35 protein-coding genes and 1 pseudogene are annotated in these 42,825 nt (G+C 74.5%); 28 read left to right on the top strand and 8 right to left on the bottom strand.

All coding sequences use genetic code 11. The annotated features are described in order from the left end of the window. The 11 genes from infB to VF468_07190 form a co-directional block, all read left to right on the top strand. On the top strand, nt 1–2,100 hold a 2,100-nt coding region (gene infB, locus VF468_07240; protein ID HEX5878100.1), incomplete at its 5' end, for a translation initiation factor IF-2. Between the two features lie 53 nt (nt 2,101–2,153). After that, entirely contained in the window at nt 2,154–2,444 is a 291-nt protein-coding gene (locus VF468_07235) for a DUF503 domain-containing protein (protein ID HEX5878099.1), read from the top strand. Between the two features lie 5 nt (nt 2,445–2,449). Further along, nucleotides 2,450–2,836, top strand: a complete 387-nt coding sequence (gene rbfA / locus VF468_07230; protein HEX5878098.1) for a 30S ribosome-binding factor RbfA — start codon at nt 2,450–2,452, stop codon at nt 2,834–2,836. Continuing rightward, nucleotides 2,833–3,825: a bifunctional oligoribonuclease/PAP phosphatase NrnA gene (locus VF468_07225; GenBank protein HEX5878097.1), complete on the top strand. Its 993-nt coding sequence runs from the start codon at nt 2,833–2,835 to the stop codon at nt 3,823–3,825. Before rbfA ends, VF468_07225 begins: the two co-directional genes overlap by 4 nt. A 14-nt stretch (nt 3,826–3,839) precedes the next feature. Then, nucleotides 3,840–4,706 carry a tRNA pseudouridine(55) synthase TruB gene (gene truB, locus VF468_07220; protein ID HEX5878096.1) on the top strand — a complete coding sequence of 289 codons (867 nt, stop codon included), beginning with the start codon at nt 3,840–3,842 and terminating at the stop codon, nt 4,704–4,706. Further along, nucleotides 4,703–5,689, top strand: coding sequence for a bifunctional riboflavin kinase/FAD synthetase (locus VF468_07215; protein HEX5878095.1), 987 nt, complete (start codon nt 4,703–4,705; stop codon nt 5,687–5,689). Before truB ends, VF468_07215 begins: the two co-directional genes overlap by 4 nt. A 141-nt stretch (nt 5,690–5,830) precedes the next feature. Then, entirely contained in the window at nt 5,831–7,138 is a 1,308-nt protein-coding gene (locus VF468_07210; protein ID HEX5878094.1) for a BtrH N-terminal domain-containing protein, read from the top strand. A gap of 165 nt (nt 7,139–7,303) precedes the next feature. Further along, on the top strand, nt 7,304–7,570 hold the full coding sequence (gene rpsO / locus VF468_07205; protein ID HEX5878093.1) for a 30S ribosomal protein S15: 267 nt from the start codon (nt 7,304–7,306) through the stop codon (nt 7,568–7,570). 270 nt (nt 7,571–7,840) lie between these two features. Next, a complete protein-coding gene (locus VF468_07200; protein ID HEX5878092.1) occupies nt 7,841–10,057 on the top strand; it encodes a polyribonucleotide nucleotidyltransferase in 2,217 nt (738 codons plus the stop codon). Between the two features lie 4 nt (nt 10,058–10,061). Beyond that, nucleotides 10,062–11,333: a pitrilysin family protein gene (locus VF468_07195; protein ID HEX5878091.1), complete on the top strand. Its 1,272-nt coding sequence runs from the start codon at nt 10,062–10,064 to the stop codon at nt 11,331–11,333. A gap of 50 nt (nt 11,334–11,383) precedes the next feature. Next, nucleotides 11,384–12,052 (top strand): TIGR00730 family Rossman fold protein, encoded by a 669-nt coding sequence (locus tag VF468_07190; protein ID HEX5878090.1) that lies wholly within the window; start codon nt 11,384–11,386, stop codon nt 12,050–12,052. A gap of 34 nt (nt 12,053–12,086) precedes the next feature. Here VF468_07190 and VF468_07185 read toward each other — a convergent pair whose 3' ends face one another. Next, complete coding sequence (locus tag VF468_07185; GenBank protein ID HEX5878089.1) at nt 12,087–13,091, bottom strand: molybdopterin-dependent oxidoreductase; 1,005 nt, start codon at nt 13,089–13,091, stop codon at nt 12,087–12,089. Between the two features lie 43 nt (nt 13,092–13,134). Beyond that, nucleotides 13,135–13,860, bottom strand: a complete 726-nt coding sequence (locus tag VF468_07180) for a GNAT family N-acetyltransferase (protein HEX5878088.1) — start codon at nt 13,858–13,860, stop codon at nt 13,135–13,137. 96 nt (nt 13,861–13,956) lie between these two features. Between VF468_07180 and dapB the strand changes: the two genes are divergently transcribed. From dapB to VF468_07165, 3 genes are all read left to right on the top strand, one after another. Beyond that, entirely contained in the window at nt 13,957–14,754 is a 798-nt protein-coding gene (gene dapB, locus VF468_07175) for a 4-hydroxy-tetrahydrodipicolinate reductase (GenBank protein ID HEX5878087.1), read from the top strand. Further along, a complete protein-coding gene (locus tag VF468_07170) occupies nt 14,751–16,415 on the top strand; it encodes an FAD-dependent thymidylate synthase (GenBank protein ID HEX5878086.1) in 1,665 nt (554 codons plus the stop codon). Before dapB ends, VF468_07170 begins: the two co-directional genes overlap by 4 nt. 75 nt (nt 16,416–16,490) lie before the next feature. Beyond that, on the top strand, nt 16,491–17,072 hold the full coding sequence (locus tag VF468_07165) for a hypothetical protein (protein HEX5878085.1): 582 nt from the start codon (nt 16,491–16,493) through the stop codon (nt 17,070–17,072). A 5-nt stretch (nt 17,073–17,077) separates the two neighbouring features. Here the strand turns inward: VF468_07165 and VF468_07160 are convergent, their stop codons facing one another. From VF468_07160 to VF468_07150, 3 genes are read right to left on the bottom strand one after another with little or no spacing between them, the layout of a single operon-like run. After that, nucleotides 17,078–18,322 carry a hypothetical protein gene (locus VF468_07160; GenBank protein HEX5878084.1) on the bottom strand — a complete coding sequence of 415 codons (1,245 nt, stop codon included), beginning with the start codon at nt 18,320–18,322 and terminating at the stop codon, nt 17,078–17,080. Between the two features lie 7 nt (nt 18,323–18,329). Continuing rightward, nucleotides 18,330–18,701: a CBS domain-containing protein gene (locus VF468_07155; GenBank protein ID HEX5878083.1), complete on the bottom strand. Its 372-nt coding sequence runs from the start codon at nt 18,699–18,701 to the stop codon at nt 18,330–18,332. A gap of 35 nt (nt 18,702–18,736) precedes the next feature. Then, nucleotides 18,737–22,486, bottom strand: a complete 3,750-nt coding sequence (locus tag VF468_07150; GenBank protein ID HEX5878082.1) for a multifunctional oxoglutarate decarboxylase/oxoglutarate dehydrogenase thiamine pyrophosphate-binding subunit/dihydrolipoyllysine-residue succinyltransferase subunit — start codon at nt 22,484–22,486, stop codon at nt 18,737–18,739. Nucleotides 22,487–22,570: 84 nt separating this feature from the next. Between VF468_07150 and VF468_07145 the strand changes: the two genes are divergently transcribed. From VF468_07145 to VF468_07125, 5 genes and pseudogenes are all read left to right on the top strand, one after another. After that, nucleotides 22,571–27,160: a DEAD/DEAH box helicase gene (locus tag VF468_07145; protein HEX5878081.1), complete on the top strand. Its 4,590-nt coding sequence runs from the start codon at nt 22,571–22,573 to the stop codon at nt 27,158–27,160. Nucleotides 27,161–27,165: 5 nt separating this feature from the next. Beyond that, the gene (locus VF468_07140; GenBank protein HEX5878080.1) at nt 27,166–27,972 is read left to right on the top strand and encodes a DNA-formamidopyrimidine glycosylase family protein; all 807 of its coding nucleotides are present in this window, start codon (nt 27,166–27,168) and stop codon (nt 27,970–27,972) included. A 105-nt stretch (nt 27,973–28,077) separates the two neighbouring features. Continuing rightward, nucleotides 28,078–28,248 carry a toxin-antitoxin system protein gene (locus tag VF468_07135; protein ID HEX5878079.1) on the top strand — a complete coding sequence of 57 codons (171 nt, stop codon included), beginning with the start codon at nt 28,078–28,080 and terminating at the stop codon, nt 28,246–28,248. Further along, a pseudogene (locus tag VF468_07130) lies at nt 28,245–28,310 on the top strand (hypothetical protein). Before VF468_07135 ends, VF468_07130 begins: the two are co-directional and overlap by 4 nt. A 98-nt stretch (nt 28,311–28,408) precedes the next feature. Continuing rightward, nucleotides 28,409–28,588, top strand: coding sequence for a type II toxin-antitoxin system PemK/MazF family toxin (locus VF468_07125; GenBank protein HEX5878078.1), 180 nt, complete (start codon nt 28,409–28,411; stop codon nt 28,586–28,588). A gap of 51 nt (nt 28,589–28,639) precedes the next feature. Here VF468_07125 and VF468_07120 read toward each other — a convergent pair whose 3' ends face one another. Together VF468_07120 and VF468_07115 are read right to left on the bottom strand one after the other, a co-directional pair. Continuing rightward, a complete protein-coding gene (locus tag VF468_07120) occupies nt 28,640–29,554 on the bottom strand; it encodes a DNA-3-methyladenine glycosylase 2 family protein (GenBank protein HEX5878077.1) in 915 nt (304 codons plus the stop codon). A gap of 155 nt (nt 29,555–29,709) precedes the next feature. Then, on the bottom strand, nt 29,710–30,012 hold the full coding sequence (locus VF468_07115) for a WXG100 family type VII secretion target (GenBank protein HEX5878076.1): 303 nt from the start codon (nt 30,010–30,012) through the stop codon (nt 29,710–29,712). 226 nt (nt 30,013–30,238) lie between these two features. Between VF468_07115 and dapA the strand changes: the two genes are divergently transcribed. The 4 genes from dapA (at nt 30,239) to VF468_07095 (ending at nt 36,121) form a co-directional block, all read left to right on the top strand. After that, nucleotides 30,239–31,132 (top strand): 4-hydroxy-tetrahydrodipicolinate synthase, encoded by an 894-nt coding sequence (gene dapA / locus VF468_07110; protein ID HEX5878075.1) that lies wholly within the window; start codon nt 30,239–30,241, stop codon nt 31,130–31,132. Next, complete coding sequence (locus tag VF468_07105) at nt 31,125–32,810, top strand: ribonuclease J (GenBank protein HEX5878074.1); 1,686 nt, start codon at nt 31,125–31,127, stop codon at nt 32,808–32,810. The genes dapA and VF468_07105 overlap by 8 nt, the downstream gene beginning before the upstream one ends. A gap of 3 nt (nt 32,811–32,813) precedes the next feature. After that, the gene (locus tag VF468_07100; protein ID HEX5878073.1) at nt 32,814–35,300 is read left to right on the top strand and encodes a DNA translocase FtsK 4TM domain-containing protein; all 2,487 of its coding nucleotides are present in this window, start codon (nt 32,814–32,816) and stop codon (nt 35,298–35,300) included. A gap of 407 nt (nt 35,301–35,707) precedes the next feature. Next, the gene (locus VF468_07095; protein HEX5878072.1) at nt 35,708–36,121 is read left to right on the top strand and encodes a DUF4115 domain-containing protein; all 414 of its coding nucleotides are present in this window, start codon (nt 35,708–35,710) and stop codon (nt 36,119–36,121) included. 48 nt (nt 36,122–36,169) lie between these two features. On the opposite strand, the gene VF468_07090 is transcribed toward VF468_07095, so the two are convergent. Next, nucleotides 36,170–36,601, bottom strand: coding sequence for a S24 family peptidase (locus tag VF468_07090; protein ID HEX5878071.1), 432 nt, complete (start codon nt 36,599–36,601; stop codon nt 36,170–36,172). 438 nt (nt 36,602–37,039) lie between these two features. Here VF468_07090 and guaB point away from each other — a divergent pair, with 438 nt between their 5' ends. The 5 genes from guaB to VF468_07065 form a co-directional block, all read left to right on the top strand. Next, the gene (guaB, locus tag VF468_07085) at nt 37,040–38,464 is read left to right on the top strand and encodes an IMP dehydrogenase (protein ID HEX5878070.1); all 1,425 of its coding nucleotides are present in this window, start codon (nt 37,040–37,042) and stop codon (nt 38,462–38,464) included. A 484-nt stretch (nt 38,465–38,948) separates the two neighbouring features. Continuing rightward, entirely contained in the window at nt 38,949–40,406 is a 1,458-nt protein-coding gene (rimO, locus tag VF468_07080) for a 30S ribosomal protein S12 methylthiotransferase RimO (GenBank protein ID HEX5878069.1), read from the top strand. Nucleotides 40,407–40,439: 33 nt separating this feature from the next. After that, complete coding sequence (locus VF468_07075; GenBank protein ID HEX5878068.1) at nt 40,440–41,690, top strand: competence/damage-inducible protein A; 1,251 nt, start codon at nt 40,440–40,442, stop codon at nt 41,688–41,690. Further along, the gene (gene thpR, locus VF468_07070) at nt 41,687–42,319 is read left to right on the top strand and encodes an RNA 2',3'-cyclic phosphodiesterase (protein ID HEX5878067.1); all 633 of its coding nucleotides are present in this window, start codon (nt 41,687–41,689) and stop codon (nt 42,317–42,319) included. Before VF468_07075 ends, thpR begins: the two co-directional genes overlap by 4 nt. A 174-nt stretch (nt 42,320–42,493) precedes the next feature. Continuing rightward, nucleotides 42,494–42,825 (top strand): DNA recombination/repair protein RecA (locus VF468_07065; GenBank protein ID HEX5878066.1); only part of this gene is annotated, 332 nt, incomplete at its 3' end.

Below are 42,825 nucleotides of genomic sequence, written 5' to 3'. Positions count from 1 at the left end.
CCCGGCGGCCCCGGCGGCCCCGGCGGTGGCGCCGGCCGTCCCGGCGGTTACGGCGGCCGGCCGGGTGGTCCCGGCGGCGCCGGCCGCACCGGTGTCGGCGGTGGCCGTCCCGGCGGGCCCGGCGGCCGTCCCGGCGGCCCGGGCGGCGGTGGCCGCCCCGGCTTCGGTGGCCGTCCCGGTGGTCCCGGCGGCGGTCTCGGCCGTCCCGGCGGCTCCCGCTTCGGCGGCGGCCGCGGGCGTCCCAAGAAGCGCCGCGGCGGGCGTCGCCGCGAGGAGTTCGAGGCCATGGGGGCCCCGACCATCGAGGCCAACCCCGACATCTCGGTGGAGGGCCTGGTCCGGGTGCCCCGCGGGGTCACCGTCCAGGACCTGGCCGACCGTCTCGGCCAGCCCGCCGGCGACCTGATCCGCGTGCTCATGCAGATGGGCGAGATGCTGACCGCCACCCAGTCGATGTCCGACGAGGCGGTCGCCCTGCTGGCCGAGGAGATCGGCGCCCGCATCGAGGTCGTCGACCCGAGCGAGGCCGACGCCCTCCAGGAGATCGAGGGCTGGGAGGACACCGAGGCCGACAAGGACGAGGACCTCCGTCCCCGCCCGCCGGTCGTGACCGTCATGGGCCACGTCGACCACGGCAAGACCAAGCTGCTGGACGCCATCCGCAACACCGACGTGGTCGCCCGCGAGGCCGGCGGCATCACCCAGCACATCGGTGCCTACCAGGTCAGGGCGGGCGCCGACGGCCGCCTGGTGACCTTCATCGACACCCCCGGCCACGAGGCGTTCACCGCCATGCGGGCCCGGGGCGCGGCCGTCACCGACGTGGCCGTGCTGGTGGTCGCCGCCGACGACGGGGTCATGCCCCAGACCGTTGAGGCGATCAACCACGCCAAGGCGGCCGGGGTGCCGATCGTGGTGGCGGTCAACAAGGTCGACAAGGAGGACGCCAACCCGGCCAAGGTCCGCCAGCAGCTGACCGAGTACGACCTGGTGGCCGAGGAGTACGGCGGCAAGACCCAGTTCGTGGACGTGTCGGCCAAGACCCAGCAGAACCTCGACACCCTGGTCGAGACCATCCTGCTGGTCGCCGACGTCGAGCTGAACCTCAAGGCCAACCCCGACCGGCGCGCCCAGGGCTCGGTCATCGAGGCCCACCTGGACAAGGGCCGCGGCCCGGTGGCGACCATCCTGGTCCGCCGGGGCACCCTCCACGTGGGGGACGCGGTGGCCGCCGGGACCGCCTTCGGGCGGGTCCGGGCCATGTTCGACGAGAACGGCAAGGAGGTCACCGCCGCCGTCCCGGCCCAGCCGGTCGTGGTCATCGGCCTGTCGGCCCCGCCGAGCGCCGGCGACGAGGTCAGGGCGGTCACCGACGAGCGCATCGCCCGCGGGATCTCCCAGACCCGGGAGGCCCGCCAGCGCCAGGCGGCCATCGCCACCAGCCGGGCCCCGCGCCTGGAGGACCTGTTCGCCAGGATCCGCGAGGGCCAGCTCCAGGAGCTGCCGCTGATCATCAAGGCCGACGTGATGGGCTCGGTCGAGGCCATCGACGACGCCCTGGGCCGGATCGAGATCCCCGAGGTCCGGCTGCGCGTGCTCCACAAGGCGGCCGGGGCCATCACCGAGGACGACGTCAGCCTGGCCTCGGTGTCGGGGGCCATCATCATCGGCTTCTCGGTGCGGCCGACCCCGGCCGCCCGCGACCTGGCCAGCCGGGAGGGCGTCGACATCCGCCTGTACTCGGTCATCTACCAGGTGGTGGAGGACATCGAGAAGGCCCTCAAGGGCCTGCTCGCCCCCGAGTACGAGGAGCGCCAGCTCGGCACCGCCGAGGTCCGCCAGACCTTCCGGGTGCCCCGGGTCGGCCTGGTCGCCGGGTCGTACGTCACCTCGGGCGAGATCACCCGGGGGGCCAAGGCCCGCCTGGTCCGCGACGGCGTGGTCGTCTACGACGGCCGGATCGGCTCGCTGCGCCGCTTCAAGGACGACGCCCGCAGCGTCGCCGCCGGCTACGAGTGCGGCATCGGCCTGGACAACTTCCAGGACGTCAAGGAAGGCGACCAGATCGAGGCCTACGAGATGGTCGAGGTCCCACGGTAACCCGACGGCCCCGGGCCGGCGTTGCCGGCCGGCCCCGGGCCACCCCTGCTGCCATGTTCGTCGCCCTGCTCCGTCTGGACCTGCGCCTGCCCGACGCCGAGTCGCTGAAGGACAAGCGCTCGGTCGTCAAAGGCCTGGCTGCCGCCCTGCGCAAGCTCAACTGCGCGGTCGCCGAGGTCGATCATCAGGACCTGCGCCAGCGGGCCACCCTGGCGGTGGCCACGGTGGCCGGCGAGGGCTTCCACGCCCGCCGGGTGCTGGTGTCGGCCGAGCGGGAGGCGGAGCGCACGCCCGGCGTCGAGCTGCTGGCCAGCGACGTGACCATGTACGGACCCGAGGACTGAACCCGATGGCGAAGCCCAGCTACCCCCGAGCCCGCCGCCTGGCCGAGACGATCAGGCGGCTGGCCGGCGAATGGCTGGAGGCCGAGCAGGCCGACCAGCCAGGCGCCCTGATGACCGTCACCGACGTCCGCGTCACCGAGGACCTGCACCACGCCAGCGTCTTCTTCACCGTGCTCGGCGACGACGAGCAGCGGGCCGCCGCCGAGGCCTGGCTGGCCTCCTCGGCCCCCCAGGCCCGGACCTTCGTGGCCTCGCAGCTGCGGCTCCGTCATGCGCCGACGCTAGAATTCGTTCCCGACACCGTGCCCGGCCAGGGTGCGCGGATCGACCGGTTGCTGGCCGAGCTGGGCGCCACCCCGCCGGTACCGGACCAGGAGGGGTCAGGCGCGTGAGCATCCCGGAGCAGGACTGGCAGGCGGCCGTCGACGCGATCGCCCAGGCCGAGGTGGCGGTGATCTCCTGCCACATCCATCCCGACGGCGACGCCCTCGGCTCCGCTCTGGCCCTGCACCGGGCCCTGGCCAACGCCGGCCGCGAGGCGGTGGTGAGCTTCTCGGAGCCGTTCGTGATCGCCCGCCACTACCGCTTCCTGGCCGGGCTGGACCGGCTGGTCCCACCCGGCAAGGTGCCGCTGGACGCCGACCTGTTCCTCTGCTTCGACGCCGGCTCGCTCGACCGCCTCGGCACCCTGGTCGACGCCTTCCGGGGGGCCGCCCGCACCGTGGTCGTCGACCATCACGCCTCCAACACCCGCTTCGGCGACGTCAACCTGATCGACCCGGTGTCGCCGGCCAGCGCCGTGCTCTGCCGCGAGCTGCTCCGCCGCCTCGACCTCCCGCTCGACACCGACATCGCCACCGCGCTCTACACCGGGCTGGTCACCGACACCGGGCGCTTCCAGTACCAGGCCACCACCCCCGAGACCCACCACCTGGCCGCCGAGCTGCTGGCCGCCGGGGTCCAGCAGTACGAGGTCGCCAAGGCCGTGTTCGAGACCAACGACATCGCCTACCTGCGGCTGGTCGCCGACGCCCTCGGGCGCATCGCCCAGGTCCCGGAGGCGTCCCTGGTCTGGACCCGGGTCGACCTGGCCGACCTGGCCGCCCACGGGGTCGAGATGGACGAGACCGAAGGCCTGATCGACCTGGTCCGCACCGACGGGGCCAGCGACGTGGCCGCCGTGCTGAAGGAGCAGCCGGAGAGTGGCTACAAGGTCTCCCTGCGCTCCAAGGGGGCCACCGACGTCGGCCGGCTGGCCACCTCGTTCGGGGGCGGCGGGCACAAGTACGCCGCCGGCTACACCACCGACTCCGACGCCCAGGCGGCGGTGTCCGCCCTGGTCAAGGAGCTGGTCGGCCTGGGCGTTGGCCTGACCGGGTAGGAGGGCGGCCGGGCGTGGACGGGGTGCTGGTCTGCGACAAGGCGGCCGGGATGACCTCCCACGACGTGGTCGCGCGGGTGCGCCGGCTGGCCGGCCAGCGCCGGGTCGGGCACGGCGGCACCCTCGACCCGCCGGCCACCGGGGTGCTGGTCCTGGCCCTGGGCCGGGCCACCCGGCTGCTGCCGTTCCTGCCCACCGAGCCCAAGCGCTACCTGGCCACGGTCGCCTTCGGGGCCGAGACCGACACCCTGGACGCGGCCGGGACCGTCACCGCCACCGCCGACGCCGACGCGGTCGACGAGGCGGCCCTGCGCGCCGCCATGGCCGGCTTCGTCGGCCCCCAGGAGCAGGTCCCGCCGATGGTGTCGGCGATCAAGGTCGGCGGGGAGCGGCTGTACGCCAAGGCCCGCCGGGGCGAGCAGGTCGAGCGGGCGCCCCGCCCGATCGTGGTCCACGCGCTGGAGCTGCTCGGCTTCAGCGCCGGAGAGCGGCCGCTGGCCACCGTCGAGGTGGTCTGCTCGGGCGGGACCTACGTCCGGTCCCTGGCCGCCGACCTGGGCCGGGCCGTCGGCACCCTGGCCCACCTGGCCGGCCTGCGGCGCACGGCCGTCGGCCGCTTCACCGAGGACCAGGCGCACCGCCTGGAGGACCTGGCCGAGGAGGGGAAGCTGGCGGCGGCGGTGCTCGAGCCGGCGGCGGCGATAGACCCGGCGGCGGTCCGCGCCCTGACCCCGGCCGAGGCGTCCGCCCTGGCCACCGGCCGGACCCTCGACCCGACGGGCCGCGGCGACCCGGTGGCCGCCGTCGGCCCTGACGGCCGCCTGGTCGCCGTCATCCAGGACAGCGCCGGCCGCGCCCGCCCCAAGGTGGTGCTGGCGTGACCGTCAGGCGATTCGACGGGGTCGAGGCCGTGCCGGAGGACCTGGGGCCGGCCGTGGCCACCGTGGGGATGTTCGACGGGGTCCACCGGGGGCACCGGGCCCTGCTCGACCGGGTGGCCGCCGAGGCCGCGGCCCGGGGCCTGCCGGCGGCGGCGGTCACCTTCGACCGGCACCCGCTGGCCGTGCTCCGGCCCGGGAGCGAGCCGCCGTTGCTCACCACCCTGGACCGCAAGGTCGAGCTGCTCGGCGCCGCCGGCATGGACGTGGTCCTGGTGCTGGCGTTCACCAGGGAGCTGTCCCAGGTCGGGGCCGAGGTGTTCGCCGCCGAGGTGCTGTTCGACGCCCTGGCCGCCCGTGCGGTGGTGGTCGGCGAGAACTTCCGCTTCGGCCACAAGGCGGCCGGCGACCCGGCCCTCCTGGCCGAGCTGGGCCGCCCCCGCGGGATCGAGGTCGTGGCCGTGCCCCTGCACACCGACGGCGACCAGGTCGTGTCCTCCACCCGGGTCCGGGCCGAGCTGGCCGAGGGCGACGTGGCCGCCGCGGCCGCCTCCCTGGGCCGCCCGTACGCGGTCGAGGGCGAGGTGGTCGTTGGCGACCGCCGCGGCCGGCCCCTGCTGGGGGTTCCCACGGCCAACCTGGCCGTCCCCGCCGGGATCGCCCTCCCCGCCGACGGCGTCTACGCCGGGCACCTCACCGACGACGCCGACGGCATCGCCCGGCCGGCGGCGATCAGCGTCGGCACCAACCCCCAGTTCGGCACCGACCGGCGGGTCGAGGCCCACGTGCTCGACTTCGACGCCGACCTCTACGGCCACCAGGTGTCGGTCGGCTTCACCCACCACCTTCGCGGCCAGGCCACCTTCGCCGGGGTGGACGAGCTCGTGGCCCAGATGCGCGCCGACATCGACCAGGCCCGACGGCTGCTCCCGTCACCGCCGGGTGGTACAGTCCGGACCGGCGGGTTCTCACGCCCGACCCCCTGACCGGGCCCCCACGCGGCCCGGCATGGCGGGGGCGAAGGGGATGGCTGTCCTCGGGATCGTCTGGCGCTGGTCGACTCCATCGCCGGCGGGGTGGCACGGGGCGTGGGCCCGGCCGGCCGCTCCGCCGCCGAAGGAGCATCGATGACCGCGCACAAGCACCTGAAGGAGCGCATCCGCGCCCGCATGGCCAGGACGGGGGAGAGCTACACCACCGCCCGGCGCCACGTCCTCAACGCCCTGCCGCCGGCCTCCTACCGGCTGCTCGGCGGCGTCCACCCCGACACCCACGCCATCGCCGGGGTGCTGGCCAACCGGGGCCTGGTCGCCCCCCACACCGGCCAGCCCCTGTCCGAGGCCATGGTGCTGGGGGCCGGCGGCGGGCTGGGCGCCGGCTACATCCTCTGGGAGTTCAAGGCCCACGACGTGCGCACGCTGGTGTTCGGGTTCCGGAACTCCTGGCAGTACCCGGACCGCTGGGCCACCAAGACCTGCGCCCGCCTGGGCGTCCCGGCGGCCATGCACGAGACCGGCTCGGCCCGCAGGGCCGACGACGAGCTGCGAGCCGCCGTCGGCCAGGGCGTTCCCGCGATCGCCTGGGCCGACCAGCAGCTCCTCGGCTACCGGCACCTGCCGGCCTGGCTGGAGGGCCACGGCGGCCCCCCGGTGACCGTCTACGGCATCGACGAGGCCGCCAGCACGGTGCTGATCGACGACCGCAACCGGGCTCCGCTGACGGTGTCGCTGGACGCCCTGGCCGCGGCCCGGGCCCGGGTCGGGTCCTACAAGCACCGGCTGCTGGTGCTGGACGCCCCGGCCGCCGAGCTGGACACCGACCGGCTGCGCCGGGCCGTCCGCGACGGCCTGGCCGAGCAGGTCGAGCACCTCTCCCAGCGGTCCGACTCGTTCTCGCTGCCCGCCTTCCGCAAGTGGGCCCGGCTGCTCACCGACGGCGGCAACGCCAAGGCCTGGCCGAAGGTGTTCGCCGACCGGGTCAGCCTGTTCGACGCCTGCCTGTCGGTGTACGAGAACGTGGAGCCGGTCGGCTGGGGCGGCGGCAACCTGCGCGGGCTGTACGCCCAGTTCCTGGACGAGGCTGCCGGGCTGCTGGAGGCCCCCGGCCTCGGCAAGGCCGCGGCCGCCTACCGGGAGGCCGAGGCCGCCTGGCACGTGGTGGCCGAGACGGCCATGCCGGCCGACCGCGAGCCGTTCGCCGAGGCCCGCCGCCTCACCGTCCGGCTCCAGGCCCAGGTGGAGGCGGGCGACGCCGCCCAGGAGGAGGCGGCCGCCACCGCCGCCCGGCTGTGGGCCCTGCGCGACCGCTGGCGCCACCAGTTCCCCGGCGACACCGACGCCGAGGCCCTGCTGGCCGCCCTGGCCGCCGCCGTCACCGCCGCCGGCGAGGCCGAGGAGGCCGCCCTGGCCGTCCTGGCCGCCGCGGTGGGCTCCTGAGCAGCGGGTTCCGGCGCCCAGCGACCCGCCCGTGCTACCCTGGCGCGGGTGGCTGGGCCGATCGGCCCGGCGACCGTCCGGGACGCGGGACCCCTGGCCGCGCCGTTACAGCGCCAGCCGGGGCCCCCGGGCAGAATCCGCAGCCGTCATGGGAGAGGCAGCAGCATGCTGGTCAAGGACGACAAGGCCAAGATCATCACCGAGTACGCGACCAAGGAGGGCGACACCGGCTCGCCCGAGGTCCAGGTGGCCCTGCTCACCACGCGCATCAACGGGCTCACCGAGCACCTCAAGGTCCACAAGCACGACCACCACTCGCGTCGCGGGCTCCTGCAGATGGTCGGCCGCCGCCGGCGGCTGCTCCGCTACCTCCAGAACAACGATGTCGCCCGCTACCGGGCGCTCATCGAGCGCCTCGGGCTGCGCCGCTGACCGGGGTGGACGGACCAGGGTGCAGAGGACGGTGATGCCCCTGGCGCGCTGAGCAGGACCCTGCCGACCGGGATCGCCCCGGCCGATGTCAGTTGTCAGTGGTGAGCCCTGGACGCCGAGCCACGAGCATCGCCCAGGCCTTTCGACTGAGAACTGGCACCTCGCCCCCGGCTCCCGCCCGAGCAGGCCGCTCCGGCCGCGACCGCGGCCGGGCATGGGTTCGCCCCGCCAGGCGCGGGGCGGCAGAGGAAGAGGGAGAGATCCACATCTATGGCAGTTCATCGTGTGCAAGGCGCCGTCGGCGGCCGCGAGCTCTATCTGGAGACCGGCAAGCTGGCCAAGCAGGCGGGCGGCGCCGTCGTCATCGGGCTGGGCGAGACCCAGCTCCTGGTCACCGCCACGGCGGCCAAGCATCCCAAGGAACAGCTCGACTTCATGCCCCTCACCGTGGACGTCGAGGAGCGCATGTACGCCGCCGGCAAGATCCCCGGCGGCTTCTTCCGTCGTGAGGGCCGGCCGTCGGAGACGGCCATCCTGACGGCCAGGCTGGTCGACCGGCCGCTGCGCCCCTCGTTCCCCAAGGGGATGCGCAACGAGATCCACGTGGTCGCCACCATCATGTCGACCGACATGGAGAACCTCTCGGACGTGCTCGCCATCAACGGCGCCTCGGCGGCCGTGCAGCTGGCCGGCATCCCGTTCTCGGGCCCGGTCGGGGCCGTCCGGCTCGGCCGCAAGGCGGGCGACTGGATCGTCAACCCGACCTACTCCGAGCTCGAGGAGTGCACCTTCGACATGGTCGTGGCCGGCCGCCAGAACGAGGCCGGCGGGGTCGACATCCTCATGGTCGAGGCCGAGGCGACCGAGCAGGCCACGCGCCTGATGGAGGAGACCGGCGCCCCCAAGCCGACCGAGGAGGCCCTCGGGCTCGCCCTCGAGCTGGCCAAGACCCACATCGCCACCGCCTGCCAGCTCCAGGTCGAGCTGGTCCGCCAGGCCGGCGCCCAGCCCCGCGAGTACCCGCTGTTCGCCGAGTACGGCGAGGACGTGGCCGGGGCCGTCCGGGCCGCGGTCGAGGCCCAGGTGCGCGAGGCCATCACCATCGGCGACAAGGCCGAGCGGGAGGTCCGCCTCGACGAGCTCAAGGCCGAGGCCGTCCAGGCCGCGACCGAGCAGCTCGGCGAGGCCCTGGCCGGCCGCGACAAGGAGGCCTCGGCCGCCTTCCGCAGCCTGACCAAGGAGCTGGTCCGCCAGCGGGTCGTCAAGGACGCCAAGCGGATCGACGGCCGCGGGCCGCGCGACATCCGGCCGCTCGAGGCCGAGGTCGGCATCCTGCCCCGGGCCCACGGCTCCGGGCTGTTCCAGCGCGGCGAGACCCAGGTGCTGAACATCACCACCCTCGGCATGGTCCGCATGGAGCAGATCGTCGACACCCTCGACCCCGAGGACCGCAAGCGCTACATGCACCACTACAACTTCCCGCCCTTCTCCACCGGTGAGGTCGGCTTCATGCGCGGGCCCAAGCGCCGCGAGATCGGCCACGGCGCGCTGGCCGAGCGGGCCCTGCTGCCGGTGATCCCGGACAAGGAGGAGTTCCCCTACGCGCTGCGGCTGGTCTCGGAGGTCCTGAGCTCCAACGGCTCGACCTCGATGGCCTCGGTGTGCGCCTCCACCCTGTCGCTGATGGACGCCGGCGTGCCCATCAAGGCCCCGGTCGGCGGCATCGCCATGGGCCTGATCGCCGAGGGCGGCGAGTACGTCACCCTGACCGACATCCTCGGCGCCGAGGACGCCTTCGGCGACATGGACTTCAAGGTCGCGGGCACGCGCGAGTTCGTCACCGCCCTGCAGCTCGACACCAAGCTCACCGGCATCCCCAGCGAGGTCCTGATCGGCGCCCTGACCCAGGCCCGTGACGCCCGCATGGTCATCCTCGACGTCATCCAGGCGGCCATCGACCGCCCGCGCGAGCAGCTCAACCGGCTCGCCCCTCGGGTCCATGTCGAGCAGATCCCGGTGGCCAAGATCGGCGAGCTGATCGGTCCCAAGGGCAAGCGGATCAACGAGATCCAGTCGACCTCGGGCGCCGAGATCTCGATCGAGGACGACGGCCGGGTCTACATCGGGGCCACCGACGGCGACCAGCTCGACATCGCCCTCAAGATGATCCGCGAGCAGATGAACCCGGTCATGCCCCAGGTCGGCGAGCGCTACCTGGGCACGGTGGTCAAGACCACCACCTTCGGGGCCTTCATCTCGCTCACCCCGGGCAAGGACGGCCTGCTGCACATCTCGCGCCTCGGCAAGAAGGGGCAGCGGGTGCGGGCCGTCGAGGACGTCGTCAACGTCGGCGACAAGCTGCTCGTCGAGGTGATGGAGGTCGACCGCCAGAACCGCATCTCCCTGAAGCTGGCCGAGGAGGGCGAGGGCGAGGCCAACGCCGGCACCGGCGCCCCGGCCGCCGACGGCGGCGGCGAGGAAGGCTGAGGCGGTGACCGGAGCCGGGTTCGAGCGCACCGAGCTGCCGGGCGGCTTGAGGGTCCTGACCGAGCGCATGCCAGCCGTGCGCTCGGTCACCCTCGGCATCTGGGCCGGCGTGGGGTCCCGTGACGAGACCCCACGCCTGGCCGGCGCCTCCCACTACCTGGAGCACCTGCTGTTCAAGGGCACCCGCCGGCGCTCGGCCCGCGACATCGCCGAGGCGATGGACGCGGTCGGCGGCGAGACCAACGCCTTCACCTCCAAGGAGTACACCTGCTTCTACGCCAGGACCCTCGACCGCGACCTGCCCCTGGCGGTCGACGTCCTGGTCGACATGCTGCGCTTCTCCAAGATGGCCGCCGCCGACGTCGACGCCGAGCGCACCGTCATCCTGGAAGAGATCGGCATGCACAACGACGCCCCCGACGACGTCGTCCACGACCTGTTCGCCGAGACCCTGTTCGGAGGGCACCCGCTGGGCCGGCCGGTGCTGGGCACGGTCGACTCGATCACCAACATGCGACGCGACGCCATCGCCCGCTACTGGCGGCGCCACTACGTGCCCGGCAACCTGGTGGTGGCGGCGGCCGGGAGCCTGGAGCACGACCAGGTGGTCGAGCTCGTCGCCGAGGCGTTCGGCGAGGCCGGGGCGGGCGATCCCATCGGCCCCCGCGAGGGCCGGCGCGAGCCGCGGGTCAACGGCGGGGTCGCGGTCCGGCGCAAGCCGACCGAGCAGGCCCACGTGGTGCTGGGCAGCCGCGGGCTGTCCCGCGCCGACCCGCGCCGCTTCGCCCTCGGCGTCCTCAACGTCGCCTTCGGCGGCGGGGTCAGCTCGCGGCTGTTCCAGGAGGTGCGGGAGAAGCGGGGCCTGGTCTACTCGATCTACTCCTACGCCGCCCAGTACACCGAGACGGGCTCGTTCTCGGTCTACGCCGGGGCCGCGCCCAAGCGCATCCACGACGTGCTGGCCATCGTCCGCGACGAGCTGGAGCGGGTGGTCGCCGAGGGCCTGACCGAGGCCGAGCTGGAGCGGGGCAAGGGCCACCTGGAGGGGTCGCTGGTGCTGGGCATGGAGGACACCTCCGGCCGCATGACCCGCCTGGGCAAGTCGGAGCTGACCTTCGGCGAGATCCTCTCGGTCGACGAGGTCATCCGCCGCGTCGACGCCGTCACCGACGCCGACGTCCGCGCCGTGGCCAAGGAGGTCCTCGGCACCGGCCCCCGCGCCCTGGCCCTGATCGGGCCGTTCGACGACGACGGCTTCGCCCAGTACGTGAGATGAACGGCATGGGGTCCGCCTTCGGCGGACGCTCGATTGGTTCCGACCGCCAAGTGCGCCGGTCGGTCTGCGTCTTCTGCTCCTCGGCCGGGGGCCTGCCCGAGACCTACCGGTCCGCGGCCCGCGACCTGGGCCGCGAGCTGGCCCGGCGCGGCCACCGGCTGGTCTACGGCGGCGGCAACGTCGGCCTGATGGGGGAGCTCGCCCGCTCGGTCCACGAGCACGGCGGCACCGTGGTCGGGGTCATCCCCCAGGGGCTGGTCGACCGCGAGCTGGCCTACGACCGGGCCGACGAGCTGCTCGTCACCGAGACCCTGCGCGAGCGCAAGGCCGAGATGGACGCCCGGGCCGACGCCTTCGTCGCCCTCCCAGGCGGGTTCGGCACCCTGGAGGAGCTGCTGGAGGTGCTCACCCTGCGCCAGCTCCGCCTCCACGACCGGCCGATCGTGCTGGTCAACGGGGCCGGCTACTGGGACCCGTTCCTGGCCATGGTGGCCGACATGGTCGCCCAGGGCTTCGCCCCCCTTGGCGAGGGCGCCCTGTTCCAGGTGGCCAGGACCGCCGCCGAAGCGGTCGACCTGGCCGAGTCCGGCCCGTCCCCGATCGCCGGCCCCTTCGACGGCCGCGGCGCCCCCGTGCCCGAGGCCGCCCTCGAGGACTGGACCGCGCTCCCCGGCGACCCGCCCCCCCGCCGCGCCGGCGGGGCCACGGTCGAGCGCTGACCAGGCGGGCGCCTGGACCGGCTCAAAGGTTGCGTCAGGTCAGCGGGAACGGCGGCTGGCGCCACCAGGGGGCCGGGTCGAGGTCGATCGAGGCCACCCACTTGACCCACCAGAAGCCGCGGCGGCCGGGGGCGACCAGGCGGGCCGGGAAGCCGTGGCCGGCGCTGAGGGGGCGGCCGGCCAGGCGGGTGGCGAGGAGCAGGGCGCCGGCGTCGGCCAGGGGGAGCCGGCGCCGGTAGCCGGTGGCCGAGGTCACCACCACGTCGCCCGCGGCCCCCGGGGGGAGCAGGCGGTCCAGGCGGACCCCCTCCCAGGTGGCCCGGGCGTACCAGCCGCCGGTGCAGTCGAGCACGGCCTCGACCCGGTCGCCGAAGCCGGCCAGCTCCTCGTAGGTCCAGTCCCGGGTCGTGCCACCGGCCGTGACCCGCAGCCGCCAGGCGGCTGGGTCGAGCACCTGGACCCGGTCGTCCAGCCACTGGGTCACCGGGATCCGGGCCGGGTCGGTCACCGGCAGGGAGCCGGTGAAGCGGCGGCGGGCGCCGGGCAGGGCGGCCAGGCGGGTCGCGCCCTCGACGGCCAGGAGGAGCAGGCCGGCCCCGCCGGCGACGATGCCGGCGCGCAGCAGGGCCCGCCGGGACAGGTCGGTGCGGCGGGCCCTGGGCCCGCCGCGGACGGCGGCGTGCCAGGCCAGCAGGGGGACCGCGGCCAGGGCGGCGCCCACGTGGACCTGCATGGCGCTGACCGGCCCGAGGCTGGCCGCCGCCCCGGTGGCGTGGGCCAGGCCGGCCGCCACCGCGACCAGCACCAGGACCCCGAAGGCCACCGACGCCCACCGGCCCGGGCCTGGCCGCCTGGCCAGGCCGCGGCGGACGACGACCGACTTCCAGGGGGCCAGGACCAGCACGGCCAGCCCGGCCAGGCCGTGGGCGATCACCACCGGCCGTCCCCACCCGGTCCCGGCGGCGAACGCCAGCGCCCCGGTGGCCAGGGCCGCCACCAGCACGATCAGCAGGGCCAGGTTGGTCCGGCGTGCCCCCATGGTCCCACTGTAGGACGAGATGGTTGCCGTGTGCGGGTGACCCTCAGGTTGAGGTTGACCCTCCCGGCTGGGCCTTCGTGGCGTCGTCGGCGACCTCGGGGCCGGGCTCGCTGCCGGTGACGACGGCGTGGCAGCGGCCGAACTCGTGCAGGCCGACCGCCTCGGCGACCCGGGCCGAGGTGTGGTTGGTGGCGTCGTGGTTGTAGAGGACGGCCCGGCCCTCGGCCAGCACCGCCCGGGCGGCGGCGGCCGTCACCGCCTTGGCCAGGCCGCGGCCGCGGGCGGCCTCGCTGGTGCCGACGGAGATCTCCCGGAGCCGGTCGTCGTAGCGCTTGAGGACGGCGGTCGACAGCACCCGGCCGCCGTCGCCCAGGACCACCCAGGCCTCGCCGGTGAAGTGGCCGATGACCCACTCCGGCAGCCGCGGGTCGGTGGTGTCCAGCACCGTGACCTCGGCCTCGGGGGGCGGGATGGCCACCCCGGTGCGGGCGACCCAGGAGAAGTGCTGGCCGCCGGCGGCGCCGGCCACCGCCGCCAGGGCCGTCCCCAGCGACGCCGGGCCGTCCAGGTGCCGGCGGAGCAGCCCGCTCCAGGCCGGCTCGACCGCGACCACCGCCCCGCCCCCCCTGGCCAGGGCGCACACGGGCATGCCCGGGTGCGTCGCCTCGGCCACGGCGACCTCGCCCGGGACGAGCCGTTCCACCGGCAGCCGGTAGCGGTCGCCGAGCACGGCGAGCACCACGGCCTCGTTGTCGACCAGATCCAGCATGGCAACAGCGTAACCAACTTCGCCGGTCGCCAAGCAGGTCGCGGCGACCGGCTATCCTGCCTGCGGTCGGCAGGCGACGGCGAAGGAGGCGGCGGGGTGCGGGTCGGGGTGCTCGGGGCGACGGGGCGGATGGGGCTGTCTGTATGTAACGCGGTGCTGGAAGCACCCGGCCTGGAGCTGGTCGCCGTGGTCGCCCGCGCCACCGGGGTCGGCCGGCCGCTGCGCGACCTGGTGCCCGACGCGCCCGAGGGGTTGGGGGTCGCCGGGAACGTGACCGACCTGGTCGCCGCCGGGGCCGAGGTGGTGGTCGACTTCTCCCGGCCCGAGGCGACCGCCGCGGCCGCCGGGGGGCTGCTGGGGGAGGGCATCCACCTGGTGTCGGGGACGACCGGGCTGCCGGCCGAGCTGATGGACGAGCTGGCCGCCCTGGCCGGCAAGGCCGACCACGGCAACGCCGTCTGGGCGCCCAACTTCGCCCTCGGGGCGGTGCTGGCCATGCACTTCGCGGCCGTGGCCGGGCGCTTCTACCCGGCCGCGGAGGTCATCGAGCTGCACCACCAGGGCAAGGCCGACGCCCCCTCGGGCACGGCCCTGCGCACGGCCAGGGCGATCGCCGCCGCCCGCGAGGGCGACCCGGGGCCGGTCCCGGGCGCCGAGTCGGTGTCCGGCGTCCGGGGCGGCGAGGTCGACGGGGTCCGGGTCCACTCGGTCCGGCTGCCCGGCCTGGTGGCGCACCAGGAGGTCATCTTCGGCGGGCAGGGGGAGGTCCTGACGTTGCGCCACGACTCGCTCGACCGGTCGTCGTTCATGCCGGGGGTGCTGCTGGCCGTCCGGGAGGTCGCGGCCCGGCCAGGGCTCACCACCGGCCTCGAGCCGCTGCTGGGGCTCTCGTGACCGCCCACCCGGCCTATTGGGCCGAGGAGTTCACCGACGACGAGCGGGCCCGCCTGGCCCCGTACGTGACCAACCTCGACCGACCCGTGTTCGCCCTGCGGAACCTGCCCGAGACGGTGAAGGGCGCCCTGTTCGCCCGCTACTCCCGCTCGGGCAAGACCCTGCGCCGGCTGTTCCTGGACGAGTTCGCCGACCAGGTCGAGCGGGAGGGGTCCGGGGGGGCGCTTTCGGCCCCCCCGGTCGATGAGGCGAGCCTGGTCGGCGTGGCCAGGGCGGAGGCGCTCTACGAGCGTGTATTCCTCGACTACGGGGACGACTCGGTGGCCCAGCTCGGCGGGGCCCACGTGGCCTGCGAGCAGGCCTCCAACCTGCTCACCAAGCAGCTGGAGTGGGGGCGGCTGGCCGCCTACCTGGAGCAGTCGACCCGCTACGTCTCCTACGCCGACCGGCCCGGCGGGCGCTGGCGCTACCACCTCGACCCGGACGTCGACGCCAGCGACCTCGGTCCGGAGTACCGGCGGGTGATGGACGGGCTGTTCGCCACCTACGCCGAGCTGCTGCCGGCGATGACCGACCACCTGGCCGCGGTCGTGCCCCACGAGCCGGGGTCGAGCGAGGCCGCCTGGCGGCGCGCGGTCAAGGCCAGGGCCCTGGACGCCCTGCGCGGCCTGCTGCCGGCCGCCACCACCTCCAACCTGGGCATCTTCGCCACCGGGCAGGCGTACGAGGCGCTGCTGCTGCGGCTGCGGGCCTCCGCCCTGCCCGAGGCCCGCAGCTACGCCGACCTGCTGCTGGAGGAGCTGCGGCAGGTCATCCCCGCGTTCCTGCACCGGGTCGACCGCGAGGACCGGGGGGTGGCCTGGTCCCGCTACCTGGCCGACACGGCCGCCGAGACGGCCAAGGTGGTGGAGGCCGTCCTGGGGGACGCCCCCCCGGCCGCCCAGCCGGGCCCGTCGGTCCGGCTCACCGAGTTCGACCCGGCCGGCGAGGACAAGGTCCTGACCGCGATCGCCTACCCCAACCTTGGGATCGGGGAGGCCGAGGTGGCCGCCCGGGTGGCCGGGCTCGGGGCCGAGGAGCGGGCCCGGCTGCTGGCCGCCTATGTCGGCGAGCGCCGCAACCGCCGCCACCGTCCCGGCCGGGCGTTCGAGCGGGCCGTCTACACCTTCGACGTCGTCGCCGACTACGGCGCCTTCCGGGACCTCCAGCGCCACCGGATGTGCACGATCGTGTGGCAGCCGCTCACCCCCGGCCTCGGCTACGACCTGCCCGGCGACGTCGCCGAGGCCGGGCTGGCCGGGCGCTTCCAGGCCGCCATGGACGCCTCGGCGGGGCTGTACGCCGCCCTCGCCCCCCGGTTCCCGGCCCAGGCCGCCTACGCCGTCGGCCTGGCCCACCGGGTCCGCTTCGCCATGACCATGAACGCCCGCGAGCTGATGCACCTGGCCGAGCTGCGCTCCACCCCCCAGGGGCATCGCGCCTACCGCCTGGTCGCCCAGCAGATGCACCGGCTGGTGGCGACCGAGGCCGGGCACCGGGGCATCGCCGAGGCGATGCGCTTCGTCGTCCACGACGAGCCCGGCGGGGAGGCCGGGCTGGGCCGCCTGGGCGCCGAGCGCCGCCTCGAGGCGCGGCGTAACGATTCGGCCAACGCGCCCTGATCGGCGGCACCGGACGATTGTCAGGGGTTTGCCCGCGTCGTAGCATGCTTTGGTCCCTGCGCATTTTTTCCTTTTATGCAGACCGAGCCCGGTCCGTCGCCCTCCCAGCCGAGCGCCGAAGGCGCCGTCGGCCTGGCCTTCGTCGCCATCGTCCTGGTGAGCCTGTTCGCCGCCGGCGCCCTCGGCGTGCTCGCGACCCGGCAGGCGGCCCCGGTGCCCGACCCCGGCGCCGACCCGGAGGCCGCCTCCCCCGCCTCCGCGTCGGCCACCCTGGTCGTCAAGGACCGGGTCGTCTCCCGCTTCCGGGAACTGATGCTGCTGCGCGAGATCGCCCTGCGCGAGCGCGACCCACGCCTGCTCGAGTCGGTCTACGCGCCCGGCGCTCCCGGCCTGGCCAGGGACCGGGCCGAGATCGCGCGGCTGCGTGACGCCGGCCGCCGCCTGGACGGCCTGCGCATGCCGGTCAAGGTCTTCGACGCCTACCGGCCCGGCAACGGCACCTGGGTGGTGGTCGCCCGCCTCGGCCGCTCCCCGGCCCGCCTGGTCACCGGCTCGGGCCGCCAGGTCCGGGCGACCAAGGCCACCGCCGCCCTCTGCCGCTGCACCCTGGTCCAGCGCAACGGCAGCTGGCGCCTGCTGCGGTTCGCCCCCGCCTAGGCCCCTCAGAGCCGGTACAGCCGGGTGGCGTTGGTGGCCAGGACGCGCCGGGCCGTGTCCCGGGCGGCGGCGTCGTCGAGGCCGCCCGAGGCGACCTCGGCCCGCAGCACCCGGGCCAGGGCTTGGCGCCAGACGGTCGCCCCCCACCAGTGCGACTCCGGGTAGGCGCGGCCGCCCGAGCCGGCCAGCAGCTTGCCGGGCGGGCAGAGGCCGAGCGCCTCCGAGACCAGCCGGGCCGCGATCGGCTCGGCCAGGCCGACGGCCGGCGACAGGTCCATGTGGACCTGCGGGTAGGTGCCGGCCAGGTGGGCGGCGGCGCCGACGAACGGGTAGCAGCCGAGCAGCACCACCGGGCAGTCCTCGGTGCGGGAGTCGCGCAGCATCGGCCAGAGCAGGGCCGGGTCGGCGTGGGGCGGGTACACGTCCTCATCGCCCACGCCGGTGTGGAACTGGAGCGGAACCTGGCGGGTCGCGGCCAGCTCGGCGGCCCGCCGGACCAGGAACGGCAGCAGGACCGCGTCGTCGAAGCGGGCCGCCTGGGCCGCCTTGTCGAGGTTGGCGAAGGCCCGGCGGCGGTCGGCCTGGGTGGACTCGGTGAACAGCCACAGCCCGCCCCGGTGGGCGGCGATCGACTTGAGCGCCACCACCCCCCGCTCCATGGCCGTGCCGACCCGCTCCTCGAACCCGGCAAGGAACCGGGCCAGCGACCTGGCCGTTGGCGCGCCCTGGCCGAGCAGCTCCTCGGCCAGCCGCTCCAGCCGGACGATCTGGTGGACGGGCCGGTCGGCGGCCTCCTCCAGCTCGGCCACCTCGAGCAGCCGGTCGCCGCCGGCCCCGGTGTCGACCAGCAGGGCCGCGGTGCCGGCGTGGTCGAGCAGCCGCCGCAGGTAGGCGCCGGGGTCGGCCGCGACCAGCTCGTCGCGCCTGGCCGCCACCTGGCGCTCCAGCTCCTCCCCGGCCCGGGGGTCGGGGGGGCTCACGCCCAGCCCCTCGCCGGACTGGGGGCCGTCCTCGCCGGACACCTCCAGCAGGCCGGCCAGGGCGGTCAGGAAGTGGCGGTAGGCGAGCAGGCCGGGCACGTCCCTGGCCTGGCTGGCCGGCCGCGCCGCCCCGGTGAAGCTGGCCCGCCAGGCCGGCCACTGGCCGCCGCCGACCCGGGCCCAGCCGGCGAGCAGGCCGGCGCAATGATGGTCGGCCAGCGCCAGGTCGCCGAGCACCCGCCCGCCGCCGGCCGGGGCCCCCGCGGCCACCCGCCGGCTACTCCGGCAGGACCGCCGGGAGGACGTCGCGGACGCTCAGCACCCCGAGGAGCTGGCCGCCCTCGTAGACCACCAGGTGGCGGATGCGTCGGCTGGCCATCACCTTGGCCGCCTCGATCAGGTCCCAGTCGGGCCCGACGGTGACCACGTCGGCGGTCATGATCTGCTCCACGCTGACGGCCTCGGGGTCGTCGGCGTGCGCGACCGCGTTGAGCACGTCCCGTTCGGTGAGGATGCCGATCAGCATCTCGGCGTCCTGGACCACGGCCGACCCCACCCGGTGCTTGGCCATCAGCTGGGTCGCCTCCCGGAGCGACTGGGCCGGGCCCACCGCCACCACCGCGCTGCTCGCCACGTCCCGCACCTTCATGGCGGCACCTCCTCGGTCGCGGTTCAGGGTTGGCGCTACCTTAACCCGGCGAACGCGCGATCGAGTAGCTCCCGCTGCTCCTGCTGGTGGAGGGTGGGGCTGCCGGCGGCCGGGGCCGCGCCCTCGTCGCGGGAGACCGGCTCCAGCCGCAGGCCAAGCTCCTGCTCGGCCTTGAGGCGGAGGTAGCGCGAGGCGCCCATGTTCTCCGGCTCCTCCTGGACCCAGGCCACGACCTCGGCGCCGGGGTAGGCGTCGAGCTGGGCCCGGAGCGCCTCGGCCGGGAACGGGTACAGCTGCTCCACCCGGAGGATGGCCAGCTGGTCGAGGTCCTCGTCGGCTCGCCGCTTGGCCAGCTCGTAGAAGACCTTGCCGGCGCAGAGCAGCACCCGGGTGACCTTGTCGGGCGACGGCTCGGCGGGGTCGGGCAGGACCTCGTGGAACTGGCCGGTGGTGAGCTGCTCGGCCGTGGAGCGGGCCGCCGGCAGCCGCAGCAGCGACTTGGGGGTCATCACCACCAGCGGCTTGCGGTTGGCCCGCAGGGCCTGGCGGCGCAGCAGGTGGAAGTACTGGGCCGGGGTCGAGGGGTAGGCGACCTGCATGTTGTCTTCGGCGGCGAGGTCGAGGAACCGCTCCAGGCGGGCGCTGGAGTGCTCCGGCCCCTGGCCCTCGAAGCCGTGGGGGAGGAGCAGGACCAGGCTGGAGCGCTGGCCCCACTTGTCCTCGGCGGCCGAGATGAACTGGTCGACGATGACCTGGGCGCCGTTGACGAAGTCGCCGAACTGGGCCTCCCACAGCACCAGCGCGTCGGGGTTGGCCACCGAGTAGCCGTACTCGAAGCCCATGGCCGCGAACTCGCTGAGCAGGCTGTCGTAGACGAAGAACTTGCCCTGGCCCTCGCCCAGGTTGGCCAGGGGCGTGTAGAGGTCGCCGGTCTGCTGGTCGACCAGGACCGAGTGACGCTGGCTGAAGGTGCCCCGGCGGGTGTCCTGCCCGGACAGCCGGATGGTGCGGCCCTCCTCGAGCAGCGACCCGAAGGCCAGGGCCTCGCCAAGGGCCCAGTCGACGGCGTTGCGTTCCAGCGCCCCGGCCCGCTGCTGCAGCCACCTGGTCAGCTTGGGGTGGACGTTGAAGCCGTCGGGAACCGTGGTCAGCTTGACCAGGAGCTGGTCGAGGGTGGCGCGGTCGACGGTCGTGTCCACCGCCGGGTCGGCGGCCATCGGGGCCGGCCGCTCCAGCTCGACCTTGGCGACCTTGCCCTCCTCCTCCTCGTGGGTGTCGTCGAAGGCCTGCTGGAGGCGCTGGCGGAACTCCTCCAGCGACCGCTCGGCGTCCTCGATCGACAGGTCGCCCCGGTTGACCAGGGCCTCGGTGTAGAGCTTGCGCACCGGCCGGCGGCTCTTGATCCGCTCGTACATCAGCGGCTGGGTGAACGACGGCTCGTCGGCCTCGTTGTGGCCGTAGCGCCGGTAGCACCACATGTCGATGACGACGTCCTTCTTGAACGCCTGGCGGAACTCGAAGGCGAGGCGGGCCACGCGCACGCATGCCTCGGGGTCGTCGCCGTTCACGTGGAAGATGGGGGCCTGGATCATCTTGGCCACGTCGGTGGCGTAGGTGGAGGAGCGGCCGTAGTCGGGGCTGGTGGTGAACCCGACCTGGTTGTTGACGACGATGTGGACGGTGCCGCCGGTGCGGTAGCCGCGCAGCTGGGACAGGTTGAGGGTCTCGGCCACCACCCCCTGGCCGGCGAAGGCGGCGTCGCCGTGGATCAGGATCGGCAGCACCGGGGCCTCCTCGCCCCGGTCGAGCAGGTCCTGCTTGGCCCGGGCGATGCCCTCGACCACCGGGTTGACCGCCTCCAGGTGGCTGGGGTTGGAGGCGACCTCGACCCGCACCTCCCTGCCGGAGCGGGCCACGTGCTTGCCGACGGCGCCCAGGTGGTACTTCACGTCGCCCGAGCCCTGGGTGAGGGTCGGGTCGAGGTTGCCCTCGAACTCGCCGAAGATCTCCCCGTAGCTCTTGCCCACGGTGTTGGCGAGCACGTTGAGGCGGCCGCGGTGGCTCATGCCGATGACCGCGCCCTCCATGCCGGCGTCGGCCGCCTCGTCCAGGACGGCGTCCAGCATGGGGATGAGGCTCTCGCCCCCCTCCAGGCTGAAGCGCTTGTGGCCGGTGTACTTGTTGTGCAGGAAGCGCTCGAACGCCTCGGCCTCGCTCAGCTTGTGCAGGATCTGGAGCTGGTCGTCCTTGGACAGCTCCAGGGGGACGCCTTCCACGTGCTCCTGGATCCAGTGCTTCTCGTCGGTCTGGGCGTTGTGCATGTACTCGACGGTGCCGGTGCGGCAGTAGGCGTCGCGCAGGATGTGCAGGATCTCGCCAAGGGGCAGCTCGCGCTGGCCGGCCAGCCCGCCGGTGACGAAGCGGCGCTCCAGGTCCCAGATGGTGAACCCGTAGCTGGACGGGTCGAGCTCGGGGTGCATTATCGGCGGCTTGGCCTTGAGCGGGTCCAGGTTGGCGATCAGGTGGCCCCTGACCCGGTACAGGTTGATCAGCTGCAGCACCCGGGCCTGCTTCTCCACGCTGTCGAGGGAGTCCTCGCTCGGCTTCTCGTCCTTGTGCCACTGGACGGGCACGTACGGGACGGTCATGGCCCGGAACAGCTCGGCGTAGAAGTCGTCCTCACCCAGCAGCAGCCGGTGCAGCCGGGCCAGGAACTCGCCGCTCTCGGCCCCCTGGATGACCCGGTGGTCGTAGGTGGAGGTGAGGGTGACGACCTTGCCGATGCCCATGCCGGCCAGGGTGTCGGGGTCGGCGCCCTGGTACTCGGCCGGGTAGGCGATGGCGCCGACGCCGATGATGGCCGACTGGCCGGCCATCAGGCGGGGGACCGACAGCACGGTGCCGATCGTGCCCGGGTTGGTGATGGTCAGGGTGGTGTCGGCGAAGTCCTGCACGGTCAGCTTGTTCGCCTTGACCTTGGCGATGATCTCCTCGTAGGCGCGGACGAAGGCGGCGAAGTCGAGGGTGTCGGCCTGCTTGATGTTGGGCACCAGCAGGGTCCGCGACCCGTCGGGGCGGCGGGTGTCGACGGCCAGGCCGAGGTTGACGTGGGCCGGCCGGGCCGCGTTGGGCTTGCCGTCGACCTCCCGGTACATGGTGGTCATGACCGGGACGGCCTCCAGGGCCTTGACCACGGCGTAGGCGATCATGTGGGTGAAGCTGACCTTGCCGCCCTGGCGCCGGCGCAGGTGCCCGTTGAGGACGCTGCGGTTGACCTCCAGCAGCCGCGCCGGCACCGTCCGCACCGAGGTCGCGGTCGGCACCTCCCGGCTGGCCTCCATCGCCTCCACGATCCGGGCCGCCGCCCCCCGCAGGGGCACGAGCTCCGGCTTGCCGTCCTCGGTCTTCTCGGCGGGTTCGGCCTTGGGCTTCCCGTCCTTGGGCCTCTCCTCGGCCTTGGGGGCCGGCCCGGCCTCGGGCTTGGGCTTGGCCGCGGCCTTGGGCTTGGTCGCCGGGGCAGCCTGCGCCGACCCGGAACGTGGCTGCTCGCGGCCGTCCACAGCCTGGGCCGGCGCTTCCCGCACCGGCTCGCCGCCCTCGGCCTCGACCCGGCCTTCGGCGGTCTCCTCGGCCGCCCCCGGGTCCTCGTAGCCCTCGGGCTCGTTCTCGGTGAAGAAGTCTTGCCAGGCCGGGCTCACCGACTCCGGGTCGTCCAGGTACTGCCGGTAGATCTCGTCGATCAACCCGACGTTGGCACCGAACTCCGGCCGTTCGATCCAACCCATCGCGCACCTTCCTCGGCACCGAGACGCTCGTCGACCCCAGTTTGCCACCGGCAGGTTGTCGGGGGCTGGCACTAGCATGTGCGGGTGGCTGCAGCGCGAACGCCCGCCGGGCTCGGGCGCTTCTCGGCCCTGACCCGAGGCTGGTTCGAGGGCGCTTTCGCCGCGCCCACCCAGGCCCAGGTGGGCGCCTGGGACGCCCTCGCCCAGGACCAGGACGTGCTGGTGGTCGCCCCGACCGGGTCGGGCAAGACCCTGGCCGCGTTCCTGTCGGCCATCGACCGCCTCGCCGGCGCCCCGCCGGTGCCCGAGCGCCAGCGCCTCCGGGTCCTCTACATCTCCCCGCTCAAGGCCCTTGCCGCCGACATCGAGCGCAACCTCCGGGCCCCCCTGGCCGGCCTGCGGGCGGCCGCGGCCCGGCTCGACCAGCCGCTGCCCGACATCACCGTGGGGATGCGCACCGGCGACACCCCGGCCGAGGCCCGCCGCCGCTTCCCGGCCCACCCGCCCGACATCCTCATCACCACCCCCGAGTCGTTGTTCCTGCTGCTCACCTCCAGGGCCCGTGAGGCCCTGGCCGGCGTCGACACGGTGATCGTGGACGAAGTCCACTCGGTGGTCGCGACCAAGCGCGGAGCCCACCTGGCCCTCAGCCTGGAGCGCCTGGACGAGCTGCTGGAGCGGCCGGCCCGCCGCATCGGCCTGTCGGCCACCGTCCGGCCCCTGGACGAGGTGGCCCGCTTCCTCGGCGGTTCCCGCCCGGTCACCGTCGTCGCCCCGCCCAGCGAGAAGGCGTTCGACCTGTCGGTGGTGGTCCCGGTCGAGGACATGGCGGCCATCGGCGAGGCGTCCGACGACCCGGCGAGCGGGTCGGCCTCCGGGCTGCCCGACCGCTCCTCGATCTGGCCCCACATCGACGAGCGGCTGGTCGAGCTGATCCGGGCCCACCGCTCCACGATCGTGTTCGCCAACTCCCGCCGCCTGGCCGAGCGGCTCTGCGCCAACCTCAACGAGCTCGCCGGGACCGAGCTGGCCCGGGCCCACCACGGCTCGGTCAGCCGCGAGCAGCGCACCGAGATCGAGGAGGACCTCAAGGCCGGCCGGCTGCCCGCGGTGGTCGCGACCAGCTCGCTGGAGCTGGGCATCGACATGGGCGCCGTCGACCTGGTCATCCAGGTGGAGGCGCCCAGCTCGGTCGCGTCCGGCCTGCAGCGCATCGGCCGGGCCGGTCACCAGGTGGGCGCGGTCAGCCGCGGCATCGTCTTCCCCAAGTTCCGCGGCGACCTGGTCGAGAGCGCGGTCGTGGTCGAGCGCATGCAGGCCGGGGCGATCGAGGCCATGCGCTACCCCCGCAACCCCCTGGACGTGCTCGCCCAGCAGGTCGTGGCCATGGTGGCCATGGACGACTGGACCGTCGACGACCTCGAGGCCCTGGTCCGCCGGGCCGCGCCCTTCGCCGAGCTGCCCCGCAGCGCCCTCGACAGCGTCCTCGACATGCTGTCGGGGCGGTACCCCTCGGACGAGTTCGCCGAGCTGCGGCCCCGGCTCAACTGGGACCGGGTCGAGGGCCGGCTGGCCGGCCGTCCCGGCGCCCAGCGCCTGGCCGTCACCTCCGGCGGCACCATCCCCGACCGGGGCCTGTTCGGCGTCTTCCTGGTCGGGGAGCGGGCCACCCGGGTCGGCGAGCTGGACGAGGAGATGGTCTACGAGTCCCGGGTCGGGGAGGTGTTCACCCTCGGCGCCTCGGCCTGGCGGATCGAGGACATCACCCACGACCGGGTGCTGGTCTCCCCGGCCCCCGGCCAGCCGGGCAAGCTGCCGTTCTGGCACGGCGACATGCTCGGGCGCCCGGTGGAGCTGGGCCGCGCCCTTGGCGCGTTCCTGCGCGAGCTGTCCGGGCTCAAGCCGGAGGCGCGGCTGGAGCGGCTGCGGGCGGCCGGCCTGGACGACTTCGCCGCCGGCAACCTCGGCGCCTACCTGGACGAGCAGCGCGAGGCCACCGGGGTCCTGCCCGACGACCGCACCATCGTGGTCGAGCGCTTCCGCGACGAGCTGGGCGACTGGCGGGTCTGCGTCCACTCACCGTTCGGGGCCCAGGTCCACGCCCCCTGGTCGCAGGCCATCGAGGCCCGCGTCCGGGAGCGCCTCGGCCTCGAGGTCCAGACCATGTACAGCGACGACGGGGTGGTGGTCCGGCTCCCCGAGGTCGACGAGGCCCCGGCCGCCGAGTCGATCCTGTTCGACCCCGACGAGATCGAGGACCTGGTGGTGGGGGAGGTCGGCGGGTCGGCCCTGTTCGCCAGCCGCTTCCGCGAGTGCGCGGCCCGGGCCCTGCTCCTGCCCCGGCGCCGGCCCGACCGGCGCACCCCCCTGTGGCAGCAGCGCCAGCGCAGCGCCGGCCTGCTCCAGGTGGCCTCCAGGTACGGGTCGTTCCCGGTGGTGCTGGAGACGATGCGCGAGTGCCTCCAGGACGTGTTCGACCTGCCCGGCCTCAAGGAGCTGATGGCCCAGGTGGCCAGCCGGGAGGTCCGGGTGGTCGAGGTCGACACCCCGTTCCCGTCGCCGTTCGCCAGCTCGCTCCAGTTCGGCTACGTGGCCGCCTTCATGTACGAGGGCGACGCCCCCCTGGCCGAGCGCCGGGCCCAGGCACTGTCGCTGGACCGGTCGGTCCTGGCCGAGCTGCTGGGCCGCGAGGAGCTGCGCGACCTGATCGACCAGGCCGCCCTGGCCGACCTGGAGCTGGAGCTGCAGCTGCTCACCCCCGAGCGCAGGGTCCGCGACCCCGACGGCCTGCACGACGCCCTGCGGCTGCTCGGCGACCTGACCGTGCAGGAGGCGGCCGCCCGCAGCGCCGACCCCGACGCCGCCCCCGGGTGGCTGGCCGAGCTGGAGGCCTCGCGGCGGGCGGTGCGGCTGCGGGTCGGCGGCCAGGAGCGCTGGGTGGCCATCGAGGACGTGGCCCGGCTGCGCGACGGGCTGGGGGCGGCCCCGCCGGTCGGGGTGCCGCAGGCGTTCCTGGAGCCGGTGGCCGACCCGGTCGGCGACCTGCTGGCCCGCTACGCCCGCACCCACGGGCCGTTCCTGGGCGGCGACCCGGCCCGGCGGCTGGGGCTGGGCGTGGCCGTGGTCGAGCAGACCCTGGCCCGGCTGGAGGCGGCCGGCCGGGTCGTCCAGGGCGAGTTCCGCCCCGGCGGGTCGGGCCGCGAGTGGCTGGACGCCGAGGTGCTGCGGCGGCTGCGGCGCCGCTCCCTGGCCGCCCTCCGCCGCGAGGTCGAGCCCGTCCCCACCGAGGCCATGGCCCGGTTCCTCCTGGCCTGGCAGGGAGTGGGGCCGGCCGGGCCCCGCTCGGCCGACCTGGACGCCCTGTTCCGGGTGGTCGAGCAGCTCCAGGGGGCGGCCGTGCCCGCCTCGGCCCTGGAGCGCCAGGTCCTGGCCGCCCGCCTCCCCGGCTACCACCCGGGCCTGCTCGACCAGCTCTGCGCCTCCGGCGAGGTCGTCTGGGCCGGTGCCGGGGCGCTCGGCTCCGACGACGGCTGGGTCGGCCTCTACCTGGCCGAGGCCGCCCCGCTGCTGCTGCCCGAACCGCTCCCGGTCGAGCTGTCCCCCCTGGCCGTCCAGGTCCGCGACGCCCTGGCCGCCCACGGGGCGATGTTCTTCCGCCAGCTCTCGGACACGGTCGCCCCGCCCAACGACAGCGAGCTGCTCCTGGCCGTCTGGGAGCTGGTCTGGGCCGGCCACGTCACCAACGACACCCTGGCCCCTCTCCGCGCCCTCGTCACCGGCGGTTCCCGCCCCACCACCCGCCGCCGCGCCCCCAGCCGCCGTTACGGCCGCCGCGGCGTTCCGGCACCCGCCCGTTCGGGTCCCCCGGCCGCGGCGGGTCGCTGGAGCCTCACCCCGACGGCCACGCTGGGAGGTGGGCCCTCGGCGGTCGGGCTGGAGCCCCAGCCCCCGGTGCCGGGGCCCCCGATTCGGGAGGGTGGCCGAGCGGAGGAGAGCGGGTCCCCGGTTGTCCACAGCCCCCCGTTCCGACCCGCCGCGGCCGACCCGACCCGTCGGCTGCACGCGGTGGCGGAGCAGCTCCTGGACCGGCATGGGGTGCTGACCCGGGGGGCGGTGGTGGCCGAGCGCATCCCGGGCGGGTTCGCCGGGGTCTACCCCGTGCTGAAGGCGATGGAGGACGCCGGCCGCTGCCGGCGCGGCTACTTCGTGGACGGGCTGGGCGGGGCCCAGTTCGCCGTCCCCGGGGCCGTCGACCGCCTGCGGGCCCTGACCGACCCGCCCGCCTCGCCCCTGACCCAGGTGCTGGCCGCCGCCGACCCGGCCAACCCCTACGGCGCCGCCCTGCCCTGGCCGGAGCGGACGGCCACCGGCACCGAGGGCGAGCGGCCCGGCCACCGCCCAGGCCGCAAGGCGGGTGCCGTGGTGATCCTGGTCGACGGCGACCTGGTCCTGTACGTGGAGCGCGGCGGCCGCACCCTGCTCACCTTCACCGACCACCCCGACCGCCTGGCCAGGGCGGCCGACGCCCTCGCCCTGGCCGTCCGCGACGGCGCCCTCGGCCGCCTCGCCGTCGAGAAGGCCGACGGCGGCACCGTGTTCGACACCCCCCTGGCCAGGGCCCTGACCGAGGCCGGGTTCCGCCCCAGCGCCCGCGGCCTCCGCCTCCGGGGCTAGGCCCGATGCCCGAGGGGGACACGGTCTTCCTGGCCGCCACCCGCATGCACACCGCCCTGGCCGGCCAGCGCCTGGTCGCCACCGACTTCCGCGTGCCCCGCTTGGCCACCGCCGACCTGAGCGGCCAGGTCGTCCGCGAGGTCGCCGCCCGGGGCAAGCACCTGTTGCTGCGCACCGACGCCGGCACCACCCTGCACACCCACTTCAAGATGGAGGGCGCCTGGCACCTGTACCGCCCCCGGGAGCGCTGGCGCGGCCCCGACTTCCAGGTCCGGGCCGTCCTCCGCACCGAGCCGTGGGTCGCGGTCGGGTTCCGCCTGGCCGTCTGCGAGCTGCTCCCCACCGCCAGCGAGCACGAGGTCGTCGGCCACCTCGGCCCCGACGTTCTCGGCCCCGACTGGGACCCGGGCGAGGCCCTGCGCCGCCTCCGCGCCGACCCTGACCGGGCTATCGGCACCGCCCTGCTCGACCAGCGCGCCATCGCCGGCCCCGGCAACATCTACAAGTCCGAGGTCTGCTTCCTCCGCGGCGTCGACCCCTGGACCCCGGTCGGCCAGGTCGAGGACCTGGACGGCATGGTCGACCTCCTCAAGCGTCTGATGGAGGCCAACCGCACCACCGGCAGCCAGATCACCACCGGCGACACCCGCCCCGGCCGCACCCACTGGGTCGCCGCCCGCACCGGCAAGCCCTGCCGCCGCTGCGGCACCCCCATCCGCAAGGCCGACCAGCCCAGCTACGACGGCGAACGGGTCACCTACTGGTGCCCCACCTGCCAGCCGAAGTGGACTCTGGTGCAGACTGATCAGTAGACGAGTCCACAACACGAAGGGGCAGCGGTGGCATCGACAACAGTTCGGGTAAGCGAGCATACCCACGAGCTGCTCCGCAAGCTGGCCGCGTCAACCGGAGAGCCGTTGCAGAAGGTGCTCGAGCGGGCCGTCGAGAACGACCGTCGCGAGCAGTTCTATGCCGAGTTCAATGGCGCCTTTGAGCGGCTCCGTGCGGACCCGGTCGCGTGGGAGGAGGAGCTCGCCGAGCGGGCAGAGCTGGAAGGAACGCTCGCTGACGGGCTCGATGATCTGTGAGGACCATCCGCCGCGGTGAGGTGTGGCCGGCCGAGCTCGGCCAAACCAGGGGGCGCGAACAAGCCGGCGAACGGCCGGTCCTCATCGTCTCGGCGGATCCGATCAACCAGGGCCCAGCGGATCTTGCGTCGCGGTTCCCTGCACCACGCGCAGGCGGGCCATCCCAACCCACGTCGAGGTTCGCCCACCGCACGGAGGGTTGCGCGACGTCAGCTTCGCCATGTGCGAGCAGGTCCGCTCGCTGTCTGCCGAGCGGCTCGGCGCCCGTCCGTTCGGGAGCGTGCCATCGGCCGTGCTGCGTTCGGTGGAGGATCGGCTGCGGCTCCTGCCCGAACTCTGAAGCCTGGCCGCCCGGGCGGGACGACCGCATCGACGAGGCCCCGCATTCGGCTCAGATCCGGGTGAAGGCGCGGACCGCCATGCGGGGGCCGCGGCGGTCGGGGTAGCGGCCGGAGCGGGTGAGGAGGCGCAGGACGCGGCCGCGGTGACCCGGCCAGGGGGCGAGGAGCTCGAGCATGCGCTCGTCGGTGCCGCGACGCTCGCCGGTGAGGGCGTAGCTGACCAGGTGGGGGAGATGGAAGTCGCCGACCGAGACGGCGTCGGCGTCGCCGAGGGCGACGATCGCGACCTCGGCCGAGGTCCAGGGGCCGACGCCGGGGAGGGCCTGGAGGCGGCGGTGGGCGTCGGGGGCGGCCATGGCGACGGTCTCCTCGACCCGGCGGGCGCGGCTGGCCGCGAACTGGATGGCGGTGGTGCGCTTGCGCTCGACCCCGAGCGGGTGGAAGGCCCAGTAGGGGGTGACGGCCAGCAGGTCGGGGGGTGGCTGCAGACGCAGCCGCACCGGGCCAGGGGCGGGTTCGCCCCAGGCGCGGACGATGGCCGCGAAGGCGCTGTGGGCCTCGCGGCCGGTCACCTTCTGCTCCAGGATCGAGGGCAGCAATGCCTCGAACACCGCCCGGGAGCGGGAGATGCGCAGGCCGGGGAAGTGGTGGTGGAGCTCCCCGACCAGGCCGGTGGGGGAGAACCCCTCCAGCGAGTCCCGCGACCCCAGCAGCTCCGGCGCCGCCTCCAGGCACCATTCCGCCCCCGGCCCCCAGGCCGCGACCCGGAACCCGTCCGCCTCGGCGCTGTACCGGGCCGTGGCCGGCCCCGCCGGCGTCCGGGTCGCCCGCCACCAGGCCCCCGTCCGGTCGACCAGCATGGTCGGGTCCCCCGGCCCCCGCCGCAACGGCCCCAGCGTCAGCCGGAGCTCCACCGGCAGGCGCGGCCGGACGACAGTCTCGATCGGAGAATCCGCGGCGGTCATCGCCCGGATCTTGGCACGCCCAGCCGACAACCACGAGCCCTGGGTCCACCGCGCAGGCCGGTTTCGGGGGCCCAGGCACCGGGTGGAGCCGGCCCGGGCAGGGGAGGGGACCCGGGCCCGGTCTGGCCGGCCGGGCCCGGGTGGGTCGCCGTGCCCTACCGGGCGTGGAGGGAGGGTGGAGGCACGGCGGACCGGTCGGTGGAGCGGTACTCGGCGGCGGCGGCCTGGAGGCGGCCGGCGGCGCCGCTGAGGTCGTCGGCGAGGACGCCGAGCTCGCTGGCCCAGCGGCTCCACAGGGCCTGGAACCGGTCGGCGAGGGCGGCGTCGCCGAGGGCGGCCCCGACCCCGCCGACGGCCGGGAGCAGGCTGCCGACCACCGAACGGACCTGGTCGGCGCTGGCCTGGAGCCGTCCGGCGGCTCGTTCCAGCTCGCTCGGGATCACCAGCAGCTCGGTCATCCACCTCACCCCTTCGCCAGCCAGTGGAAGCTGGCATAGACGGTAACAGACAGAGGCAAACGAAAGCAAATGAAGGGTAATGAGCGGCTAACGGCTCCCGGCCCATCAGCCACGGGCGGCGAACATCCCCGGTCCGGGGTGGATGCCCGAGTAGAATCTGGAGGGCTGCCGGCGGGGTGGGGCTGCCGGCCGTCACGCCGCGTTCCCGTCGTTCGGAGGACCCGCCATGCCAGGTCGCTTCGGCCGTGTGCTCACCGCCATGGCCACCCCGTTCAGCCCTGACGGCAACCTGGACGTCGACGGCGCCCAGCGCCTGGCCAGTCACCTGCTCGGCTCGGGCACCGACACCCTGGTCGTGGCCGGCACCACCGGGGAGTCGCCCACCCTGACCGCCGACGAGAAGGCCCGCCTGTGGGCGGCGGTCGTCGAGGTCGGCGGGGGCGACCGGGTCATGGCCGGCACCTCGACCTACTCGACCGCCGAGTCGGTCGAGCTCACCCGCCTGGCCGAGAAGGCCGGGGCGGGGTCGCTGCTGCTGGTCACGCCCTACTACAACAAGCCGCCCCAGTCCGGCCTGGTGGCCCACTTCTCGGCCATCGCCGGCGCCACCGGCCTGCCCTGCATGCTCTACAACATCCCCGGCCGGACCGCCTGCACCATCGAGGTGCCGACCATGGTCCGGCTGTTCGAGCGCCTCGACAACGTGGTCGCGGTCAAGGACGCGGTCGGGGACATGGCCGCGGCCAGCCGCCTGCACCGGGAGACCGGCGGCCAGCTCGAGCAGTACTCGGGCGACGACAAGAACCTCCTGCCGCTGCTCGCCGTCGGCGGGGTCGGGGTGGTCAGCGTGGCCGCCCACCTGGTCGGGCCCGCCCTCCAGGAGCTGGTCCGGGCCTTCGAGCGCGGCGACACCGCCGCCGCCCTGGACCTCCACCTGCGGAACCTGGAGCTGTTCGAGGGGCTGTTCGCCACCTCCAGCCCGATCCTGCTCAAGGCGTGCATGAACCTGCTCGGCCTGCCCGCCGGGCCGCTGCGCCCGCCGCTGGTCGACGCCACCCCGGAGCAGGTCGAGTTCGCCCGCGGCCTCCTGGCCGGAGTGGGACTGGAGCGGAATGACTGAGCTCGACCGCGGCCTCCAGCCGGCGGCGCCGGGGACGACCCGGGTCGCGTTCCTTGGCGGGCTGGGGGAGATCGGGCGCAACTGCGCGGTGGTCGAGGTCGACGGGGCCCGGCTGCTGATCGACTGCGGCCTGGCCTTCCCCGACGCCGACCAGCCCGGCGTCGACATCATCCTGCCCGACTTCGCCTGGCTGGCCGAGGAGCCGGAACGGGTCGTCGGGGTCGTCCTCACCCACGCCCACGAGGACCACATGGGGGCCCTGCCCTACTTCCTGCGCGACTTCGACGTGCCCGTCTACGGGACCAGGCTGTCGCTGGCCATGCTCTCGGCCAAGCTCGAGGAGCACCAGCTCAGCCCGTCACTGGTCGAGGTCGCGGCCGGCCAGCGGACCACCCTCGGCCCCTTCGACCTCGAGTTCTACGCCATGTCGCACTCGATCCCCGACGGCATGGCGGTCGCCCTGCGCACCCCGGCGGGCACGATCGTGCACACCGGCGACTGGAAGATGGACCTGACCCCGATCGACGGCCGCCCGACCGACCTGGGCGGCCTGGCCCGGCTGGCCGCCGAGGGGATCGACCTCCTCCTGTCGGACTCGACCAACGCCGAGCAGCCCGGCTTCATCGTCTCCGAGGTCGAGGTCGGCCGGGCCCTGGAGGACATCTTCGAGGCGGCCCGGCGCCGCATCGTGGTCGCCTGCTTCGCCAGCCACGTCCACCGGGTCCAGCAGATCCTCGACGCCGCCGCCCGCCTGGACCGCCAGGTCGCCCTGGTCGGGCGGAGCATGATCCGCAACATGCGGGTCGCCACCGACCTCGGCTACCTGCGCGTCCCGGCCGGGCTGCTCGTCCCCATGGAGGACCTCCAGTCGCTCGACCCGGCCCGCACGGTGGTGCTCTGCACCGGTTCCCAGGGCGAGCCGTTCTCGGCCCTCACCCTGATGGCCGGCCGCGACCACAAGTGGGTCCGGATCGAGCCCGGCGACACCGTGGTGCTGTCGTCCTCGCTCATCCCGGGCAACGAGGCCGCCGTGTACCGCACCATCAACGACCTGGCCCGGCTCGGGGCCGACGTCTACCACAAGGGCAACGCCCGGGTGCACGTCTCCGGCCACGCCGCCCAGGGCGAGCTGACCCTGCTGCTGGCCACCCTGCGGCCGCGCAACTTCCTGCCCGTCCACGGCGAGTACCGGCACCTGGCCCAGCACGCCCGCCTGGCCTCCTCGACCGGGGTGCCGCGCGAGAACATCCTCATCTGCGAGGACGGCGACGTGATCGAGCTCGACGGCGGCAAGGCCAGCCGGGCCGGCCAGGTCCGGGCCGGGATGGTGTTCGTGGACGGCCTCGGCATCGGCGACGTCGGCGACGCCGTCCTGCGCGACCGGCGCAAGCTCGGCGGCGAGGGCTTCGTGCACGTGCTCGTCACCATCGAGTCCCAGACCGGCAAGGTCCTGGCCGGCCCCGACATCGTGACCCGCGGGTTCGTCTACGAGCCGGAGTCCGGCGACCTGATCGAGGAGGCCAAGGCACGCGTGCTGGAGGCCCTGGAGCGCACCGCCGCCGACGGCGTCAACGACCCGATGATCATGAAGCAGCACATGCGCTCGGCCGCCTCGGCCCTGTTCAAGGAGCGCACCCAGCGACGCCCGGTCATCATCCCCACCGTGATGGAGGTGTGAGGGATGGCAAAGGCGCGAACCCGGCGACCACAGGCACAGCGACCCGCGCCCGCCCGGAGCCGGCGGCCGGCGGCGAAGAGCTCGGCCCGCACCACGCGGGTCGGCCAGAGCTCGCGCAAGGCCCTGTCGCCCCACAAGGGCGACATCCAGGGGGTCTTCCTGGTCCTGCTGGCCGTGGTCATGGCCCTCGGCATCTGGTTCGAGGACGGGGGCCGCCTCGGGGCGTTCATGGCCCTGCTGTTCCGCAACCTGTTCGGCTACGGCGCCTACGCGGTGCCGCTGCTGGTCGCCGGGCTGGCCCTGGCCCTGTTCTGGCGGCCGTCGACCAAGGACGACATGGTCGCCGGCCGGGTCACCATCGGGCTGCTGGCCATGCTCGTGGGCGGCCTCGGCCTGCTCCACCTGGCCAGGGGCGCCCCGCCGGCCGACTCGGCCCCGGCCGTCCTGCAGGACTCGGGCGGCCTGGCCGGCGCGATCGTGGCCGCCCCGCTGGCCCGGCTCCTGTCCACCTGGGGGGCCGGCGCCCTGTTCGCCTGCGTGCTGTTCCTCGGGACCCTGATCAGCACCCGGACCTCGGTGGCGGCCGTCGCCCGGGGGATCACCTCCATGGGCCGCCTCGCCGGGTCCACCCTGACCGCTCCGCCACGGCCCCCGCCGCCCCCGCCGGCCCCGCCCGAGGTGGTCGAGCCGGTCGACTCCGGCGAGGCTCCGCCCCGGCGCCGTGGCCGGAGGCGGCCCGAGCCGGCTCCCGAGCCCGACCCCGACGACACCATCGAGGTCGTCGTGGGCCCGCCGGGCGCCGAGGCCGGCAAGGAGGCTCCCGCCGGCGCCGAGGAGCGCGACGAGGCGGCCGCCCTCAAGGCCCCGCCGCCGCCCATCGCCCCGGCCGACCTGCCCGGGGCCGGGGACGCGGTCCAGCTGGCCATGACCCTCCAGGCCCGGGCGGGCGGCGCCTACACGACCCCGCCCGAGTCGTTGCTGCGCCAGGGCCACGCCCGCCCGGTCGACCCCCGGCGGCTGGACGAGACCCAGCGCATCCTGGAGAAGACCCTGGAGCAGTTCGAGGTCGACGCCAAGGTGCCCCGCTACACCCGCGGCCCGACCGTCACCCGCTACGAGGTCGAGCTCGGCCCGGCGACCAAGGTGGCCCGGGTGATCGGGCTGTCCCACGACATCGCCTACGCGCTGGCCTCGCCGGACGTGCGCATCATCGCCCCGATCCCCGGCAAGTCGGCGATCGGCATCGAGGTCCCCAACCGCGACCGGGAGCTGGTCACCCTCGGCGACATCCTCGACGCCACCGGCAAGGGCGACGACCGCCACCCCCTGACCGTGGCCCTGGGCAAGGACATCGGCGGCGAGCCCGTCCTCACCAACCTGGCCGAGATGCCCCACGTGCTGATCGCCGGGAGCACCGGGGCCGGCAAGAGCGTCTGCCTCAACGTCCTGGTGACCAGCCTGCTCATGCGCAACGCGCCCGACGAGGTGCGCATGATCCTGATCGACCCCAAGCGGGTCGAGCTGACCCACTACGAGAACGTCCCCCACCTGATCACCCCGGTGGTCACCCACCCCAAACGGGCCAGTGAGGCCCTGGCCTGGGCGGTCCGGGAGATGGAGCTGCGCCTGGAGACCCTGGCCATCGCCGGGGTCCGCAACATCGCCGCCTACAACAAGGCGGCCAGGGACGGCACCCTGCCGCCGCTGCCGTCGGCCGGCCTCGACGACGAGGGCCGCTCCGGGGGGCTCAAGGAGCGAAGCGGTAGCCCCCCGGTCGATCCCCCCCGGCAGCGCCCCACCCTGCCCTACATCGTGGTCGTGATCGACGAGCTGTCCGACCTGATGATGGTCGCCCCCCGTGACGTCGAGGACGCCATCTGCCGGATCGCCCAGATGGCCCGGGCGGTCGGCATCCACCTGGTGGTGGCCACCCAGCGGCCGTCGGTGGACGTGGTCACCGGGCTCATCAAGGCCAACATCCCCAGCCGGATCGCCTTCATGGTGGCCAGCGCCCAGGACTCGCGGGTCATCCTGGATGCCGGCGGGGCCGACAAGCTGGTCGGCCACGGCGACATGCTGTACCTGCCCGGCGGCACCTCCAAGCCGCGCCGGGTCCAGGGCGCCTTCATCACCGAGAAGGAGGTGGAGGCGGTCGTGGCCTACTGCAAGGCCCAGCAGCAGGCCGCCTACCAGCCGGGAGTGGTGGCCGAGGGCCGGGCCGCGTCCGAGGACGACGACGGCGACGAGGACCCGCTCCTCACCCAGGCGATGGAGATCGTGGTCCGCTCCGGGCTCGGCTCCACCTCGATGCTCCAGTCCAAGATGAAGGTCGGGTTCTCGCGGGCCCGCCGGATCATGGACCAGCTCGAGGAGCGGGGCGTGGTCGGGCCGTCGGAGGGCTCCAAGCCCCGCGACGTGCTCATGACCGTCGAGGAGCTGGAGCAGGTCCGCGGCCGCGAGGAAACCTACGGAGAAATCGTCTCCGAATAGGTTGCATGGGCCTCCGGGAGGGGTGAAAATCCGCTCATCTCACGAGGCGATTCTCCGCATTGCCCCGATATGGTCGGATGAAGGGGTGACCCCGGCTGAGCACCATCGGCGACGCGCTGCGCTCGGCTCGGGAAGCACAGGGCAAGTCGCTCGACGACGCCGCTGTCGCGACCCGGATCAGGTCGAGCTACCTGGAGGCCCTTGAGCACGAGCGGTTCGGCGAGCTCGGCGGGAGCGTCTACGCCAAGGGCTTCCTGCGCTCCTACGCCGGCTACCTGGGGATCGACCCGGCGCCGCTGCTGGAGGCCTACCGGGCCCAGGAGCGGCCGGAGGCGCCCCTGTTCGAGCACGCGCCCCGGGCCATCGGCGGGCTCCAGACCGGCCGCCGCGGCCCCAACTGGCTGATCGTGGCCATCGTCTGCGTCTCGGTCATCCTGCTCGTGTCCCTGTGGGGGCTGCTCCGGCCGGCGCCCGACCCGGCCGACGCCCAGCCGCCGTTCGTGACCACCCCGGCCACCAAGGCCCCCGGGGCCGCGCCGGCCCCGCCGACCACCAAGGCCGCCCCCAAGGACGTGACCGTCACCCTGCGCTACGCCGGCGCCTCCTGGACCCGGGTCACCGCCGACGGCCGGATCGCCTTCGAGGGCACCCCGGGGCCCCGCCAGCGCCGCACCTTCAAGGCCCGGCGCAGCCTGGAGCTGGTCCTCGGGTACCCGGCCGGGGTCCGGCTCACCGTCAACGGCCGCGACCTGGGCGTCGCCGACCGCTCCGGCAACATCTGGCGCCACTCCTTCACCCCGGCCAGCCGCTCGCTCGGCTAGCTACGCCGCTGCACGCGGCGCCGGGAACCCGCCGTCCTGACGTCCTTGTCACAAGCGCCGGATGATCGTGGTGACCCGCCCCAGCACGGTGGCCTCCCTCAGCGGGATCGGCGCGTAGGCGGAGTTCGCGGCCACCAGCCAGGCCTTGTCGTCCCTCAGCTCGAGGATCTTCAGAGAGGCAAGGTCCTCGTCACCATGGTCGCTCGGAAACAGCGCCGCCACGAGATCGCCATGGTGGGCCGGCTGCCTGGTGTCCACGACCGCCTGGTCGCCGTCATAGATGCCGAGCGCCACCATGCTGTCACCTCGCACCCGGAGCCCGTATTGGCCCGGACCGGCGAGCTCGGCGTCGACCTCCATCCTGTCCTCGTCCGGATAGAAGGTGCGGTCCGGTCCGGCTGGGATCGCTCCGGGCACGGGAAGGCTTCGCGGTGGCCGATCGGGGAGTCGCCACGGCCGCTCGCCCTGGAGGTCGCCCATGGGCTGGCTGGCACGGAGACCGCCGAGCCGTGCGCGCCGGCTCCGGAACCGGGCGAGATTGGTGACCCTGGTGTCGGTTGGCCCGACCGGGGCGAGCCCATAGACAGCCAAGATGGCGGCGTCGGTCGTGATCCGTGTGCTCCTGCGTCTTCGTGGGTCGAACTGGACGAGCCCGAGCTCTCGGAGCCGCCGTCGGTGCTGGCTCGCCGTTGACTTGGCACAGCCGAGGTTGCCGGCCAGCTCGTCGAGGGTCGGGGCGATTCCTTCGTTCTCGGTCCACCGACGATGGATCTCGACGAAGCGGCGGAGCTCCGGAGGCAGCCTGGGTTCGTCAGAACCCGCAGTCGTGTTCATCACGTCGATTAGAACACATGTTCGGTCTGCCATCAATGACACGAGGGGGAGCACCACGCTGTCCGCTCGGCTAGCCTGGGCCCCATGACCGACCAACCACGCCTCGCCCTGACCTTCGAGGACGTCCTGCTGGTGCCGCGGCGCTCCAGCATCCGCTCCCGCCGCCACGTCACGACCCGCTCCCGCTTCACCCGCGGGGTCGAGCTGGCCATCCCCATCGTCTCGGCCAACATGGACACGGTGACCACCGCGCCCATGGCCATCGCCATGGCCGAGCTGGGCGGGCTCGGCGTCCTCCACCGCTTCCTGCCCGTCGACGCCCAGGCCGAGGAGGTCCGGCGGGTCAAGCGCTACCTGGGCCAGGTGATCGAGCAGCCCTACACCATCGGCCCCGAGCGGACCGTGGCCGAGGCCGCCGCCGAGGCCAGACGCCTGGGCGTGACCGGCCTGGTGGTGGTCGACCCCGAGCGCCGCCCGGTCGGCCTCCTCACCGCCCGCGACATGCGCGCCGACGCCGGCGACACCGTGGCCGCGGCCATGACCCCGGCCGAGCGGCTGATCACCGCCCGCCCCGGCATCGACCTGGACGAGGCCCGCAAGCTGCTGGACCGCCACCGGATCGAGAAGCTGCCCCTGGTCGGCGACGACGGCCGGCTGGCCGGCCTGATCACCCTTCGCGACATCGGTCTGCGCGAGCGCCTGCCCCAGGCGACCCGCGACGGCCGGGGCCGGCTCCGGGTGGCGGCCGCCGTCGGCGTGCGCGGCGGCTACCTGGCCCGCGCCCAGGCCCTGCTCGACGCCGACGTGGACGCCCTGGTCGTGGACGTCGCCCACGGCCACGCCGACCACACCATCGACGCCGTCAAGGAGCTGAAGGCGACCTGGCCGGACAGCCAGATCGTGGCCGGCAACGTGGCCACCGCCGACGGCTTCCGCGACCTGGCCGAGGCCGGCGCCGACGCCGTCAAGGTCGGCATCGGCCCCGGGTTCGCCTGCACCACCCGCCAGGTCGCCGGCGTCGGCGTCCCCCAGCTCACCGCCATCCTCGACTGCGCCGAGGTCGCCCAGGCCACCGGCGTCCCCCTGATCGCCGACGGCGGCATCCGCCACCCCGGCGACGTGGCCAAGGCGATCGCCGCCGGGGCCAGCACGGTCATGATCGGCGGCCTGTTCGCCGGCCGCCCCGAGAGCCCCGGCGAGGTCGTCCGCCGCGGGGGCCGCGAGTACAAGGTCTTCCGGGGCATGGCCTCCCTCGGCGCCGCCGCCGCCCGCCTCGAGATCGAGGGTCGCGGCGACGCCCTCGACCAGTACGTCCCCGAGGGCGAGGAGATGGAGTTCCCCCTCAAGGGCCCCGTCGCCGGCATCGTCCACGAGCTGGTCGGCGGCCTCCGTTCGGGCATGAGCTACGTCGACGCCACCACCATCCCCGAGGCCTGGGAGAAGGCCACCTTCGTCCGCCAGACCCAGTCGGGCCGGCTCGAGGCGAGACCGGGTTCGCCGGACGGGTGAGCCGTCCCGGTGATCCACGCGGGGTCGCCGGCGGCTGAGCCGTGGCGGTGGTTCGCGATCCGCGCGGGTCGCCGCCGGCGAGCCGTTCGGACGCCGGGTCGGGCGTCCCCAACCCGGCACGGTGGTATTCGGCCCTATGCACTCGCCTGGCACGGTCCTCAGCCCCCGCGTGCGAACGGGCATCCTTCGCCACCCGGCCCCGCGGGCATGCTCGACCCCGCCCGCCGGTGCCGGGTCCCGGGGCGCGCTCCAACCTCGCCCGCCGGTGCCGGGTCCCCGGTGGGGGAGCGTAGCCGACCCGCGAGCGGGAGCGCGTCGGGTTGTCCACAGCCCCTCCCGGCCCTTGCCCGACCCGCAGGCGGGAATGCGTTGCCCACAGCCCCTCGACGGGCGGCTCGTGCTCGCCGTCCGCTCGAGCGGACCGCCTCACAGGCGCGGTGACTGGTAGCGTCATGGCGAGCATTCGCCAGCCACAGGAGCCCCGGTGCCCGAACCTGACCCCGCCCCGCCGACGACCGTGGCCATCGTCACGCTCGGCTGCGGGCGGAACGAGGTCGACTCCCAGAACGCGGCCGGGATGCTGGCCGCGGCCGGGTACCAGGTGGTTGACGACCCCGAGCAGGCCGACGCCGTGGTCGTCAACACCTGCGCGTTCGTGGAGGCGGCCAAGCGCGAGTCGATCGAGACGGTCCTGGACGCGACCGCGCTGAAGGAGCAGGGCCGGGCCCGGACGGTCCTGGTCACCGGATGCCTGGCCGAGCGCTACACCGAGGAGCTCCGGATCGAGCTGCCCGAGGCCGACGCCATCGTGCCGTTCGCCGACTACGGACGGCTGCCCGACCTCCTGGGCGGGGTCCCGGTCGGCAACGGAACCACGTCCGGCGCCCCCGGAAGGCCCCTCGGCGCCCCAGGCGGCAACGGAACGACCCTCCGCCCCCCGCTCCCCGGCGGGCCCGGCGGCCTCGTCCCGGCGGGGCGGCGGGCGCTGCCGATGGTGTTCCCGACCCCGACCGGGTTGGCGTTCCCGGCCCGGGCGCCCGCCCGTGGGCCGGTGGCGCTGGTGAAGCTGGCCGAGGGCTGCGACCGCGACTGCTCGTTCTGCGCCATCCCGTCGTTCCGGGGACCGTTCCGCTCCCGGCGGCCCACCGAGGTCCTCGACGAGGTGGCCTGGCTGGCCGGCCAGGGCGTCTCCGAGGTCTGCCTGGTGGCCGAGAACTCGACCAGCTACGGCAAGGACCTGGGCGGCCGTGAGGCCCTGATCCACCTGCTCCGCGACCTGGCCGCCATCGACGGCCTGCGCCGGGTCCGGCTCAACTACCTGCAGCCGGACGAGCTCACGCCCGGGCTGCTCGAGGAGATGGCCGCCAACCCGGTGGTCTGCAGCTACTTCGACCTGTCCCTGCAGCACGCCAGCGCGCCCGTGCTGCGGCGCATGCGCCGCGGCGGCTCGGCCGGGGCCTTTCTCGACCTGGTCGGGCGGATCCGCGCCCTCGACCCGGACGCCGCCTTCCGCTCCAACTTCATCCTCGGCTTCCCGGGCGAACGCACGGCCGACGTACGCGAGCTGGAGGCGTTCCTGGAGGCGGCCCGGCTCGACTGGGTGGCGTTCTTCGCCTGGTCGCCCGAGGACGGCACCGCCGCCCTCGACCTGGACGGCCGCGTCCCCGCCGCCACCGCCCGGGCCCGGGTCGAGCGGGTCCAGGAATTGCAGGACCGCATGCTCGCCGATGCCCAGCAGGCCTGGGTCGGCAGGCGGCTCGAGGTGCTGGTCGAGCGGGCCGGCGACGGCGGCGCCTGGGAGGGCCGCAGCTTCCGCGAGGCCCCCGACAGCGACGGCGTGGTCCGGATCGAGGGGACGCCCGAGGTCACGGTGGGGGAGTACCTGCCGGTCGTGGTCACCACCGCCGAGGGCCCTGAGCTTCTGGCCCGGCCCGCCGGGTAGCATCCTCGCGGTCGTCGATCGCAAGGAGCGAGCGTGCGCTGCGAGATCATCGGGGTCGGCACCGAGCTGCTGCTCGGCCAGATCATCAACACCAACGCGGCCTGGATCGGCCAGCGCCTGGCCGACGTCGGCTGGGACTGCCTGCGCCACACGGTGGTCGGGGACAACGAGCGGCGCATCGCCGAGACGGTCACCGAGGCGCTCGGGCGGGCCGACGCGGTGATCCTGACCGGCGGGCTGGGCCCGACCCAGGACGACGTCACCCGGGAGGCGCTGGCCGCCGTCGCCGGCGTGAAGCTGGTGCGCCAGCCGGAGCTGGAGACGTGGCTGCGCGAGCGGTTCGGCCGCATGGGCGTCCAGCGGATGGCCGAGATGAACCTGCGCCAGGCCGACGTTCCCGAGGGCGCCCGCACCATCGACAACCCGAGGGGAACGGCCCCGGGGCTGATCCTCGAGGTCGGCGGCAAGCCGGTCTATGCCGTGCCCGGGGTCCCCCGGGAGATGGAGGGCATGCTGGAGCGGGTGGTCCTGCCCGACCTGGCCGCCAGGGCGGGCGAGGGGCGGGCGATCGTCTCCAGGACGCTGCGCACCGCCGGGGTGGGGGAGTCGCGCCTGGCCGAGCGGCTCACCTCCCTGTGGGAGGAGGCCGGGGCCGGCGAGGTCACCATGGCCTATCTGGCCAGCCCCGGTGAGGTCCGGGTCCGGCTCACCGCCGTCGGCCCGACGCGTGAGCAGGCCCTGGGCGAGATCGCCCCGGTCGAGACGAGGATCCGCGAGGAGCTCGGCGACATCGTCTACGGCGTCGACGACGAGACACTGGAGGCCGCCGTCGGCCGCCTGCTCCGCGAGCGCGGCCTCACCCTGGCCACCGCCGAGTCGCTCACCGGCGGCCTCCTCGGCGGCCGGATCACCGGGATCGCCGGCGCGTCCGACTACTACCTGGGCGGGGTGGTCGCCTACGCCACCGACGCCAAGGCGTCCCAGCTCGGCGTCGACCGCGACCTGCTGGACGCCGACGGCCCGGTCAGCGAGCCGGTCGCCGCGGCCATGGCCGAGGGTGCCCGCAAGGCCTTCGGCGCCGACCTGGGCCTCGCCGCCACCGGCGTCGCCGGTCCCACCGAGCAGTCCGGCCGCCGGGTCGGCACCCTCTGCCTCGGGGTCGCCGACCCCACCGGCACCGTCACCCAGACCCTCACCGCCCCCGGCGACCGCACCCAGGTCCGCCTCTGGACCTGCTCGGTCGCCCTCGACCTGGCCCGCCGCCGCCTCGAGGGCCTGGCGTGAGCCGGGGCGACCGGTCCCGGCGGGGCTCGGGCGACCCGACCGTCACCGACCCGGACCTGCTCACCGGGCGGCTGTTCTTCGCGGTGCCGGTGCCGGGGGCGGCCCGGGAGCCGCTGGAGGCCGCCCTGCCCCGGCTGGCGCCGCTGCTCGGCACCGCCCGGATCGCCCCGCCGGGCGGCTGGCACCTCACCCTGGCGTTCCTCGGCCAGGTGCGGCCGGAGCTGGCCGACGAGGTCGTCCGGGTCGGCGAGGCCGCCGTCGCCGGCGTCCCGACCGCCCGGCTGCGGCTGGAGGGCGCCGGCACGTTCCCCGAGGGGCGCCGGGCCAGGGTGCTGTGGGCCGGCATCGGGGGCGACGCCGAGGTCCTGGTCCGCCTGGCCGCCGCCCTCTCCGAGGCCTGCAAGGCCGCCGGCCTGCGCTCCGAGGACCGGCCGCTGATGCCCCACCTGACCCTGGCCCGCTTCTCCACCCCGGTCCCCGTCGCCCAGGAGGCCCTCGACCTCGTCGCCGGCGCGGCCGCCGCCAGCCCGCCCTGGGAGGCGCGCGAGCTGGCCTGCTACCGCAGCACCCTCGGCGGCCCCCGGGGCGCCCGCTACCGGGTCGTCCGCGAGTTCCCGCTCACCGGGTAGATCGCAACGACCAGGACGAACGCGGTTCGCGGGAAGAGTTGTCCCCAGTTCCGGATATGATCGTTGTACCGAACAGGTGTTCGTAGTACGGTGCTCGCCGACTCCGAACGACCAGGGCCGCCGACTTCGGAAGGGACTGTGATGGCCGCGACCTATACTGCCCGCAACGACGGCATGCGGGGAGGGACCGTGGAACGCGAGAAGGCACTTGAAGTCGCCTTGCTCCAGATCGAGAAGCAGTTCGGCAAGGGCTCGGTCATGCGCATGGGCGTGGACGGCCCGGCCGACCCGGTCCAGGCCATCTCGACCGGCAGTCTCGCCCTCGACCTGGCCCTCGGCATCGGCGGGGTGCCGCGCGGCCGCGTGGTCGAGATCTACGGTCCCGAGGCCTCGGGCAAGACGACCCTGGCCCTGCACATCATCGCCGAGGCCCAGAAGGCTGGCGGCATCGCCGCCTTCGTCGACGCCGAGCACGCCCTGGACGTGACCTACGCCCGCAACCTCGG

This window comes from Actinomycetota bacterium (genome assembly GCA_036280995.1).
GTDB lineage: Bacteria > Actinomycetota > CALGFH01 > CALGFH01 > CALGFH01 > CALGFH01.
The sequence above is the reverse complement of the archived record's forward strand: the minus strand, read 5'-3'. Positions and strand labels throughout refer to the sequence as shown.

What these genes read in the sequence shown, in the direction of transcription:
- VF468_07090 (HEX5878071.1), bottom strand. Translation starts at nt 36,601, where the DNA reads ATGGGCGACCTCCAGGGCGAGCGGCCGTGGCGACTCCCCGATCGGCCA.
- VF468_07185 (HEX5878089.1), bottom strand. Translation starts at nt 13,091, where the DNA reads ATGGGGGCACGCCGGACCAACCTGGCCCTGCTGATCGTGCTGGTGGCG.
- VF468_07165 (HEX5878085.1), top strand. Translation starts at nt 16,491, where the DNA reads ATGCAGACCGAGCCCGGTCCGTCGCCCTCCCAGCCGAGCGCCGAAGGC.
- VF468_07155 (HEX5878083.1), bottom strand. Translation starts at nt 18,701, where the DNA reads ATGAAGGTGCGGGACGTGGCGAGCAGCGCGGTGGTGGCGGTGGGCCCG.
- VF468_07120 (HEX5878077.1), bottom strand. Translation starts at nt 29,554, where the DNA reads ATGACCGCCGCGGATTCTCCGATCGAGACTGTCGTCCGGCCGCGCCTG.
- rbfA (HEX5878098.1), top strand. Translation starts at nt 2,450, where the DNA reads ATGGCGAAGCCCAGCTACCCCCGAGCCCGCCGCCTGGCCGAGACGATC.
- VF468_07105 (HEX5878074.1), top strand. Translation starts at nt 31,125, where the DNA reads ATGACTGAGCTCGACCGCGGCCTCCAGCCGGCGGCGCCGGGGACGACC.
- VF468_07180 (HEX5878088.1), bottom strand. Translation starts at nt 13,860, where the DNA reads ATGCTGGATCTGGTCGACAACGAGGCCGTGGTGCTCGCCGTGCTCGGC.
- VF468_07100 (HEX5878073.1), top strand. Translation starts at nt 32,814, where the DNA reads ATGGCAAAGGCGCGAACCCGGCGACCACAGGCACAGCGACCCGCGCCC.
- VF468_07200 (HEX5878092.1), top strand. Translation starts at nt 7,841, where the DNA reads ATGGCAGTTCATCGTGTGCAAGGCGCCGTCGGCGGCCGCGAGCTCTAT.
- guaB (HEX5878070.1), top strand. Translation starts at nt 37,040, where the DNA reads ATGACCGACCAACCACGCCTCGCCCTGACCTTCGAGGACGTCCTGCTG.
- rpsO (HEX5878093.1), top strand. Translation starts at nt 7,304, where the DNA reads ATGCTGGTCAAGGACGACAAGGCCAAGATCATCACCGAGTACGCGACC.
- VF468_07235 (HEX5878099.1), top strand. Translation starts at nt 2,154, where the DNA reads ATGTTCGTCGCCCTGCTCCGTCTGGACCTGCGCCTGCCCGACGCCGAG.
- VF468_07210 (HEX5878094.1), top strand. Translation starts at nt 5,831, where the DNA reads ATGACCGCGCACAAGCACCTGAAGGAGCGCATCCGCGCCCGCATGGCC.
- dapA (HEX5878075.1), top strand. Translation starts at nt 30,239, where the DNA reads ATGCCAGGTCGCTTCGGCCGTGTGCTCACCGCCATGGCCACCCCGTTC.
- VF468_07115 (HEX5878076.1), bottom strand. Translation starts at nt 30,012, where the DNA reads ATGACCGAGCTGCTGGTGATCCCGAGCGAGCTGGAACGAGCCGCCGGA.
- VF468_07150 (HEX5878082.1), bottom strand. Translation starts at nt 22,486, where the DNA reads ATGGGTTGGATCGAACGGCCGGAGTTCGGTGCCAACGTCGGGTTGATC.
- VF468_07140 (HEX5878080.1), top strand. Translation starts at nt 27,166, where the DNA reads ATGCCCGAGGGGGACACGGTCTTCCTGGCCGCCACCCGCATGCACACC.